The organism is Streptomyces sp. NPDC058632 (genome assembly GCF_042717095.1).
Taxonomy (GTDB): Bacteria; Actinomycetota; Actinomycetes; order Streptomycetales; family Streptomycetaceae; genus Streptomyces.
Genome location: NZ_JBHXQZ010000011.1, coordinates 57,672 through 105,045 on the forward strand (window position 1 = coordinate 57,672; position 47,374 = coordinate 105,045).

Sequence of the window (47,374 nt, forward strand, 5' to 3'; positions counted from 1 at the left end):
CAGTGGCCCCGCGGTTCTGACCGACTCCAGGGTGAGGGTGGTCAGGTCGGCGGGGGCGCCGGGTTCGATGGTGCCCGCCCCGTCCCAGCCGAGAGCGGCGTGTCCGCCGGCGGTGGCGGCCCTCAGCAGGGCGTTCGCCGTCCAGTGACCGCGGGTGCGGGTGCGCAGGCGCTCGTTCAGCTCCAGGGCGCGCGCCTCCTCCAGCAGGTCGATGACGGCGTGGCTGTCCGAGCCGAGGGAGAGCGGGGAGCCCCGGCGTTGAAGGGCGGCCGCGGGACCGATGCCGTCGGCGAGGTCGCGTTCGGTGGTGGGGCACATGCAGGTGCCGGTGCCGCTGGCGCCGATGAGCGCGATGTCCTGGCCGGTGAGGTGCGTGCTGTGGATGCCGGTGGTGCGCGGTCCGAGCACGCCGTGGTCGGCGAGCAGGCGGGTCGGGGTACGGCCGTGCGCCTCCTGGCAGGCCTCGTTCTCGGCGGTCTGCTCCGAGAGATGCACATGCAGCGGGGCCCGCCGCTCCTCCGCCCAGCGGGCCACGGTCGCCAGCTCCCGGGCGGGCACGGCCCGTACGGAGTGGATGGCGGCACCGATGCGCGCGTGATCCTGTTCCTCGAGAAGTGAGGAGCGTTCGGCCCAGGCCTCGGCGGTGCCGTCGGAGAAGCGGCGCTGGTGGGCGGTGGGCGGCTCGCCGAAGCCTGCGGACAGGTAGGCGGTGTCGAGGAGGGTGATGCGGATGCCGGCCTCGGCGGCGGCCGCGATGAGGGCCTCTCCCATCGCGTTGGGGTCGGCGTAGGGGGTGCCGCCGGGGGCGTGGTGCAGGTAGTGGAACTCGCCGACGGCGGTGATGCCGGCGAGCGCCATCTCCGCGTACACGGCGCGGGCGAGCCGGTGGTAGCTCTCGGGGGTCAGCCGGTCGGCGACCGAGTACATCACCTCGCGCCAGGTCCAGAAGGTGCCGGCGCCGACCTGGACGGTGCCGCGCAGAGCACGGTGAAAGGCGTGCGAGTGGGCGTTGGCCAGCCCTGGGAGGGTCAGCCCGCGCAGGATCTCGGCCCCGGGGGGCGGGGCGGGGACGTCCGGGGTGACGGCGGCGATGCGGCCGTCACCACTGCCCTCGCCGTCGCCACGGACGCCGACGGTCACGGTCACGCCCGGCTCGACCCGGTCGCCGAGCCAGGCGTGCTCCAGCCAGTACGTCCGCCCGGTGGGCGTGGGGGACGGCGGGGTGGGCACGGACACGGTGGTGGCCGTGCCGGCCGTGGCGCTCGCCGTGGTGCCGCTGTCCTGTGTCACCCGTACACCAGTCCCTCCAGTACGTCGGCGAGTGCGCCGGCCCCGGCCAGGCAGTCGTCCTCGGCCGCGTACTCGGCCGGGGAGTGCGAGACGCCCGTGGGGTTGCGCACGAACAACATGGCGGTCGGAATGCTCGCGGAGAGGATCCCGGCGTCGTGTCCGGCGCCCGTGCCGAGGACGGGAATCCGGGCCGATGCCTGCCCGTCGTCCCTCTCCCGGCCCAGGATGCGGGCGAGTTCGTCGCGCAGGGCGTGGTCGAAGTCGACGACGGGTGTGCGGGACTCGCGGACCACGTCCAGGTCCACGCCGTGGGCGGCGGCGTGGTCGCGGGCCGCCTTCTCCACCCCGGCGACCACGGTGTCCAGGCTCGTCTGGTCGGCGGCGCGGGAGTCGAGCCAGCCGCGCACCAGGGAGGGGATGGCGTTGACGCCGTTCGGCTCGACGGCGATCTTGCCGAAGGTGGCGACGGCACCGGCGAGTTCGGCCTCGCGGCGGGCGGCGAGGACGGTCTCGGCGTAGGGCAGCATGGGGTCGCGGCGGTCGGCGAGGCGGGTGGTGCCGGCGTGGTTGGCCTCGCCGCGGAAGTCGAACCGCCAGCGCCCGTGCGGCCAGATGGCACTGGCGATGCCGACCCGGTCGCCTGACAGGTCGAGGAAACGGCCCTGTTCGACGTGCAGTTCGACGAAGGCGCCGATGCGGGCGAGCCGTTCGGGGTCGGCTCCGATGGCGTCGGGGTCGTGCCCGGCGGCCTCCATCGCCCGGGGCAGGGTGATCCCGTCGCCGTCGGTGAGGGTGTGCGCCCGGTCGCGGGTGAGCTGTCCGGCGGTGAGCCGCGAGCCGACGCAGGCGAGCCCGAAGCGGGCGCCCTCCTCGTCACCGAAGTTGACGATGCCCAGGGGGCGGGGGAACGGGTCTTGGCCCCGGGTGCGTCGCCGGGTGCCGTCCTTCTCCCCTCTCCGGCGCAGTTCGTCGAGGGCGGCGAAGGCGGAGACCACGCCGAGGGGGCCGTCGAAGGCTCCGCCGTCCGGCACGGAGTCCAGGTGGGACCCGGTGACGACGGCGTTCCCGTCGGCGGGGTCCCCCAGCCAGGCCCACTGGTTCCCGTTCCGGTCCACGTCGAGCCGCAGTCCCCGCCGTTCGGCCTGCGCGGCGAACCAGGCCCGGCATTCGGCGTCGGCACCGGTCCAGGCGTAGCGCCGGTAGCCGCCGGAGCCGGGGTGGCGGCCGAGAGGGAGCAGCTCACGCCACATCTCCTGGAAGGTGGGGGGCGCGGAGGGCTCGGTCACGTGCCCTCGCCCTCGCGGCCCCTGTGCCCCTCGGGCCCCTCGGACCCCTCGCGCATCGGTACCCGTACGCCCCGCTCCGACGCGACCGAGTCCGCGAGGTCGTAGCCGGCGTCCACGTGGCGGATGACGCCCATGCCGGGGTCGTTGGTCAGGACCCGCCGGATCTTCTCGCCGGCGAGCTTCGTGCCGTCGGCGACCGTCACCTGGCCCGCGTGCAGGGAGCGCCCCATGCCGACGCCGCCGCCGTGGTGGACGGACACCCAGGAGGCCCCGGACGCCACGTTCACCATGGCGTTGAGCAGCGGCCAGTCGGCGATCGCGTCGGAGCCGTCGCGCATGCCCTCGGTCTCGCGGTACGGGGAGGCGACGGAGCCGCAGTCGAGGTGGTCTCGGCCGATGACGACGGGGGCCGCCAGTTCCCCGGAGGCGACCATGTCGTTGAACCGCTCGCCTGCCTTGTCCCGCTCGCCGTATCCGAGCCAGCAGATGCGCGCGGGCAGGCCCTGGAAGCGGACCCGTTCCCCGGCCAGGCGCATCCAGCGGGCGAGGGACGCGTTCTGCGGTGACTCGGCCTCGGGGAAGAGGTCGAGAACGGCCCGGTCGGTCTTCGCGATGTCGGCGGGGTCGCCGGACAGGGCGGCCCAGCGGAAGGGACCCCTGCCCTCGCAGAACAGCGGGCGGATGTACGCGGGCACGAAGCCGGGGAAGGCGAAAGCGCGTTCGTATCCGGCGAGTTGGGCCTCGCCGCGGAGGGAGTTGCCGTAGTCGAAGACCTCGGCCCCGGCGTCCATGAAGCCGACCATCGCCTCGACGTGCCGGGCCATGGACTGGCGGGCGCGGGCGGTGAAACCGGCCGGGTCCTTGGCGGCGGCGTCGGCCATGTCCTCGAAGGCGATGGTGGCGGGCAGGTAGGCCAGCGGGTCGTGGGCGGAGGTCTGGTCGGTGACGATGTCGACGGGGGCGCCCATGGCGAGCAGCCGCGGAACCACGTCGGCGGCGTTGCCGAGGACGCCGACGGACAGCGGCCGGCGGGCGTCACGGGCCTCGGTGGCCAGGCGGAGGGCGTGGTCGAGGGAGTCGGCCCTCACGTCCAGGTAGCGGTGCTCGATGCGGCGGTCGATGGCGCGCGGATCGCAGTCGACGCAGATCGCGACGCCGTCGTTCATGGTGACGGCGAGCGGCTGGGCGCCGCCCATGCCGCCGAGTCCCGCGGTCAGGGTGATGGTCCCGGCGAGGGTGCCGCCGAACTTCTTCGCGGCGACGGCGGCGAACGTCTCGTAGGTGCCCTGGAGGATGCCCTGGGTACCGATGTAGATCCAGGAGCCGGCGGTCATCTGCCCGTACATGGTCAGACCGAGGGCCTCCAGGCGGCGGAACTCCTCCCAGTTGGCCCAGTCGCCGACGAGGTTGGAGTTGGCGATGAGGACGCGCGGGGCCCATTCGTGGGTCTGCATGACGCCGACGGGGCGGCCGGACTGGACGAGCATCGTCTCGTCCTGCTTGAGGGTCCTCAGGGTGCGGACCATGGCGTCGAAGGAGCGCCAGTCCCGGGCCGCCTTGCCGGTGCCGCCGTAGACGACGAGCTGGTCGGGGTGCTCGGCGACCTCGGGGTCGAGGTTGTTCTGCAGCATGCGCAGGGCGGCCTCCTGGGGCCAGCCCCGGGCGCTCAGCCCGGTGCCGCGCGGCGCTCGGACGACACGGGGTCCTGACATGGTCCGCCTCCTGGTGACGCACTCCGCACTTACTGAAGATATTCACACGGTCGCAGCCTGAATATGACTAGTCAATACCGCCGGTGTGTCGGCGCCGGCCGCCGGACGGTGTTTGGCTGGACGCATGGGCACGGACATGGAGAACGCCGGGACGGCGAGTCGAGCGGCGGCCCCGGACGAGGGCGGGCCGGACGGCGGGGCCGCGCCGGGAGCCGGGCGGACGGCCCGGCGGGACGAGGCGGTGCGGGCCGCCGTCGAGCAGGGGCTGATCGGACCCGGTTCACCCCTGACGGCCCTGCTCGACGTCACCGGCATCCGGGAGTCGGCGGCCGAGCTGCGGGAGGCCTTCGCGGCGGTGACACCGTCCGGCACCCCCGTACTGCACGCCTTCGCGGTGAAGGCGACCCCGCTGGTACCGGTGCTGCGGCTGCTGCACACGGAGGGCATCGGGGCCGAGGTCGCCAGCCCCGGCGAGCTGGCGCTGGCACGGGCGGCGGGGGTGCCGCCGGCACGGACGGTGCTGGACTCACCCGCCAAGACACCGGCCGAGCTGCGGGAGGCGCTGGCACGGGGCATCGCCGTCAACGCGGACAATCCACAGGAACTGGCGCGCGTCGACGCCCTGATGGCCGGCTCCCCGGCACGGCCGGCCGGTCTCCGCTCCCCCCTCGGCATCCGGGTGAACCCGCAGGTCGGCGGCGGCACCATCGAGGCGCTGTCCACCGCCACGGCGACCTCGAAGTTCGGTGTGGCACTGCGCGACGAGGGGGCGCGGGAGTGGGTCGTGCGGGCGTATCTCGACCGGCCGTGGCTGACCCGGCTGCACACGCACACCGGCTCCCAGGGCATCGCCCTGCCCCTGATGGCGAGGGGTGTGGCGGAGACGTACGCACTGGCCGAGGAGATCAACCGGCGCGCGGGGCGGCAACAGGTCGACACCGTCGACATCGGTGGCGGGCTGCCGGTGAACTTCGCCTCCGACGCGACCCGTCCGACGTACGCGCGGTACGCGCGGCTGCTGAAGGAGACCGTGCCGGGGCTGTTCGACGGGCGGTACGGGCTGGTCACCGAGTTCGGGCGGTCGCTGCTGGCGAAGCACGGCACGGTCGTCGCCCGGGTGGAGTACGCCAAGAGGGCCGGCGGGCGTCCGGTCGCGGTGACGCACGCGGGCGTGCAGGTGGCGACACGGACGGTGTACGCGCCGACGGCGTGGCCGCTCAGGATCGCCGCGTACGACGCCCGGGGGTGGCCGAAGAAGGGCCCGGCGGTGGTGCAGGACGTGGCGGGACCGGCCTGTTTCGCGGGCGACCTGCTCGCCCGGGGGCAGCCGCTGCCGCTGCTGGAGCAGGGCGACTACGCGGCGGCACTGGACACGGGCGCGTACTGCTTCGCCCACCACTACGGGTACAACTCGCTCCCCCGCCCGGCCGTCCACGGCTTCACCGCCCACGGCCCCGGCCGGGTGACGTTCGCGCTCGTGCGCCCGGCTCAGACCGTCGAGGAGATCGTGGCCGAATCGGGCGGCGCCCACCCCGACGCCCTGATCACCTGATCCCCTGATCCGGGCCGGACCCGGCCCGGCCGGGTCCGGTGATCAGGTCAGGGCCGGGTCAGGTCAGGGCAGAGGCCCGGCGGCGGGCGCCGCCCGGGGTCGCGTCGCCTGCCGCGATGCCTGTGGTGCGGTAGCCCTTGACCGCCTTGCCGGCCGGGCTGCTCGCGCCGCCCTTCAGCCAGTCGACGCGGACCCACAGAAGGATCTCCTCGGCCTGCTCCAGGCGGCCGATCCAGGACGCCTTCAGCCACAGGCCCGCACCGCACCCGGCGAGCAGCAGACCGCCCGCCGCGGGCACCGCGAACCCGCTGCCCAGGGCGGCGAGGAAGGCGAGCAGCAGCCACCAGCGGTGCCGGCGCCGCCAGTTGCGCACGCTGACCGCGCGGTCCTGGAGCACGTCCTGCTTGCCCGCCCGCCCCGCCGGCCGGGCCAGCTCGCGGTACCGCCCGCGCCGTACGTACGCCACCACGGCCATGGCCACGAGGAACAGCGCGGCTCCGGCCAGCACACCGATCCGGCGGCCGGTCAGTCCCGGCACCAGCACGCCGATGCCCGCCGCGAACACGCCCAGCCACCCCAGTGGTGCCGCCCCGGCCCGTACGACCACGGCCACCCGAGCCAGCCCTTGTCCTCCGCGCATCACGTCCAGCCTCCCGTCCCACTGCAGTGGAGCGTCCGTAGGGTCCGGAGCGCAGATTAGTGACTCGAGGTGAGAGAAATCTGAGATACCGCCCGAGGAGCGGCGTCTCGCGCCGTCACTCCACGAACAGGCCGCGCGTCGCCGCCTTCGTGTCGAACTCCTCCAGGCGGGCCTGGGCGTCGGGCAGGCCGTCGCACATCGCCTCCAGCAGCACCCGGCCCAGCAGCATCGGCGCGCACGCCGTGTCGAAGGCGAGCCCGGTGCCGACGGCGGCGGGCAGCAGCAGGTCGGAGACCTTGGCCACCGGCGCGAAGGCGGAGTCGGTGACGGTGACGACGGTCAGCCCCGTCTCCTTGGCGTGGGTGAGGGCGTCGACGACCTCCCGGGGGTGCCGGGGCAGCGCGAAGCAGAGCAGGGCTCCGGCGCCGGCCGCCGCGGCGGCGTCGATGCGGTCGTGGAGCATGGTGCCGCCCTCGTTGAGCAGCCGTACGTCGGGGTGGACCTTGGCGGCGAAGTAGGCGAAGCCGTGGGCCTGGGCCGCCGCCGCGCGCAGCCCGAGCACGAGCAGCGGCCGGCTGCCCGCGAGGATCCGCCCCGCCCGCCGCACGGGCTCCGGATCGGCGAGCACCTCGGCCAGGTGCCGCAGGTTCTCGATCTCGGCCTCGACGGCCTGCTGGTACTCGTTGTACGACCCGGCGTCCGGCGCCGGCGGTCCGGAGGGCACGACCTCGCGCAGATGCCGCCGCAGGGCGGGATAGCCGTCGAAGCCGAGGGCGACCGCGAACCGGGTCACGGAGGGCTGGCTGACGCCGGCCAGTTCGGCCAGTTCCACGCTGGACAGGAACGGCACGTCGGCGGCGCGCCGCACCATGCTGTGCGCGATGCGCCGCTGCGTCGGCGTCAGCCGGTGCCCCTCGAACAGCGCCTGCAGGCGCGCGGCAGGCCCCTCGGTGACGCTCATGACGTGGCTCCCCCCTCGACCTGATCACCGGCTCCGGTCACCCGGCTGCCCACACGATCCATTCACCCACCGTGCTTCCTGCATGCCGTTATACAGGCGAACGCGGGGCGCGCACGACCGGGAGCGGGCAGGCCCCCCGCCGACAAGGGGGCTGTCCCCAGTGCCATGGGCGGCCGGGCTGCCTACCGTGGTCCTATGACCGGAATGGATGCACGGGACACCGATCTGAAGAAGGAACTCAACGCCACCCTGCAGGCCCGCAGGGAACTGGGCGACGAGTACGAGTCCGCGCTGGTCGACTCGTTCCTGGAGAAGGTCGACCAGCGTATCGACGGCGCGGTGGAGCGCCGGGTGCGCCGGCAGCTCGCCGAGCAGCAGATGACGGTGGCCCGGGACTCCCGGGCGCCGAGGGCCACGGACACCTGGGGCGAGCGGTTCGGCTTCGGGATCGTCTCCCTGGTCCTGGCGGTGCCACTGTCCGCGATCGGCGGCGGCGTGGCCCATCTGCCCGGCCTGCTGGTCGCCTGGCTGGGCATCGTCGGCGTGAACGTCGTCCAGGCGGCCCGCACCAACCCGGGCCTGTTCGGCCTGCGCGGGCACCGGCGACAGGACGACGCCTGGGAGGACTGAGCACGGGGGCGAGCACACGGGCCGGGCGCGGAGGACCGGGCGCGGGCGGCTGAACAGGGTCGACGCGGGGACCACCGCACCCCCGTTACCGGGGGGCGGGACGACGGTGGTCCCCGCGTAGCGACGCGGGCCGGCCGGGCCGGGCTGCGCGTCTGGCGTCCATGGAGGTCCGGGAGCCGCTCCGGAGGTCCTGTGACGCCGTTCCCTGTCGGCCGGGAAGGGGAGCCGCTCCCTGCCCCGCCGACAACGACCAATCTGCCGGACCGGTGTTAAGCGAGTGCTGCGCGCACGTGACGCCCGCGTACCACTTCCGCGAAGTCCACGAAGATCACGTACGGTCCGGCTCCCGGAGCGCACGGCCGGCTCGCTCCCGGACGGCGGACGGCGACCGCCCGTGAACGTCCCGCCCGTCGACCGTCCGTCTCCGCGCCCGTGAACGTCCCGCCCGTCGACCGTCCGTCTCCGCGCCCGTCACATCCCGACGGTCACATCCCTACGGTCACATCCCGACGGTCACTTGCCGTCCTTGGCGAGGAAGGAGAGCAGGTCCTGGCGGCTGACCACACCGGTCGGCCTGCCCTCGACCAGGACGATCGCCGCGTCGGCCTTGCCCAGCACGGCCATCAGGTCCGCGACCGGCTCACCGGAGCCGACCTGCGGCAGCGGGGCGGACATGTGCTTCTCCAGCGGGTCGTCGAGCGAGGCCCTCTTGCTGAACAGCGCGTCCAGCAGTTCCCGTTCCACCACCGAGCCGACGACCTCGGCGGCCATCACGTCCGGGTGCCCGGCGCCCGGCTTGACGACCGGCATCTGCGAGACGCCGTACTCGCGCAGCACCTCGATGGCCTGCCCGACGGTCTCGTCGGGGTGCATGTGCACGAGGGACGGCATGTGACCGCCCTCCTTGTGGTCGAGGACGGCGCTGACACGCGCGCTCGGGCCGGCGTCCTCGAGGAAGCCGTAGTCGGCCATCCACTCGTCGTTGAAGATCTTGCTGAGGTAGCCGCGTCCGCTGTCCGGGAGCAGCACCACCACGACGTCGTCCTCGCCGAGCCGCTCGGCGACCCGCAGCGCCGCGACGACGGCCATGCCGCACGATCCGCCGACGAGCAGGCCCTCCTCCTTGGCGAGGCGCCGGGTCATCTGGAAGGAGTCCTTGTCGGACACGGGGACGATCTCGTCCGCGACGGTCCGGTCGTAGGCGGTCGGCCAGAAGTCCTCGCCGACGCCCTCCACCAGGTAGGGCCGTCCGGAACCGCCGGAGTAGACGGAGCCCTCGGGGTCGGCGCCGACGACCTGGACGCGGCCGTCGCTGACGTCCTTGAGGTAGCGCCCGGTCCCGGAGATGGTGCCGCCGGTCCCGACGCCGGTCACGAAGTGGGTGATCTTCCCCTCGGTCTGCTCCCACAGCTCCGGGCCGGTGGAGTGGTAGTGGGAGAGCGGGTTGTGGGGGTTGGAGTACTGGTCCGGCTTCCAGGCCCCCGGTGTCTCACGGACCAGCCGGTCGGAGACGTTGTAGTACGAGTCGGGGTGCTCGGGGTCCACGGCGGTCGGGCAGACGACCACTTCGGCCCCGTACGCCCGCAGTACGTTGATCTTGTCCAGGGAGACCTTGTCGGGGCACACGAAGATGCACTTGTACCCCTTCTGCTGGGCCACGATGGCCAGGCCGACGCCGGTGTTGCCGCTGGTCGGCTCGACGATGGTGCCGCCCGGCTGCAGCTCTCCGCTCTTCTCCGCCGCCTCGATCATGCGCAGGGCGATGCGGTCCTTCACCGATCCGCCGGGGTTGAAGTACTCCACCTTGGCCAGGACGGTCGCCCCGATGCCGTGGGTGACGTTGTTGAGCCTCACGAGCGGGGTGTTGCCGACGAGGCTGATCATCGAGTCGTGGAATTGCACCGTTGTCTCCGGATGCTGCAAAAGGTGTGGTTGAAGTGGTGATGCCAGCCTAGAGCCTGCTCCGGACCCTGTCCGTGAACCCGGACCCGAACCCATGCCCGCACCCCGGGCCTCCGGCCCGGTCCCACCCTCCCCGATCGTTCACTCACCGCGAGGATTGGGTAACGGTCCGTACGGGGCAAGCACCGGGTGTACGGCTGCGGGGCCGTACAGCGGTACGGCTCAAAGGAGGTGGCGGCGAGGCATGACGAGGATGTCGAGGGCGAGGGTGGCCCGGCGGATCGCGGCCGGTGCCGCGTACGGCGGCGGGGGCATCGGCCTGGCCGGTGCGGCCGGCGTCGGACTGCTGCTGGCCGAGGCCCGGCTGGCGCGACGCCGTGTGGGCAACGGCGGGAGCCCGGACGCACCGAACGCGGACGGACTGTACGGCGCCGCCTACACGGTGCCCGGGCAGCCGGCGCTGCGGCTGACGATGCTGGGCGACTCCACGGCCGCCGGCCAGGGCGTGCACCGGGCCGGCCAGACCCCGGGCGCGCTGCTGGCGTCGGGGCTCGCGGCGGTCGCGGAGCGGCCGGTGGGGCTGAGCACGGTGGCGGTGCCCGGGGCCTGCTCCGACGATCTGGACCGGCAGGTGACGCGGGCCCTCGCGGATCCGTCCCGGGTGCCCGACATCTGCGTGATCATGGTCGGCGCGAACGACGTCACGCACCGCATGCCGCCCGCGCTCTCCGTCCGTCACCTGTCGGCGGCGGTGCGCCGGCTGCGTACGGCGGGCGCGGAGGTCGTCGTGGGCACCTGTCCCGACCTGGGCACGATCGAGCCGGTCCAGCAGCCTCTGCGCTGGCTGGCCCGGCGGACCTCCCGGCAACTGGCGGCGGCCCAGACGATCGGCGCGGTCGAGCAGGGCGGGCGCACGGTGTCGCTGGGCGACCTGCTCGGCCCCGAGTTCGCCGCGAACCCCCGCGAGCTCTTCGGCCCCGACAGCTACCACCCCTCCGCCGAGGGGTACGCCACAGTGGCCATGGCCCTCCTGCCGACGGTCTGCGCCGTCCTCGGCCTGTGGCCGGCCCAGGACGAGCGGCCCGACGCCGCCCGCCGCGAGGGCTTCCTCCCCGTCGCCCGGGCCGCGGCCGAGGCCGCGTCGGAGGCGGGCACCGAGGTCACCGCGGCCATGCCCACGGGCCCGAGGGGCCCCTGGGCCCTTCTCAAGCGCCGCAAGCGCCGCCGGGTGCGGGAACCGGAGGCCGGGACGTACTCCGCTCCGGCGGAGGAACCCGCGGAACCAACGGAGTCCGGGGAGACGCAGGCCAAAGCAAGCGCTTAGTAAATTGCGGCCAGCGTCACACCGCGCGCCCCGTGACCCCGCCACTACGTCCGGGTAACTTCCCAAGCAGCCCTGCCCCACCACCCGGTACGCCCTCCGTCGCCCGACCACCACCCCTCGACGAGGCGCTGCGCGCCGCCCCTTCCCTCAGGAGCCGTAATGCCCGAAGCCGTGATCGTCTCTGCCGCCCGTTCCCCCATCGGCCGCGCCTTCAAGGGCTCCCTCAAGGACGTGCGCCCGGACGACCTGACCGCCTCGATCATCCAGGCCGCCCTCGCCAAGGTCCCCGGGCTGGACCCCAAGGACATCGACGACCTGATGCTCGGCTGCGGCCTTCCCGGCGGCGAGCAGGGCAACAACCTCGGCCGCATCGTCGCCGTGCAGATGGGGATGGACCACCTGCCCGGCTGCACCGTCACGCGCTACTGCTCGTCGTCCCTGCAGACCTCCCGCATGGCACTGCACGCCATCAAGGCCGGCGAGGGCGACGTCTTCATCTCGGCCGGTGTCGAGACGGTCTCCCGGTTCGCGAAGGGCAACTCCGACAGCCTGCCCGACACCCGCAACCCCTTCTTCGCCGAGGCCGAGGCCCGTACCGCCGCTGTCGCGGAGCAGGAGGGCACCACCTGGCACGACCCGCGCGAGGACGGCCTCGTCCCGGACGCCTACATCGCGATGGGCCAGACCGCCGAGAACCTGGCGCGCCTGAAGGGCGTCACCCGCCAGGACATGGACGAGTTCGGCGTCCGCTCGCAGAACCTGGCCGAGGAAGCCATCAAGAACGGCTTCTGGGAGCGCGAGATCACCCCGGTGACACTGCCCGACGGCACGGTCGTCGCCAAGGACGACGGCCCGCGCGCCGGCGTCACCCTGGAGGGCGTCCAGGGCCTCAAGCCCGCCTTCCGCCCCGACGGCATGGTCACCGCCGCCAACTGCTGCCCGCTCAACGACGGCGCCGCAGCCCTCGTCGTCATGAGCGACACCAAGGCCCGCGAGCTGGGCCTGACCCCGCTCGCCCGGATCGTCTCCACCGGCGTCTCCGGCCTCTCCCCGGAGATCATGGGCCTCGGCCCGGTCGAGGCGTCCCGGCAGGCGCTGCGCCGCGCCGGCCTCGGCATCGGCGACATCGACCTGGTCGAGATCAACGAGGCGTTCGCCGCACAGGTCATCCCCTCCTACCGCGAGCTCGGCATCCCGCTGGAGAAGCTGAACGTCAACGGCGGCGCGATCGCCGTCGGCCACCCGTTCGGCATGACGGGAGCCCGCATCACCGCCACGCTCATCAACTCCCTCCAGTTCCACGACAAGCAGTTCGGCCTGGAGACCATGTGCGTCGGCGGCGGCCAGGGCATGGCCATGGTCATCGAGCGCCTCAGCTGACCGTCACCGCCGGCCGTCGCAGCCGAGCCGGGGAAACGGCGGCCGGGTAGCCGCACGGTGTCCGGACCGGCACGGTCGGTGAGGAAACGGCCCGGAACCCTTGAAGCACCGGGGTTCCGGGCCGTTCCGTGATCCAATCTCCCCCAGGATGTGACCTTTCTCCCTCGCCGCGGAGATTCGCGCAGGTCAGAGCCCTGCCCCTGCCCGGCCCGGAAACCACACTCCGTCCGTTTCGTGACGTTACGCACTGACAGATGGTTAGTCCGCCCTTCAAGCTGATGTAGGAAGTCGGAGGTCGACTTTGAACCGGGAGTACGTCAGTGAGCGCCATGCCGATCGCCCTGTTGGTCACCACGGCCGCAACCGGCGCCGTGGGTGTCGCCGTCCTGCGCAGCATTCTGGTGCTGCGTCGACAGGTCGCGGCCCTGCACGCCGAACTGGTCAAGGACCGCGCCGCCGCCACGCGCGCGCTCCTGCCCGCCGCCCGCTCCGCCCACGCCGACGAGATACGCGCGGCCGTGGCCGAGGCGCTCGCGGAGGAGCGGGAGCGGGAGCTCGCCGAGGCGCGGGCGTTCTGGGCCGCCCAGGAGGCGCGTGACATCTCCGACGCGCCGTCCCTGCTGGGCCTGGCCGACAGTGAGCTGTTCATGCCCCGGCAGGCCGACTTCGTGGGGCTGGAGCCGGTGACCGAGCCGGGCGCCGACGCCGACGAGTACGCCCCGAAGGACGTCGTCCAGGGCGGTACGCCCACCGAGTCCCCGGAACTCGCGGCGGCCCGCCGACGGCACCCCTCGCACCCGGACTTCGTCCCGAACCCGTCGCCGGTCGTGAACGACCACGAGCGCACCGTCTCCACGCTGGAGGAGCTGGCCTCCTCCGAGGTGGAACTGACCGACGTCCGCCCCGGCCCGCTGGGCACACTGGACGTCTACGTCTTCGCCGACGGCACCACGCTGTGCATGACGCCGGGGCACCGGGAGACGGCGGAGCGGCTGGCCGCGGCCCTGCGCGAGGGCCGGAGTCCGTTCCTGCTGGGTGGTTCCGGCATCTCGGGCGCGTACACGCTGACCTTCGCCTGCGGCGAGGAGAACGTCTACATCCTGGCGGACCGCGTCATCGCGTCCCTCTGAGCCGTCCGCTCCGACCTGTCCGCCCGATTCCTCCGCCCGGCTTTCCGTCCGGGCCCCTCCCCGCGCCGGCGTGCACCCGGGCCGCTTTCGGCCCTACACCCCGGCGCGTTTCTGCGCCTCCTCCACGAGCCGTAGCGCCTCCGCGACCTCGTTCTCGTTCTCCAGTACGAGCGCCAGGTCGTGGCCGGCGACGGTGACCTGGTCGGCGGCGGCGAACATGCCCGCGTCGGGCATCTCGCGGGGCTCGGTGCCCGGCTCCTCCACGCGCTGGGTCCACCCCGCCAGTTCCCTGGCCAGGGCGAGCGCCTCGGCGGCGGCCCCCCGTTGCAGCCGGCTCTGCGGCGCGGCCCGCAGGCGGTCGGCGAAATGATCCACGGCACGGGTGAGAGGCGTCGTATCAACCACGCGCCGAGCGTACGCGGCACGACAGGACTGTTGCCAACGGGCGAACGCTCAGGCACGGTGACCTGAAGGACCGGCTCACACCCCTGCGCTGGAGGCGCCGATGTCCCAAGTCCTCTCCGAGGAGACCCATCGCAACATGCTCGCCCGCATCCCGCACTGCACCGGTCGTGAGGTCTCCGACTGGCTGCGCACCGTCGAGGAGGAAGGCCCGTCGCTCTTCCGCTTCGAGGAGAAGGTCAGCTGGCTCCGCCACGAGTACGACCTGGCGTACGGCCATGCCAAGGCGATCGTCCACGAGTACGACCTGAGAAGGGCCGCGCGCAATCTGCGCTGAGCCCGCGCCCCGCCCACCGTCCACCACCCACCCCGTCCGCACCACGGCGAAGGGCCCCGGGTGAACCCGGGGCCCTTGCGTGCATCCCTGTGGATCAGACGCGTCGAGCGCTGATCACCGGACGCTAGTCACTGCTGTTGAGGATCGCGATGAGCCTCAGGAACTCCAGGTAGAGCCAGACCAGCGTCAGCGTGAGGCCGAAGGCCGCGAGCCAGGCCTCCTCGCGCGGGGCACCGTAGGCGAGGCCGTCCTCGACCTGCTTGAAGTCCAGGGCGAGGAAGCAGGCACCGAGGATGATGCCGACGACACCGAAGATGATGCCGAGCGGGCCGCTGCGGAAGCCGAGGCCGTCACCGCCGCCGAACACCGCGAACAGCAGGTTCACGGCCATCAGCAGGATGAAGCCGAGCGCGGCCGCCATCACGAAGCCGTAGAAGCGGCGGTTGACGCGGATCCAGCCCGCCTTGTACGCCACCAGCACACCGACGAAGACCGCCATGGTGCCGAGCACGGCCTGCATGGCCGCACCGTCTGCGATGCGGTTGTCGACGACGCTGGAGATGACGCCGAGGAAGACACCCTCGAACGCGGCGTACGTCAGGATCAGCGCGGGCGCCGCCTTGCGCTTGAAGGCCTGCACGAGGCCCAGCACCATGGCGATCAGCGCGGCGCCGATGCCGATGCCGTAGGACCGGCCGAGGTTGGCGTCGTCCACGGGCAGCAGGGCCCAGGCGAGCGCGGCGAAGACGACGAGCACGCCGAGCGTGGTGCCCGTGCGCATGACGACGTCGTCGATGGTCATCCGGTCGGCAGTGGCGGGCGCCTGCGGCGGCGCGCCGTGCTGCACGTCCTGCTGACCGTACGGGTTCTGTGCGTAGGGGTTCTGCGCGTACGGGTTGCCGGTGGGCTGCGCGTACGGGTTGCCCTGCGTGGCGACAGCGGGACCCCCGGCCTGCGGCGCGGTGTTGAAGCCCGCGTAGCCGTTGTCGCGGCTGAACCCCCGTCGCGAGAAGACCGGGTTTCTGCTCCTCATTTCACTCCTCCATGGCCACACAGCATGGCCTTGGGCTCAAGAGTAATAGGTAGGCAAAGGAATGACCCTAATGCTTGGGGAGGATCTTTCCCTCGTCGTGCTGCACAACACGCTACGCGACCACGTGATTCCCCTCACCGCAGGGAACCGAACCATGACCGACCCGGGACCTGCCCGGAACCGGTCGGAGACCACCCCCGGCCGCCCCACCCCGCCCCACCCTCCGTCCGCACCGGCCATGCCCGCACCCCCGGAAACCATTCTTCACCCAGCGCGTACGCGCACGCGCTCTCCGTGCGGAACCTTCGCCCCGGCAACGCCGATACACACCGGTCCCCTCAACGGGCGCAACCGTTCGTGAGGACCTGAACCGCCAGCGGTGCGCCGGGCCCGGCGTCCCGAGCCCGGGCGGGGGAAACGGGCGGGGGAAACCGGAGGGCCCGGAACGATCGCGTACACGCGACCTCGTACGAGTTGCGCATCACCGGGGCACCGGGCACGGGCGTTTCGCCGGTCACCGGCCAAGCCCTCCGCCTGCGCCCTGCGGAACCGGCCCCCGTCGACGAGCTGCGCCACCGCGCCCACCGAGGCCCTCGCCGATGCCGTGCTGGAGACCGGATCCCCCCGACCGGCTTCGAGCGGCCCTCGGCGAGGCCTCCTGACGGTCAGCGCCGGACCGTACGGTTGCCCATGCGCCCCGGCCCTTCCCGGCTCGTGACGTTCCGCGCCCCGATGTCCAGCCCGCCCACACGCGCACCGGCACCTCATGGGCAAGCCCCTCGGCGGCGCACCGTCGGGTGCGAACGCCTCCTCGCCCCGAGGGCGAGGAGGACTGCCGGATCAGGAGCTTCGGCAACAGTGGTGCCCGGAGCCGGACTTGAACCGGCACGCCCCCAGCAGGGGCAGCGAGGTTTAAGCTCGCCGTGTCTGCATTCCACCATCCGGGCAGGCCATGGGCTCCGCGTCGAGCCTCTCGAGCCTATCGGGACCCCTCCCCCGAACTGCGGGGTACTGGACCGATGTTGTCTTATTTTATGGGCGCCTGAGGGTGTATCAGGCCACGGAAACTGCCATCAGCACATGCCACGAGCCTTGCGCGCGAAGGCCGGCCGCGCATACGGAATGACGGGATTTCACCGTCCCGACAAGGGTGCTCCACCCGTTCCCACGACATCCACCGCTCAGCGGACCTCCGTTCGGCACGAAGGCGCCCCCTCGGCCCCGGGGACGCCTCCCCTCGCTCAGGGTCCGCCGTCAGCCCCAGGTATGACGGTGACCACCGGGGTCCACCCTGAGTCGCCCCCCGGAACCGGAGCAGCGGGTGACTACACGGCGGCGGGCGGGCGCGACGATGGAGATCGTCCCGTTCCCGTGAAACGCCGTACCGTCAGGAGTGCCCATCCCGTGACCACCGCACCCATCGCCGACCGGACCACCGCCGTGGCCGCACGCGCCACGGAGCTGTCCAAGATCTACGGCCAGGGCGAGACCCGGGTGGTAGCCCTCGACCAGGTCTCCGTGGACTTCCGGCAGGCCGAGTTCACCGCGATCATGGGCCCCTCCGGCTCGGGCAAGTCCACGCTGATGCACTGCGTGGCCGGGCTCGACACGTTCTCGGCCGGTTCCGTGCGCATCGGCGACACCGAGCTGGGATCCCTCAAGGACAAGCAGCTGACCAAGCTGCGCCGGGACAAGATCGGCTTCATCTTCCAGGCGTTCAACCTGCTGCCGACCCTGACGGCCCTGGAGAACATCACCCTCCCGATGGACATCGCGGGGCGCAAGCCCGACAAGCAGTGGCTCGACACCGTGATCCGGATGATCGGACTGTCCGACCGGCTGAGCCACCGGCCCTCGCAACTGTCCGGCGGTCAGCAGCAGCGCGTCGCCGTGGCACGGGCGCTCGCCTCCCGGCCCGAGATCATCTTCGGCGACGAGCCCACCGGCAACCTCGACTCCCGTTCCGGCGCCGAGGTGCTCGGCTTCCTGCGCAACTCCGTGCGCGAGCTGGGGCAGACGGTGGTCATGGTGACCCACGACCCGGTCGCCGCGGCCTACGCGGACCGGGTGGTGTTCCTCGCGGACGGCAGGGTCGTGGACGAGGTGCACGGGCCGACGGCCGACTCGGTGCTCGACCGCATGAAGCAGTTCGACGCCAAGGGCCGCACCAGCTGAATTGCCGTCACTCCTTCCGGTGACGCGCCCTCTCCCCTGCTGACGCCCCGCACCACCCCCCACCCGTACGACTGGACTCGAGAAGACACCCATGTTCCGTACCGCCTTGCGCAATGTGTTCGCGCACAAGGCCCGGCTCCTGATGACCGTGCTCGCCGTGATGCTCGGCGTGGCCTTCGTGTCGGGGACCCTGGTCTTCACCAACACCATCTCCGACGCCCTCCAGAAGAGCTCCGCCAGGGGCTTCGACCACGTCGACGTCGCCGTCACCCCCGGCTGGAAGGACGCCGAGGGCGACAAGCTCGGTGAGCAGCCCTACGAGCTGACCCCGGCCATGGTCGAGGACAGCGCCCGGGTGCCCGGCGCCGCGCGGGCCATCGGGGTCGTCACCGGGGTCACGGCCATGGCCGACCGGGACGGCAGGCTGATCGGCGACGGCTTCCAGTCGCAGGGCGGCAACTACTGGGGCACCGACGACCCCCGCTACCCGCTGACCGAAGGGCACGCCCCGAAGGGCGCGGACGAGGTCCTCATCGACGCCGAGACCGCGAAGCGCACCGGCTACCAGGTCGGTGACACCGTACGGATGTCGGTCGACGGCCCCGTCCTCGAACCGGTCGTCACCGGCGTCTTCACCACCGACGACGGCAATGTCGCGGCCGGCGGCAGCCTCGCGCTGTTCGACACCGCGACCGCGCAGAAGCTGTTCGGCAAGGAGGGCACGTTCGACGAGATCGCCGTCAAGGCGAAGGACGGCGTCTCCGACGCCGCGCTGCGGGCGGAGCTGGACAGGGCGCTGCCCGCCGACGCCGTGGAGACCACCACCGGCACGCGGCTCGCCGAGGACCAGGCGAGCGCGATCGCCTCCTCCATGGAGGAGATGAAGCAGGGCCTGCTGGTGTTCGCCGGCATCGCGCTGTTCGTCGGCACGTTCATCATCGCCAACACCTTCACGATGCTGGTCGCCCAGCGCACCCGGGAGCTGGCGCTGATGCGCGCGGTCGGCGCCTCCCGCCGGCAGGTCACCCGGTCGGTGCTGATCGAGGCGTTCGTGGTGGGCGCGGTCGCCGCCGTGGTCGGGCTGCTCGCCGGTATCGGCATCGGGGCCGGGCTGCGGGCCCTGATGGGGACGTTCGACGCGTCCGTGCCCGCCGGACCGCTGGTGGTCACGCCGGGCACCGTCGGCGCCGCGTTCGCGGTCGGTGTTCTGATCACCATGCTCGCCGCCTGGCTGCCGGGCCGCCGGGCCGCGAAGATCCCGCCGGTGGCGGCGATGAGCTCCGTGCACGCCAAGTCGACGACCAAGTCGCTCGTCCTGCGCAACACGCTGGGCGCGCTCTTCTCGGGCGCCGGCATCGCGGTGGTCCTCGCGGCCACGACGATGAGCGGCACGGACGGCCAGGCCCCCATGGGCATCGGCGCGGTGCTGCTGATCATCGGCGTGTTCGTCCTGACCCCGCTGCTGTCCCGCCCGCTGATCGCCGTCGCGGCGCCGGTGCTGCGCGTCTTCGGGATGTCCGGGAAGCTGGCCCGGCAGAACGCGGTGCGCAACCCGCGCCGTACGGCCGCGACCGCGTCCGCGCTGATGATCGGACTCACCCTGATCACCGGCATGACGGTGGTGGCGGGCAGCCTGCAGAACGCCATCGACAAGATGGCCGCCTCCTCGATCGAGGCCGACTACGTGGTCTCGATGGCGAACCGCAAATGGCTGTCGCCGGACGTCGAGCGGGCCCTGAAGCAGTCCGACGACGTCACCGCCACCAGCCCGCTGCGCAACGCGGCCGCTCGCATCGACGGCGAGACCGACTTCCTCACCGGCGTCGACGGCGCCTCGATCGGCGAGCTGACCGACTTCCCGGTCCTCGACGGCGCCTTCGAGGTGGCGGGCACGCGGGTCGTCGTCGACCAGGAGACGGCCGAGGGGTACGGCTGGAAGGCCGGTTCGCGCTTCGCCCTCACCTACGAGGACGGCGAGAAGCAGGAGCTGACGGTCGCCGGTGTCTACGAGGGCAACGAGATGTTCCGCGGCATCATGCTCGACACCGCGACCCTCGCCCCGCACCAGTCGGACGACCCGGCCGACATACAGGTCATGGTGAAGACCTCCGGCGGCGCCTCCGACGCGGCGAAGGACAGGCTGGTAAAGACCCTCGGCACCAACCCCGGGATCAAGGTGCAGGACAAGAAGGACATCTCCAACGAACTGGCGTCCATGTTCACGCTGGTTCTGAACATGGTCTACGGACTGCTGGCGATGGCCGTGCTCGTCGCGGTCCTCGGAGTCGTCAACACCCTGGCCATGTCGGTGTTCGAGCGCTCCCAGGAGATCGGCATGCTCCGCGCGATCGGCCTGGACCGCAAGGGCATCAAGCGGATGGTCCGCCTGGAGTCCCTGGTGATCTCCCTGTTCGGCGGGGTGCTCGGCATCGGCCTCGGCGTGTTCTTCGGCTGGGCCGCCGGTCGGCTGGTGGGCTCCACGATGGCGACGTACGAGCTGATCCTGCCCTGGGACCGGCTGGCGGTCTTCCTGCTGCTGGCCGGCGTCGTGGGCGTCCTCGCGGCACTGTGGCCGGCCCGGCGGGCGGCACGGCTGAACATGCTCGAGGCGATCAAGGCCGAGTAGCCGTCGGCGGCCAGGTGGTGGAGCAGTACGGGAGGCGGGGCGCGGGCCCTGTTCCGGTGGCCGGGGCCGGCTCGGCTTCGGTCGTCGGAACAGGGCCCTTCGTCGTGCCGGGGGCGGACGGGGGCGGGGAGACGGGGCCCCGCCCCGTCAGTTCCAGGTGCGGGCCCGCAGGGGGAGGCCGGAGGTACCGGATCGGGGGGTCTTCACGGCCAGGACCTGGTTGACGCCGAGGCGGTTGCGTTCGAAGGCGAGCGCGGAGGCGGCCATGTACAGCTGCCAGACGCGGGCGCGGCCGGGTCCCGCGAGGGAGACCGCCCGGTCCCAGTCGGCCTCCAGGTTCGCCACCCAGCGGCGCAGGGTGAGGGCGTAGTGCTCGCGGATCGACTCGACGTCGCGCGTCTCGAAGCCGGCCCGCTCCAGCAGGGACACGGTGGTGCCCACGAGCGCGAGTTCGCCGTCGGGGAAGACGTACGCGTCGATGAACGGGGTCAGTGCGTACGCCGTCTCGTCCCGGTGCGGGCGGCGCGCGATCTGGTGGTTCAGCAGCCGTCCGCCGGGCCTCAGGAGACGGTGCAGAGCGGTGGCGTACTCCAGATAGCGCGGGGAGCCGACGTGTTCGGCCATGCCGATCGAGGAGATGGCGTCGTAGGGGCCGTCCGTGACGTCACGGTAGTCCTGGACGCGGATCTCGACGCGGTCGGTGAGCCCCTCCTCGGCGACGCGCTTGCGGGCGTACCCGGCCTGCTCCTGGGAGAGGGTGACACCGACGACGCCCACGCCGTGCTCGCGGGCGGCGTGGATCGCCATGGAGCCCCAGCCGCAGCCGACGTCCAGCAGACGCTGACCGGGCGTCAGGGCGAGTTTGCGGCAGACGAGTTCGAGCTTGTCGTGCTGGGCCTGTTCGAGGGTGGCCCGCGGGAACGGGGCGGGCCAGTAGGCGCAGGAGTACACCATGGACGGGCCGAGGACGGTCTCGTAGAAGTCGTTGCCGACGTCGTAGTGGTGGCTGATGGCGCGCCGGTCGCTGCGTTTGGTGTGGAGGCCGCGGCGGGGCCTGCGGATCTCCTCCGGGGGCGGGCCGGGCGGCAGCGGCGGGCCGGCCAGTGCGACGAGGCCGCGGACGGCGGAGCGGACGCCCGGGTCGCGCAGGGACCGGGCGAGGGTGGGGGCGTCCTCGCCGCGCTGCCAGACGAGGCCGGAGATGGCGTCGAGGGCGGTGTACAGATCGCCCTCGACACCGAGGTCACCGGTTACCCAGGCGCGGGCGAGCCCGAGTTCGCCCGGCTTCCACAGCAGGTGGCGCACAGCACGGCGGTTGCGTACGACGAGGACCGGGGCATCGGGCGGACCGGCCTGCGATCCGTCCCAGGTGCGGATGCGCAGCGGGAGCGGTGCGCCCACCAGCTGTTCGACGAGGCCCTTCAGCCGCGGAGCGGCGTCTCTCATGGTGTACACCTCCGATAGGGCCGTCCCCCGCTCGATCGAGGTCGAGAGCATGGGGAGGGAAAATCCCGGAATGTCGTCACCAAGGAAACACCTGCGGGGCACGCGGCAGCCCCCGGCGCGCGCCATGAGTGGGCAAAACGCCGAAAAGGGCCGCCCGCACCACGGATGGCGGGCGGCCCTTTCGAGGAGCCGAAGACGGCCTGGCCGATGGCCTGTCGCTCCCGACGGGCGAACCAGGGGCATCGGGCGGGCCGTCGGGGCAGGTGGACCGTCGGGGCGGACGAACCGCGGGCCGCCCGACCGGGCGCGGGCCCGGCGGAGCCTGCGGGTCGGGCGGCCTGCGGTCAGGAGGCCTGCGGTCAGGAGGCCTTGGCCTTCTCGCTCTCGGCCTTCTCGGCCGGGACCGGCTTGGCGGCCGCGGGCAGCGGCGCCGGCTTCGCGGCCTCGTAGAACTCGTCGCGCGGGGACTGGATCGCACCCAGCGAGACGACCTCGCGCTTGAGGAACACGGCGAGCGTCCAGTCGGCGAAGACACGGATCTTGCGGTTCCAGGTCGGCATCGCGAGGCCGTGGTAGCCGCGGTGCATGTACCAGGCGAGACGGCCCTTGAGCTTGATCTTCATCTTGCCCATGACGATCATCGCGACGCCCTTGTGCAGGCCGAGGCCCGCCACCGCGCCCTTGTTGGCGTGGCTGTAGTCCTTCTGCGGGAAGCCCCGCATGCCGGAGACCACGTTGTCGCCGAGGACCTTGGCCTGGCGCAGCGCGTGCTGGGCGTTCGGCGGGCACCAGGCGTTCTCGTTGCCGGCCTTGCGGCCCACGAGGTCCGGCACCTGGGCGTTGTCGCCGGCGGCCCAGATGTAATCGGTGCCGGTGACCTGGAGGGTCGGCCGGGTGTCGACGTGGCCGCGCGGGCCCAGGGGCAGGCCGAAGCGGGCCAGTGCCGGGTTCGGCTTGACGCCGGCCGTCCACACGATCGTGTGGGAGTCGACCTCGAGGCCGTTCTTCAGCACGACGTGGCCGTCGATGCAGGAGTCCATGGAGGTGGAGAGGTAGACCTCGACACCGCGGCTCTCGAGGTGCTCCTTGCCGTACGCGCCGAGCTTGGGACCCACCTCGGGGAGGATCTTGTCGGCGGCGTCGACGAGGATGAAGCGCATGTCCTCGCGGGACACGTTCCTGTAGTACTTGGCCGCGTCCCGGGCCATGTCCTCGACCTCGCCGACGGTCTCCGCGCCCGCGAAGCCGCCGCCGACGAAGACGAAGGTGAGCGCCTTGCGGCGGATCTCCTCGTCCGTGGTGGAGTCGGCCTTGTCGAGCTGCTCGAGGACGTGGTTGCGCAGACCGATGGCCTCCTCGATGCCCTTCATGCCGATGCCCTGCTCGGCGAGGCCGGGGATCGGGAAGGTGCGGGAGACCGCGCCCATCGCGATGACCAGGTAGTCGAAGGGCAGCTCGTAGGCCTCGCCGACGAGCGGCGCGACCGTGGCGACCTTGCGGTCCTGGTCGATGGTGGTGACCCGGCCGGTGAGAACCTCCGCCTTGGGGAGCACGCGTCGCAGGGGGACGACGACGTGCCGCGGGGAGATGTTGCCGGCGGCGGCTTCGGGGAGGAAGGGCTGGTAGGTCATGTACGACCGCGGGTCGACGACGGTGACGGTCGCCTCGCCGTAACGCATCTTCTTCTGGATGCGCCGAGCTGCGTACAGGCCTACGTACCCACCGCCTACTACGAGGATCCTGGGACGCTCCGTGGTGCTCATGCCATCGAGTATCCACCCGCCCCGGGGGGCGGGCTCGTGCGCCCCTTCACAAGCTCGGACAGCGGTCGTGTTACACTTCCCGACTTTTGTGATCAAGCCCATGCCGGGAGTCGGGAACCAGGACCGCGGGTGACCCGTTGTCAATGCCGCGTGAGCTGCCTCTCTTCACCCCCGAAGGCGTCGTGAGGCTCTGCGGGGAGGGTCCGCCGCGACCTCCTGAGCACCTCTCGCCCACGCCTCCTGAACACGTTCAAAGCAGCCCAGGGGGCTCGAAAGGGTCAACCGGACCCAGTTCTTCGGCCCACGGGGCCCTTTCCCTTGTGAAGAACTTCACGAACTTTCCCGCCGACGCCCCGCGGAAGGGCCCGACAGGCCCTTCCGATCACCGCTCAAAGCGTGTTCACGCTGCTCGGCAGAGCACTACTCGCCGGCGGCGACGGACCAGGCGATCCCGTCGAGGATCGCGCACGAACGCGATCTCCCGACCGATGTCACGTGTACACAGGGGTGCGTACACTGACCCCATGACTGAGAACACCGTGACCGTACGGGAAGCACGCGCACACCTCGCCGACCACATCAACCGGGCCGAGGAGGGCGTCCCGACCGTCATTACGCGCAACGGTGCCCCGGTGGCAGCCGTGGTTCCGATCTCGGACTTCGAAGCGTTGGAGGAAGCAGCCGACGTGATGTTGGCGCGTGAGGCCGAAGCGGTGCTGGCCGAGGGCGGCACCACCGTGACGATGGCGGAACTGCTGGCGAACTTGTTCAGCGAGCAGGACGGCGGGGCGGCGTGAAGTACGCCTTCCGGTTCACCACGGCGGCACAGCGGCAGTTCCGGGCCATCACCCGGCCCGACGCCATGCGCATCCTGACCGCGCTGACCGCACTCGGTGAGGACCCGTACCGCCAGGACGCCGACGTCAAGAAACTCACCGGCCCGTCGGGGCTCTACCGGCTCCGGGTAGGAAGCTACCGGATCGCCTACCAGATCAACGATGGTGAACTCGTCATCCTCGTCGTCAAGGTGGGCGACCGGCGGGACGTCTACCGCAACCTGTGACGCCCCGCCCGACACCGGCACCGCCGGGCACCGCCCCTCAACGCGCCTCGCTCGCCGTGAAGTGAGCGATCCCGTCCAGGATGTCGTGTTCGCTGACGACGACCTCCTTCGCGCCGGTGCGTTCCATGACGGCGAGGAGGACGAGGGCGCCCGCTCCGATGACGTCGACCCGGCCGGGATGCATGGAGGGGATCTCCGCGCGTTCGGCGTGGGTGGAGTGGAGCAGGCGGCCGGTGATCTCGCGGACGCGTTCCAGGGTGACCCGGGAGTGGTGGATGACCGTCGAGTCGTACGCGGGGAGGTCCTGGGCGATCGCCGACACCGTCGTGACCGAACCGGCCAGGCCGACCAGGGTGCGGGCCTCACGCAGCGGGACCGTCCGCTCGGCCCGGTCGAGGGCGGCCTCGATGTCGGCCCGCATCGCCGCGATCCGTTCCTCGGACGGCGGGTCCTGCACCGCCCCGTCCCGCAGCAGGTGCCGCTCGGTCATCCGTACGCAGCCCACGTCGACGGACCGGGCGGCCCGTACGTGGTCGTCGCCCACGACGAACTCGGTGGAGCCGCCGCCGATGTCCACGACCAGGAACGGGCGGTGCAGGTCCGCACGGCCCGCCAGTTCCCTGGTGGCTCCGGTGAAGGAGAACTCGGCCTCCTGGTCGCCGGTGATGACCTCGGGCTCCACGCCGAGGATGTCCAGCACCCCGCGCACGAACTCGTCGCGGTTCTCGGCGTCGCGGGAGGCGGAGGTGGCGACGAAGCGGACGCGCTGCGCGCCGTGCTCCTTGATGGCCTGCGCGTACGCGCGGCAGGCGGCGAACGTCCGCTCCAGCGCCTCGGGGGCGAGCCGGCCCGTGCGGTCGACGCCCTGGCCGAGCCGCACGATCGTCATGCGCCGGTCCAGGTCGACGAGTTCACCCGTGAGCGGGTCGGCGTCGGCCACCAGGAGCCGGATCGAGTTGGTACCGCAGTCGATGGCGGCGACACGGGTCATCGGTCGTTCTCCTCGATCGGCTTGACTGCGAAGTAGCCGCCGTCCGAGCTCTCCACCTGCCATCCCTCGCCGGCGGGCGGCTCGGCGGCCGTCACGCACGGGCCCTTGCGCCACCACTGCGGCAGCATCGCGAGCGCCTCGTCGCCCAGCGGGTTGACGCCGGGGCCGGCGGCCAGCGAGTGGGCGACCAGGACGTGCAGGCACTTCACCCGGTCCGGCATCCCGCCGGCGCTCGGGAAGTTCCTCAGTTCCTCGATCTCGTCGCGGCGCCGGATGTAGTCCTCGTGCGCCGCGCGGTACGCGGCCGCCAGCTCCTGGTCCGTCGCCAGCCGCTCCGTCATCTCCTTCATCACGCCGTTCGCCTCCAGCGTCCCGATCGCCGAGGCGGCCCGGGGGCAGGTGAGGTAGTACAGCGTCGGGAAGGGGGTGCCGTCGGGCAGTTTCGGCGCGGTCTCGACGACGTCCGGCTGCCCGCAGGGACAGCGGTGCGCGATGGCGCGCAGGCCGCGCGGGGGCCGTCCGAGCTGCTGCTTGAACGCCTCGACGTCCGCGTCGGTCGGGTCGGTGCGCGGGGTCGTGGGCGGGGGCGTGTCCATACCTGTCTCTCTGCGGTGCTCGTGCGAGGTGATGCGGCCGCAGCCGGGGCCTTGCGGGGTCCCGGAGGGCCTGTGGGTGGCCGGGGGCCTGTGGTGGCCGGGGGCCTGTGGGCGGCCGGAGGGCCTGTCGGTGGTAAGGCTACGGCGCCTGGCTCATCGCCCGGCCGCATCGGACTTGTCGACGCCGTCCCAGACGTTCGCGTACCAGGGGCGGTCGGCCGCTCCGCGGTCGGCGCGCGGCTGCTCGGCCGTGCCCGGGTCGATCACGATGTAGCCGGTCTCGCCGGGCATGACGTAGTGCAGCCGGGCGCGGACCTGCTGCTCGGCGTAGGCGTCGTCCTGCCAGCGCGCCTTCAGGTCGCGCAGCTGTTCGACCCGCTGCCCGGCTGCGTCCTTCTCCCGCTGGAGGTCGGCGATGTCGGCGCGCTGGGCCACGTACTCCCGCATGGGGTAGGCGAGGGCCACGATCAGCGAACAGACGACCAGGGCGAGCAGTGCGGCCCGGCCGGTCAGCCGGGAGCGGCGGGCCTGGCGTTTGGTCTGCGAGCGGTAGACCCGGGCGGCGGTCTGCTCGCCGATCAGCCGGATCCTGGTCGCGGTGGAGAACCGGTCCCGGTCCTTCACGGCCATTTCCCCGCCTCCCGTTCCCCTGTCATACGCGCGTACGTCCCCGGACACGGTACGGGACCGCGTCCGGGGACGTACGGACGACCGGCCAGAACACGACGACCGCGGTCGTCACCCGGCACGGGTCATCGGGTCGGCAGACCAGTGGATCAGCGGATCAGCCCTTGAACCGCGGGAAGGCGCTGCGGCCGGCGTACACCGCGGCGTCGTCGAGGATCTCCTCGATGCGCAGCAGCTGGTTGTACTTGGCGACGCGCTCGGAGCGGGCCGGGGCACCGGTCTTGATCTGGCCGCAGTTGGTGGCGACGGCCAGGTCGGCGATGGTGACGTCCTCGGTCTCGCCGGAGCGGTGCGACATCATGCACTTGAAGCCGTTGCGCTGGGCCAGCTCGACGGCGTCCAGGGTCTCGGTCAGCGAACCGATCTGGTTCACCTTGACCAGCAGGGCGTTGGCCGCGCCCTCCTCGATGCCGCGGGCCAGGCGCTCCGGGTTGGTGACGAACAGGTCGTCGCCGACGATCTGGACCTTGTCGCCGAGCTTGTCGGTGAGGGCCTTCCAGCCGTCCCAGTCGTCCTCGAACAGCGGGTCCTCGATGGAGACCAGCGGGTACGCGGCGACCAGCTCGGCGTAGTACTCCGTCATCTCGGCGGCGGAGCGCTCCTTGCCCTCGAAGACGTATGTGCCGTCCTTGTAGAACTCGGAGGCGGCGACGTCGAGCGCGAGGGCGATCTGCTCGCCGGGGGTGTAACCGGCTTCCTTGATGGCCTCGAGGATGAGGTCGAGGGCCTCGCGGTTGGAGCCGAGGTTCGGGGCGAAGCCGCCCTCGTCGCCGAGGCCGGTGGACAGGCCGCGGCCCTTCAGCACCTTCTTCAGCGTGTGGTAGACCTCGGTGCCCCAGCGCAGGGCCTCGGAGAAGGACTCCGCGCCGATCGGGGCGATCATGAACTCCTGGATGTCCACGTTGGAGTCCGCGTGCGAACCGCCGTTGAGGATGTTCATCATCGGCACCGGCAGCAGGTGCGCGTTGGGGCCGCCGAGGTAGCGGAAGAGGGGCAGGTCGCTGGCCTCGGAGGCGGCGTGGGCTACGGCCAGGGAGACGCCGAGGATGGCGTTGGCGCCGAGGGAGCCCTTGTTGTCGGTGGCGTCCAGGTCGAACATCGCCTGGTCGATCAGGCGCTGCTCGGTGGCGTCGTAGCCCACGAGCTCCGGGCCGATCTGCTCGATGACGGCCAGGACGGCCTTCTCGACGCCCTTGCCCTGGTAACGGTCGGGGTCTCCGTCACGGAGTTCGATGGCCTCGAAGGCGCCGGTGGAGGCGCCGGACGGGACGGCGGCACGACCCGTGCTGCCGTCGTCGAGGCCGACCTCGACCTCGACCGTGGGGTTGCCTCGGGAGTCCAGGATTTCCCGGGCTACGACGACGTCGATGGACGGCACGAGCATCTCCTTCATGGATGTGACGTGATTCAGCGGGGCCACGGGGCCCTGCGGACCCGAGCCTATCCGGCTCGGGGCGATCGGCCATCCGGTCGGCCGCTTCACGGACAGAACCGAGAGTAAATTGTTTCCGAACGGAACAAAGAGGTTTCCGGGAAATCCGGGAAACGGGGAACCGGGTCCGGCGCCGCGGCACGGACCGCCTCCGGCACCGCGTACGGACCGGATCCGGGCGCCGGCCACGAAAAAGCCCCGCCCCGGCGCGTACGGGGACACGCGCCGGGGCGGGGCAGACCCCGCGGGGACGGGGCCCGGGCCTGCGGCCGCCGTCCTACTTCAGGTGCAGCTGCTGGCCGGGGTAGATGAGGTCGGCGTCCTCGACGATGTCGTCGTTCAGCTTGAACAGCTTGTCCCAGCCGCCCTTGACGTCGTGCTCCGAGGCGATCGAGCTGAGGGTGTCCCCCTTGAGGACCTTGTACTCGCCGTCGCCCTTCTCGACCTTCTCGCCGGTCGGGGTGGTGACGGTCTTCTTGGCGGCCGGACGCTCCTCGGAGCGGGAGGCCTTCTGCTCGGCGGAACGCTCGGGAGCGGCCTCGGTGCTCTGCTCCGGGGCCTGCTGCTCCGGGGCCTGCTGCTGGGAGCTCTGCGAGGAGCCGCTGTCCTGGCTGCCGGAGCTCTGGCCGCCCGAGCCCCCGGCGGAACCGCCACCGGTGTAGGCGGCGCCGGACAGGCCCTTGCCGCAGACCGGCCAGGCACCCTTGCCCTGGCCCGCGAGGACCTTCTCGGCGATCTCGATCTGCTGGGCCTTGCCGGCCTGGTCGGCGGTGGCGGCGTACTTCGTGCCGCCGTAGCCGGCCCAGGTGGAGGCGGAGAACTGCAGACCGCCGTAGTAGCCGTTGCCGGTGTTGATCGACCAGTTGCCGCCGGACTCGCACTGGGCGACGGCTTCCCACTCGGAGGCGGTGGCGGCGGAGGCGCTGCCGGCCGCCATCAGCGGGGCGGCGACGGCGGCACCGGTGACGCCGGCGACGGCGATGACACGGGTGGCCCTGGACGGACGACGGTGCTTGCCCTTGCTGGAAAACAGCATGGATGGATCCCCTCACCGACGCCTACGAGGTGAGCTGTCGGGTTCGGGCCGGTTGAGTTGCCCGGCCGCGTTCCCTTGCGGGACGCGGCTTCACCCCGAGCCGTATCCGGCGTACTTCACCGGATCCGGCGCCTACCTTGGGTCCCCCGCTCCTGCCTACGGCGCATGACGCGACGACTGTTCCCGTGCTGCCACTGGCAGGATTCGGCGTGGCGGCAGCCGGGGCCCGCGATGGCGAGCGATCACGACCGTAGACATGCTCGCAGCGGATTATCAAAGACGATCAGGGCTTCTGAGACCTATCTCTCATCACCTTTAAACCAGACATTCGTTGCGAACCGGGACTCTCAACTTCCGGCCTCGGCGCGCTTTTTCGCACGCCGAGTCGCCTGTCACCCGGTCGGCGCGCCGTCGCCACCCAGCCGGCGTAAGGCCGACTCCCGAACAACCGGCCATCACTGCGGGAATGTCAGCATTCACCCGATTGAAACCCGGATGCGCTTTCCTAGCCGAAAAGGGTGAGATTCGGGGCGGCGGCACCTTCGGCCTCGTCGCCCCCGCCGTACTGGGCGAGCCATCCGCCGCCGAGGGCAAGGGAGTCGGAGGCGACCGAGGAGCCGCTCGCGGAGCCCGGGGCGGAGTCGCTCGACGGGGAGGAGCTGTCGAGGCCGCGCGTGAAGCCGAGACCGCCGCGCGAGGCGTGCTTGCCGGAGGACCCGGCCTCACGGTCCTCACGCGCCTCTTCCTCGGCGCTGACGCCGCGGTGACGGCCGTTGCCGGAGTTCTCACCGTCGACCGATTCCGAAGCGTCGGACTTTTGCCCCGACTTGTCCGAATCATCGCCCTTGGCGGAGGGAGACGCGGAGGCGGAGGGGGAAGCGTCGGGGGCGGCCGATCCGTCCGCCCCTCCTTCCTCCTCCCGGTCGTCCGCAGCGCCCTCGGCGCCCTTCGCGTCCTTCGCGTCCGACGAGGAGCCGGCGGACTGGGACGGCGACGGAGTGGCGGACCTCTCGGAGCCGGACGTGCCCGACGAGTCGCCCTCCACGCCGGTGTCGATGTCGAGCACGGACGAGTCCTGCTCCAGGCCCCCGAGCAGCCCGCAGGCTCTCCACGCGCCGACACCCTGGTCGGCGAGGATCTTCTCGGCCACGGCTATCTGCTGGCCGCGGCTGGCCTGGTCGGCGCTGGTCGCGTAGTCGAGGCCGCCGTACGCCTCCCAGTCCTCCTGGGTCAACTGCAGGCCGCCGTAGTAACCGTTGCCGGAGTTCTGGCTCCAAGAGCCGCCCGACTCGCACTCGGCCACCCGGTCCCAGGTCGAGCCGTCGGCGGCACTGGCGGCGCCGGCTCCGAGGAGGGGGATCGCGATGGCCGAGCCGGTCACTCCGGCCGCGACGAGAAGAGCCGGAGCCTGGCGGGGGCGACGGTGACGACCGTTCCCGGAGAGCATGCGGAGACCTTTCGCAGGACAACAGTTGCTCGCACGGCGCTTCGAACCATGGCGTTTGAAAAGCGGGACGCCGCGCTTGATGGGTGAACGTATAGGCAGTCGAACGTCTGTCACAAGTTCATGCCGCGCAGATCACACGAAGATCACAGAGTTGAGTGGGCGTCACCTTCGTGGACGTCCCGCCAGCGGTCGACGGACCGTGTTCGAGGAGGTTCTGACGGTCACTTGCGCCGCGGCCGGCGCGTACGCCGAGGACTTTTCCTGAGCCCTTTCGAACACCATCCGGGGCATTTCGGAATGCGCCCCGGGCGCGTCGCCCCGTTCGCAACATCACATCGAGGGCGGGGTGAATTTCACCGGCAGTGTGCGCAGTCCGCGCATGATGAGGCCGCCGCGCCAGCGCAGTTCGGCCGGATCCGCCGCGAGTTCGAGATCCGGCAGCCGGGTCAGCAGCGTGGCGAGCGCGGTCTGGCCCTCCAGCCGGGCCAGCGGCGCGCCCAGGCAGTAGTGGATGCCGTGGCCGTACCCCAGGTGCTGGTTGTCGCGCCGTGCGAGGTCGAGCGCGTCGGGGTCGGCGAACCGCTCCGGATCGCGGTCCGCGGCGGCCAGGACGACGAGGACCGGGTCACCGGCGGAGATGTGCTGCCCGCCGAGGGTGAGCGCCTCGGTGGCGAACCGCCAGGTGGCCAGCTCCACGGGCCCGTCGTAGCGCAGGAGTTCCTCCACTCCGGTCTCCAGCAGCCCGCGCTCCCCGGCGGCGAGGGACGTCTGCAGGCGCTCGCGCTGCCCCGGGTGGGTGAGGAGGGCGTAGGTACCGTTGCCGATGAGGTTGACGGTGGTCTCGAAGCCGGCGAACAGCAGGATGAACGCCATGGCGGCGGCCTCGTTCTCGGTGAGGTGCTCGCCGTGGTCGGAGGCACGGATCAGGCCGGAGATGAGGTCCTCGCCGGGGGCGGGTTCGGCGGGCAGGGCCTCGCGCTTGCGGTGGATCAGGTCGGCCAGGTAGCCGCGCATCTTCTTCACCGACCGGGCGACCCCGCCCCTGGGGCCGCCCGCGTGCCGGATCATCATGCCCGCCCAGTCGCGGAAGTCGTCCTGGTCCCCCTCCGGAACGCCGAGCAGGTCGCAGATGGCGTAGATGGGGAGCGGGAAGGCGAAGTCGTGGATGAGGTCTGCGGAGCCGCGTTCCGCGAACCGGTCGATGAGCCCGTCGGTGAGCTCCTGCACCCGGGGCGCGAACTCGGCGACCCGACGCGGTGTGAACGCCTTGCTGACCAGCCTGCGCAGCCGGGTGTGGTCCGGCGGGTCGATGTTGAGCAGATGCGTCATCAGATCGGCCTTGCGCTCGCCGGGGATACCGGTCCTGCCCTTGGCGTGGGCGGGCTCGTCGTGGTGCGCCGGGTTCTTCGAGAGGCGGGGGTCGGCGAGGGTCTGCCTGGCGTCGGCGTACCGGGTGACCAGCCAGGCCTCCACTCCGCTGGGCAACCGCGTCCGGTGCACGGGCGCGTGCTCCCTCAGCCAGGCGTACGCGGGGTAGGGGTCGCTCGCGAACTCCCAGGTGAAGAGTTCGGGGGCGCCGCTCTCGGGCCGGGGCCGGTGCTGAGGCTGGTGCTGGTCGGTCACCGCTCGACCGTATCCGGCGGCGCACGGGCGGGTACGCCCTGCTCCCCGCGTCGGCGTCCGGCAACGCCGGGGGACTGCGCCCTACTCCCCCACGCCCTCGGCGGCCCGTATCGCGTCCCGGTAGGCCCGGGCGGCCGCGCGCAGCGCCGCTTCCGGGTCGACGCCCTCCGCCTCGGCCCGCGCCGCGAGGCCGAGCAGTTCGTAGCCGATGCCCTCCGCCCGGGGCAGGGGGACGTCCAGGCCCGCCGTGCGGACGCGGGAGGCGAGTTTGGCGGCGAGGGCCAGTCCCGGCTGGCCGAGAGGGACGCCCTCGGTGACCGAGGTGCGCCGCTTCTCGACCGCCTTGGTGCGCAGCCAGTGCTCCTTGACCTCCTCGGGGGTGGTCGCCGTCTCGTCACCGAAGACGTGGGGGTGACGGTGGATGAGCTTGGCGACGATGCCGCCGGCCACGTCGTCGACGGAGAAGGGCTCCTCGGGGTGCTCCTCGGCTATCCGGGCGTGGAAGACGACCTGGAGGAGGACGTCGCCCAGTTCCTCGCGCAGTTCGTCCCGGTCGCCCTCCTCGATCGCCTCGACGAGTTCGTACGCCTCCTCGATGCCGTACTTCGCCAGGCCCTTGTGGGTCTGCCGGGAGGACCAGGGGCATTCGGCGCGGATGCGGTCCATGACCTGGACGAGGTCGAGCAGGCGGGCGCCCGGCAGGTCGTAGGAGGCGGGGAGCAGTTCCAGTTCCGGCATCGGGACGCGGCCGGTGCCGGCGAGGCGGGCCAGGCCGTCGGTCAGGGCGGGCTCGCCCTCGCCGGTCGCCACGACCGCCACCGTGCGCCCGCCGGCGCAGGCGGCCACCAGCTCCTCGGCGGCCGGGGACGCCTCCTCGACCGGTATGCCCGCCTCGCGCAGATACGGCAGCTGCGGATGGGCGCCGTCCGCGCACAGCACCGTGTCGGCCGCGTGCAGGGTCTGCCAGGCGGGCCAGGACAGCAGGCCGGGCGCGACGCGGTGGCTGGTGGTGAGCAGGACGATGCGGCCGGTCGGGGCCGCGGCGGGGGCCGCGGGGCTGGTTGCGTTCACGATCCGAAACTAACCCACGGCGCCGCCGGCCCCCGAAAGTTGTCCACAGGGGGACCGGCGCGGTGTGACAGTACGCCTGGCTCGTCAGGCGACCGGCTGGGCGGCGGCTGCCGCCGTGACGTCCCGTACCCACGGGGTCCTGGCGTCGACGCGGCTGCTCTTCTCGTCGTCCCAGGTGCCGTAGCGCGGGTTGAGGTCGACGTCGAGGTCCTTGCTCGCCTCGGACAGGGCCTGCCAGAACTCGGGCCTGCTGGTGTCGGTGCCGAGCCGCTGGGCGAGCTTCTGGGCCTGGAGCTGGAGGCGGAGGTTGTCGTCGAGCCGCTCCGGCGGGATGCCGTACTGCTGCAGCCAGGTCGTCTCCAGCGCCTCGGCCCCGCCGGCCTGCTCCTCCAGGCCGGAGCGCATCCCCTGGACCTCCTTGGGAGTGACCGTCACACCGGCGTCGCGCGCGGCGCGCTCCAGCACCCGGTCCAGGACCATGCCGTGCAGGGTGTCGCGGGTGAGGCTGCCGGTGCGGGCGACGGCCTGCTCGTACTGGGCCTCGTCCGGCACCGCCTCCCGCTGGGCCGCGCGGATCTCGCCGACCCGGCTCTCCAGCTGCGACACCGTGATCCGCTGGCCGCCCACGACGGCCGCCGCCCCGGGGTGGGCGTCGTTTCCGCAGGCGGTGAGCAGGGGGGCCGCCGCGGTGAGGGCGGCGGTGAGGAGGAGCGCGGTGCGGCGACGGCGGTGCAAGGAAACCTCCTGAGGAGAGCTTGTGCGGCGGTGCACAAAGTCCTGCGATGATCGATGGTAGGCAGCGGCCGGGCTCTGGCCAACCCATTCGACCAACGATTCACCAGGACTTCCGGCACCGCCGCACACCCACCGGTCCGCCCGGGTCGCGAAAAGGGACGTCCTGCCCCGCTATCCGCGCACCTGCCCCAGCCACTGCAGGGTCCGGCGGATCTCGCCGGCGAGCGGGTGGCCGGGGCCCTGGGAGCGCTCCACGTCGTGCAGCAGCCGGGCCAGGGTCTCGTGCGCGGCCGGGCGGTCGCCGAGGGCGAGCAGGAGGTGGCCGATGCGGCGGCGGACGTCATGGGCGAGCTGGGGGTCGCCCGCGGCCACGTACCGGTTCTCGTAGTACGGCAGCAGGGCCCGGTACTCGGAGAGCGCCGCTGTCGGCTGGCCGAGCTGCTCCAGGCACTGGGCGGCCTCGTAGCGGTAGCGCAGGGACTGCGGGTCGGCCTGGCCCGCCTCGGTGGCGCGTTCGTCGGCGAGGCGGCGCAGTTCGGGCAGCGCGCGCCGGTACTGGCCGTCGTCCAGGAGGGTGGCCGCGTACTGCTTGCGCAGGGTGCGGACGACCGGCGAGTGCTCGCCGTGCTGCTCGGCGGCGACGGGCAGGATCCCGCCGAGGATGTCCACGGCCTGCGTGATGCGGCCCTCGCCGAGCAGCCGCTTGACCTCGTCCACGGCGGCGGCGACGTCGGCCTTCTCCGCGACGGGCGCGGGCGGTGTGGCGGGGGCGGGCTGGGGCGCGGGGGTGCGTGCGCGGTCCGGCCAGGGGGCGTGCGGGCGCAGGAAGGGGCGTGTGGGGTCGAGGGGGGCTCCGGTGGGGGTGCCCCGCGACGGCAGCAGCAGCGTCAGGTGCTCGTAGACCTCCTGGGCGGAGGCGGGGCGGTGCTGGGGGTCCTTGGCGAGCAGACGCAGGACCAGCGCCTCCAGGGCCTCGGGGACCTCCTGGCGGACCTGGCGCACCGGCTGCGGCGCCTCGTAGAGGTGCCGGTGCAGCACGCCGAGCGCCGTCGAGCCCGCGAAGGGCACGTCACCGCTGAGCAGTTCGTGCAGCAGCACGCCGAGCGCGTACAGGTCCGTGTACGGGCCGACCACGCCGCCCATCGCCTGCTCCGGGGCCATGTAGGCGGGCGAGCCGATGGGCGAACCGGTGTGGGTCAGGCGCGTGGTGTCGCTGTCCATGACGGAGGCGACGCCCAGGTCGAGCACCGTGACCGTGCCGTCCTGCTTCACCATCACATTGCGCGGTTTGAGGTCGCGGTGGACGATCGGCACGGCGTGCACCGCGCTCAGCGCGGCACACAACTGCGCGGCCACCGCCACCGCCCACTGCCACGGGTACGGGGCGTGCTCGGCGAGGTGGTCACCGAGGTCGGCGCCGTCGACGTACTGCATGACGAGGAACAGTTCGTCGCCCTCGCTGCCCGCGTCGTGCACGGTGACCAGGCCGGGATGGTCGACCTGGGCGGTCACCCGGCACTCACGCACGAAGCGGCGGCGCAGTTCGTCGGCCTCCTGGCCGGCCACCTTGTCCGGGCGCAGCAGTTTCACCGCGACCCGCCGGTCCAGCCGCTTGTCGTAGGCCGTCCAGACCTGTCCCATGCCGCCCTGTCCGATGAGCGCGGACAGTTCGTAGCGGCCGGCGACGACACGTCCCGCCGTCACACTCACCTGCCCCCCTGATGGGTGCCGTCGCCCCGACCGCCGTCGCTTCTGCGCAGGTAGTCGCTGAGCTCGTCGAGTTCGGCGCGCACCTGGTCGATCCGGGCCGGGCCGGGCTGCTGCGGCTGGGCCGGAGGCACGGGGGCGGAGGCCCCGTCGTGGTGCGGCACGGGCGGCGGGGGCATCTGCGGGGGCATTCCGGGCTGGGGCTGCGGCACCGGCGTGTGCGCGTACGGCGACGTGGGCCGCGGGTAGCCGTACGGGGCGGGGGTGTCGCCGTGCGCGTGCATCGTCGTGACGTGGGGCGACGGGATGCCGTGCGCCCCGTACTGGCGCAGCCGGTGGTGGTGGCGGATGTCCACGGTCAGGTAGTACGCGGCCGCGCCGGCACCCAGGAGCAGGAGACCGAAGAGGGCGACATCGGTCCGGGGGTCCGACTCCGGCAGCGAACCGATCACCACGAGCAGGAAGAGGGACAGCGGCAGGCTCACCCAGGCCATCAGCCAGTCGGGGAGGCGTCCCCGCAGGACCGCGACCCGGAACAGCGGTACGGAGGCCAGCAGTCCGCACGACAGGATGCCGGCGGCGGCGATCAGCACGCGCAGGGAGATGACCGTTGCCGTACTGCGCTGGGGCGGCGCCGCGCCGTGGCCGTACATGACTGCTCCTGGACCGGTGTAGCCGATGGGACGAGTGGTGCGAGTAGTACGAGGGGTGCGAGCGCGCAAGCAACACGCGTCGTACGGGTCGTGCGGGTGGTACGGGCGGGCGAAACCGCGCGAGCGGCAGGCACCGGGAAGTCCGAGCGTATAGGCCGACAGGGACAACCGGTCCCGGTGTGTACCGAACCGTTGCCGTCAGGGCGGTCAGCCGCCGCACTGCCGCAGCATCATCTCCTTGTCGGCGGCGGTCACCGGCATCTCGTACTTGACGGCGACCTGGGCGAAGCGGACCGCGTACGCGCACCGGACCTGTTTGCCGGGCGGCAGCCAGGCCGCGGGCCCGGAGTCGCTCTTGGAGGAGTTGGCGCCGCCGTCGACCGGGATGAGGTTGAGACTGTCGTTCGCCAGCTGTTCCCGTTTGTCCACGGACCAGCGGGAGGCACCCATCTGCCAGCTGTACGAGAGCGGCACCACGTGGTCTATCTGGACCTCGGACGCCTCCTCCTTGCGCCACTCGATGCTCTTGCCGGTGTACGGGTCGACCAGGGTCATGGCCACCACCACGCAGTCCGAACCGGACCGGAACCGCAGCTCCTGCCCGTCGCGCCGGAGGAGATCGTTCCGCGTGTCACAACCGTTGCGGGCGAACGGCACTCCGTCGGCCGTGTCCTTCCAGGCGTAGCCGAACTCGTCGCGGTCGTAACCGGTCCTCGGCCCGCGCCCCTTGGTCCGCACCGTCTCGATGAGTTCGCGCCCGTCGGCCCGGTCCGCCTCCCCGGTCAGCGGGGCGAGGCCCGGTTCGGTGCCGTCCGGGTTGTCCAGGGGGCTGACGGCGCGTCCGTCCGACGCCTGCGCCGCGCCGCTGCCACCCCCCTCGGCGGGAGAACCGCTCCCCTCCTCCAGCGCCTCGCAGCCGGCGAGGAGCAGCACGGCGGCCAGCGCCGCCACCCCTGTACGTCCCGCTCCGCCCCGCGTCCCGCCCCGTGCCGCGCACGCCGAGAACGTCGTCGAGTACCGCCCCACGGCGCACCACCCCTTTGCCCCTCTGCACCCGCCCCCGATCGGCCGGATCGCGCATGGTCCCACCGTAGCCAGAGAGAGGTACAGACCACATCGGTACAAATCGAGCATGAAGGGCGCATTCCGCGTAGGGTCGGTGCTGAGTCACCCGGGAAGGAGCTCCGGATGGGCATCCTCGACAAGTTCAAGAGCAACCGCTCGGCGCAGGACAAGGCGAAGAAGACCTCCGACGCCGCGGAGAAGAAGATCAACGAGAGGACCGGCGGCAAGCACGAGGAGCAGATCGACACCGGACAGCGGCAGGCCGAGAAACGGTTCGGCATGCACCGGAACCGGGGCCACCGCGACCAGGCGTAGACCCGGGTCTCCTCGCTCAGCCGTCCGAGCTCACGTCACCGGAACCCGACGTGGCCCAGGGCCGGGAACCGCCCACGGACTCCCCTTCCCGTGGGCGGTTTCGCGTGTCCGCCGTTTCGCGTGTCCGGGGATCCGGAACGGGGCGAGGCCGGTCACGACCCCAGGATCGACGTCAGGAACTCCCCGACCCACGCCAGCAGCTCCCGGCCGACCAACGGCTTCCCGCCCACCTTCGCGGTCTTCGGGCGGGGCACCAGCACCTGACGCGCGGTCGGCTTGATGACCGTGCCCGGGTAGAGCCGCTTGAGCCGGAGTTCCTGGGACTCGCGCAACTCCACCGAGGCGAACCGGATGTTGTTGCCCTGCAGGACGATCTCGCCGACACCGCACGCGCGGGCGAGCATGCGCAGCCCCGCCACCAGCAGCAGGTTCTCCACCGGCTCCGGCAACGTGCCGTAGCGGTCGACGAGTTCCTCGCGCACCGCCGTGACGTCCTCCTCCTTGTCGGCGGCGGCGATCGCCCGGTACGCCTGCAGACGCAGCCGCTCGCCGGGCGCGTAGTCGTGCGGGACGTGCGCGTCGACGGGCAGCTCGATCTTGACCTCGAGCGGCGGCTCCTCCTGGATCCCGCCGGTCTCCAGCTGGCGCCGGTAGTCCGCGACGGCCTCGCCGACCATCCGGACGTACAGGTCGAAGCCGACGCCCGCGATGTGGCCCGACTGCTCGCCGCCGAGCAGGTTTCCGGCGCCGCGGATCTCCAGGTCCTTCATCGCCACGTACATGCCCGCGCCCATCTCGGTGTGCTGGGCGATCGTCGCGAGGCGCTCGTGCGCGGTCTCCGTCAGCGGCTTCTCCGGCGGGTACAGGAAGTACGCGTAACCGCGCTCCCGGCCGCGGCCGACCCGGCCGCGCAGCTGGTGCAGCTGGCTCAGGCCGAAGTTGTCGCCGCGCTCCACGATCAGGGTGTTGGCGTTGGAGATGTCGATGCCGGACTCGACGATCGTCGTCGACACCAGCACGTCGAACTTCTTCTCCCAGAAGTCGACGACGACCTGCTCCAGCGCCGACTCCGACATCTGCCCGTGGGCGGTCGCGATGCGCGCCTCGGGCACGATCTCGCGCAGCCGTGCCGTCGCGCGGTCGATCGACTCGACCCGGTTGTGGATGTAGAAGACCTGCCCCTCGCGCAGCAGTTCACGGCGGACGGCCGCGCCGATCTGCCGCTGGTCGTACGGGCCGACGAAGGTGAGCACCGGGTGGCGCTCCTCCGGCGGCGTGGTGATCGTCGACATCTCTCGGATGCCGGTGACCGCCATCTCCAGGGTGCGCGGGATCGGGGTGGCGGACATGGTCAGCACGTCGACGTTGGCGCGCAGCTTCTTCAGCTGCTCCTTGTGCTCGACACCGAACCGCTGCTCCTCGTCGACGATGACCAGGCCCAGGTCCTTGAACTTCGTCTCCGAGGAGAACAGCCGGTGGGTGCCGATGACGACGTCCACCGAGCCGTCCTTCAGGCCCTCCAGGACCGCCCTGGCCTCCGTGTCGGTCTGGAACCGGGACAGCGCCCGCACGTTCACCGGGAACTGCGCGTACCGGTCGCCGAACGTGCCGAAGTGCTGCTGCACCAGCAGCGTCGTGGGGACGAGGACGGCGACCTGCTTGCCGTCCTGGACGGCCTTGAACGCGGCCCGCACCGCGATCTCCGTCTTGCCGTAGCCGACGTCGCCGCAGATCAGCCGGTCCATGGGGACCGTCTTCTCCATGTCCTCCTTCACCTCGGCGATGGTGGTGAGCTGGTCGGGCGTCTCCACGTACGGGAAGGCGTCCTCCAGCTCGCGCTGCCAGGGCGTGTCGCCGCCGAAGGCGTGCCCGGGGGCCGCCATGCGCGCGCTGTACAGCTTGATCAGGTCGGCGGCGATCTCCTTGACGGCCTTCTTGGCGCGGGCCTTCGTCTTGGTCCAGTCGGCGCCGCCGAGCCGGTGCAGGGTGGGTGCCTCACCCCCGACGTACTTGGTGATCTGCTCCAGCTGGTCGGTGGGGATGTAGAGGCGGTCGCCGGGCTGGCCGCGCTTGGCGGGGGCGTACTCCACCACCAGGTACTCGCGGGTCGCGCCCTGCACGGTGCGCTGCACCATCTCGATGTAGCGGCCGACGCCGTGCTGCTCGTGGACGATGTGGTCGCCCGGCTCCAGGGTGAGCGGGTCGATGGTCTTGCGGCGCCGGGCCGGCATCCGCGCGCCTTCGCGGCCGGACGCCTTCTGGCCGGTCAGGTCGGTCTCGGTGAGCACGGCCAGTCCGAGCACGGGGTCGACGAAGCCGTTGTCGATGGAGCCGCAGGCGACGTGGACGACGGCCGGGGCGATCTCGCCGAGCTCGCCCGTCCCCGCCTTCCCGTCGGCCGCCCCGGCCAGGCGGGCCGGGATGCCCTCGCCGCCCAGCACCTCCACCGTACGGGCGGCCGGGCCGTGGCCCTCGGTGACGAACACCGTGCGCCAGCCGTCGGCGAGCCAGCCCTTGGTGTCGGCGAGCGCCCGCGCGGTGTCGCCCCGGTAGGCCTCCGGGGCGCGCATGCCGAGCTTGAGGGTGTCCGAGCCACCCGCCCCGTCGCCGTCCCCGTCGGACGCGAACGACTCGTCGGCGGCGAACGGCGACACCGACCACCACATCATCCCCAGCTCGCGGGCCCGCTCACGGACGTCCGCGATGGACCGCAGGGAGGCCGCGCCGACGTCGATGGGCGCCTCGCCTCCCTGGGCGGTCGCCGCCCAGGACGCCTGCAGGAACTCCTGCGAGGTCGCCACCAGGTCCGACGCGCGGGTGCGCACCCGTTCCGGGTCGCACACGACGCCCATGCTGCCCTCGGGCAGGACGTCGAGCAGCAGCTCCATGTCGTCGACCAGGACCGGCGCGAGGGACTCCATGCCCTCCACCGCGATCCCCTCGGCGATCTTCCCGAGCAGCTCGCCCAGCTCCGGGTGCCGCTCGGCCAGCACCCGCGCGCGCCCCCGTACGTCCTCGGTGAGCAGCAGCTCACGGCAGGGCGGTGCCCACAGGCCGTGCTCGGCGACCTCCAGGGAACGCTGGTCGGCGACCTTGAAATAACGGATCTCCTCGACGTCGTCGCCCCAGAACTCCACCCGGAGGGGGTGTTCCTCGGTGGGCGGGAACACGTCGAGGATGCCGCCGCGTACGGCGAACTCGCCGCGCTTCTCGACCAGTTCCACGCGTGCGTACGCGGCGGCGGCGAGCGCCTCGACCGTCTCGCCCAGGTCGGCGCTCCGCCCGGTCAGCAGCGCGACCGGCTCCAGCTCGCCCAGGCCCTTGACCTGCGGCTGGAGCACGGACCGTACGGGCGCGACGACGACCGACACCGGGCCCGTCTCCGGGTCGTCCGCGCGGGGGTGCGCCAGCCGGCGCAGCACGGCCAGGCGGCGTCCCACGGTGTCGCTGCGCGGGCTGAGCCGCTCGTGCGGCAGCGTCTCCCAGGACGGGTACTCCACGACCTCCTCCGGCGGGAGCATGGAGCGCAGGGCCGCCGCCAGGTCCTCCGCCTCCCGGCCGGTCGCCGTCACGGCCAGCACCGTACGGCCGGTCTCCCGGGCGAGGGCGGCGACCGCGAACGGACGGGCGGCGGAGGGGCCGACCAGGTCGACATGCATGCGGTTGCCGTCGGCGGCCGCCGAGATCGCTTCCGCGAGGGCGGTGTCCTTGACGACGGCGTCCAACAGACCGTGCAGGCTCATTCGGGGCGGTTTCCCTCCGGAGGTGTGCAACACGACGGGCCCGACACGCGCCGCGGGCCGGGGGTCTCCAGCGTACGACGCCCGGCCCCGGCCCCGCCGCCCGTCCGGCGGCGGACGGGGGGCGGACGGGCGGCGGACAGGCGGCGGACGGCCCTCGGCGAGCCGCCCGTGTCGTCACAACCGGTAGATCGTTGATCCGACCGTGGCTACGGAAAGTTACGGCGATGTGCTCTTCTCATCGGCACGCGACAACGAACAGACACGTCTGGACGGACTCACCCGGGCCCTCGACCCGGTCTCCTTCCAGACCCTGCACGACCTCGGTGTCGGGCCCGGCTGGCGCTGCCTCGACGTCGGAGCGGGGACCGGCACCGTCAGCTCCTGGCTGAGCCGGACCGTCCACGGGCCGGTCACCGCGCTCGACCGCGACATCACGTTCCTGGCGCGGAAGCGGTCGCACCTCGATGTCGTCCACGCCGACGTCAACGACACCGACTTCCCTCCGGGCGAGTTCGACCTCGTCCACGCCAGGCTGCTGGTGATGCACCTGCGACAGCGGGAGGAACTGCTGCCCCGCATGCTGTCCTGGGTGCGGCCGGGCGGGCTGCTGGTCCTCAGCGACGGCGTCGCCCTGCACCCCGAGCAGTACCACCACCCCGCCTACCGCGAGGTGATGACGGGCCACTTCCGCATGATGGCGAACGTGATCGGCAGCGACCTCCACTTCGCCTCCCGGTACCCGCAGATCCTCACGGACCTGGGACTGACCAAGGTCGGTCTGCTCGCACACCATCCGATCATCGGGATGAATCCGGGGTTCGGCACCTTCGTCGCGCACACGCTCGAGCAGTCCGAGAGCCACCTGCTGGCCGACGGGGTGTCCAAGGCCACGCTGGACGAGGCCGTCGCCCACGTGCGCCGGCCCTCGACCCGTGAGATGTTCATCGCGATGCTGACGGCGTGGGGCCGCAGACCGCACGAGGCCGCCCGATAGGCCCGCCCCGCTCCCGCGCACTCCTGCACTCCTGCACTCCTGCGCTCCGAGACGAGTCCTCCCGCATTCAGCGAAAGCAGGCCGCGTATCAGATGACCACAGCTCCTCCTTACGCTCCGCTCCCCGGTCCCGCGCCCGGTCTCGACCGGCGCATCGCCGAGTTCGCCTCGGCCCGCACGCGCATGCTCCTGGCGAGCGACGGCCTGACGACCGTCCTGCTCGAAGCGGTGGTGAAGGCGTCCCTGCACGTCCGGATCACCCACACCGCCCGGCTGTCCGCGCACGCCCTCGACGACTCCGCCTCCCGGGCGGCACTGGGTCTCGAGGCGGGCCGGCCGTGCCTGCTGCGCCGGACCCGGCTGGTCACGCCCGCCGGTGTACCCGTCTCCGCCAACGTCGTGATCGCCGCGGCCGGCCGCGACGCGGACGTGGACGCGGCGATGCTGTCCCCGCGGCCCCTGGGGTACGCGCTGGCCGGCCGGGGCAGCCGGCTGGAGCGGCGCCTGCTCCACGTCGGCCGTGCCTCCTGGCCCGAGGCACCGGACAAGACCTGCGCGTCGAAGACGTACGTGATGTGCGACGCGGGCGGGCCGCTGGTCTTCGTACGGGAGACGTTCAGTCCCGCCTACTTTCCCGCCGGCGCGGACGGGGCGGACGGGGCGCGTGAGGCGTGCGCCGGTACGTAGGGCCGGGGCCGGACGCCGTCGCCGTCCCGTGGGCTCCGGCCGCCCTCGGCCCCCGCACGCGCGAAGCCGCCCGGCGCCGGTGGCCCTCCTGGGCTCCCCGGCGCCGGGCGTTCCCCCGCAACCCCCGTGTGCGGTGGCCGGCCGCGGCTACTCCGTGGCGATCGCGTTCAGGACGTTCATCCGGCCCGCCCGGAACGCCGGGACCAGAGCCGCGAACAGCCCCACGAACGCCGAGCCGACGAACACACCGATGATCGTCGGCCACGGGATCTCGAGGACCTTCAGACCCTCCAGCGCGAGGAGCTGCTGGGCGGTGGCGCCCCAGCCCATGCCGAGCCCCAGGCCCAGCAGGGCACCGAAGAGGGCGATGACGACCGACTCCAGGCGGATCATGCGGCGCAGCTGGCGGCGCGAGAGGCCGATGGCCCGCATCAGGCCGATCTCCCTCGTCCGCTCGACCACCGACAGGGCCAGGGTGTTCACCACACCCAGGATCGCGACGACGATCGCCAGGGCCAGCAGGCCGTAGATCATGTTCAGCAGCTGGCCGATCTGGTCCTTGAGCGCTTCCTTGTAGTCGGTCTGGTCGCGCACTGTGTACTGCGGGTAGTCGTGCAGCGAGTCCTTCAGCGCCGTGTACGCGGCCTCCTGCTGTCCCTCCTTCGCCGTGGCGAAGAGCAGCATGTCCAGCGGCAGCCTGTCGGCCGGGACGTACGTCGCGAGGGTGTCGATCGACGTGTAGATCGCACCCGCGTCGACCACCGCCTCGCTGCTGGTGATCGCCCGGACGGTCAGCGTGCCGGTCTCCCCGTCCTTGAACGCGACGTCGATCGTCGAGCCGAGGTTGATGCCGTGGTCCTCGGCGAACTTCTCGTGGACGGACATCGAGTCGGGCCGGTAGGCGTCGGAGAGCTTCCCCTCCACCGTCTCGACCCGCAGGTCGGTGGCGTACGTCGGGTCGGCCGCCGTGATCGCCGTGTCCTTGAGCAGCTTTCCGTCGGGTGTGGTGAAGTCCGCCTCGGTCCACTTGTACTCGGTGACGCGCTCCAGCTCCGGGGTGTCCTGCACCGCCTTCACCGCCTGCGGGGTGAGGAGCTGGCCGCTGTCGGACTGGATGATGAAGTCCGTGCCGACTGTCTTGTCGAGCTCGTCGGTGGCGGAGGCCACCATGGACGAGCCGACCACCGACAGGCACGCCACCAGGGCCAGCCCGATCATCAGCGCGGCACCGGTGGCGCCGGTGCGGCGCGGGTTGCGCAGGGCGTTGCGCTCGGCCATCCGTCCCACGGGACCGAAGCCCCGCAGCACGACGACGCCCAGCACCCGCACCACACCGCCGGCGAGCAGCGGGCCGACGAGCACGAACCCGATCAGCGAGAGCACCACACCCAGGCCCAGCCACATCGAGCCCTCGGTGGCCTTGTCCGCCGCCGAGGCGAGGTACAGCGCGGCCGCGCCGACCGCGGTCAGGAGCGTGCCGATGCCACCCCGGATCCAGCCGGCCCTGGCGTCCGCGGGAGCACCCGCGTCCCGCAGCGCGGCCATCGGGGAGATCTTCCCGGCCCGCCGCGCGGGCAGGTAGGCGGCCAGGACGGTGACGACGACACCGAGGAGCAGTCCGACCACCGGGGTCGTCCAGGCGACCGTGAGGTCGTCGGTGGACAGCTCCATGCCGACCGAGCCCATGAGCTTCATCAGCCCGACCGCGAGCCCGACGCCCGCCGCCACCCCGAGCACCGACCCGACGACACCGAGAAGCAGCGCCTCGATCAGCACCGAGCGGTTGACCTGCTTGCGGGAGGAACCGATGGCCCGCATCAGGCCGATCTCCCGGGTGCGCTGGGCGACCAGCATGGAGAACGTGTTGATGATCAGGAAGATGCCGACGAGGAACGCGATCCCGGCGAAGCCGAGCATCGCGTACTTCATGACGCTCATGAAGCCCTCGACGTCCTGCTGGCCGGCCTCCGCGCTCTCCTTCGCGGTCAGCACCTTGTAGTCGCCGCCCAGAGCGGCCACGACGTTCTGCTTCAGCCGGTCGTCGCTGACACCGTCGGCGGCCGTGGCGTTGACGTTGGTGAAGACGCCGCTCTCACCGATCAGGACCTGCTGGGCGGTCTTCGTGTCCAGGAAGAAGATCGCGGCACCGGGGTTGGTGACGGTGAAGTCGGCGATGCCTGAGATCTTCGCGGTGTGCGTGCCGACCACGCTGATCACGTCGACCTCGTCACCGAGCTTCAGCCCGTGCTTGTCGGCGGTGTCGGCGTCGACCACGACCTGGTCGGAGCCCTTCGGCGGCGCACCTGAGGTGATCTTCATGGTGCGGGCGTCGTTGGCGGTCCAGTTGCCGACGATGGTCGGGCCGCCGCTGGTGGGCGAGAGGCTCTCCTTGTCGTTGTCGACGACGGTCAGCGAGGTGGAGTGCAACGCCCCCTCGGCCGACTTCACCCCGTCCACGTCCCGTACCTCGGCGAGCACGGACTCGGCGATGACCGGCGGCTTGCCGGTGTCGGAGGTGGTCTGGCCGCCGTCGGAGGCGTCCTTGGCGCTGACCGTGACGTCCGACGCCGTGGCCGCGAACAGCTTGTCGAACGTCGTCGACATCGTGTCCGTGAACACCAGCGTTCCGGACACGAACGCCACCGACAGCAGCACCGCCACCGCCGACAGCGCCATCCGCCCCTTGTGTGCGAGGAAGTTGCGCATCGAGGTCTTCAGGACAGTCATGACGTACGCCCCCGGGCGTCGAAGTCCTTCATACGGTCCAGGACCTGCTCGGCCGTCGGCTTGTGCATCTCGTCGACGATGCGGCCGTCGGCGAGGTACAGCACCCGGTCCGCGTAGGAGGCGGCGACCGGGTCGTGCGTGACCATCACGATGGTCTGGCCCAGGTCGTCGACCGAGCGGCGCAGGAAGCCGAGGACCTCGGCACCCGCGCGCGAGTCGAGGTTCCCGGTCGGCTCGTCACCGAAGATGATCTCCGGCCGGGCCGCCAGCGCCCGCGCCACCGCGACCCGCTGCTGCTGCCCGCCGGACAGCTGGGTGGGCCGGTGCTTCAGCCGGTCGGACAGGCCGACGGTCTCCACCACCCGGTCCAGCCACGGCCGGTCGGGCTTGCGGCCGGCGATGTCCATGGGAAGCGTGATGTTCTCGATCGCGTTCAGCGTCGGCAGCAGGTTGAACGCCTGGAAGATGAACCCGATCCGGTCCCGGCGCAGCCGCGTCAGCTTCTTGTCCTTCAGCCCGGTGATCTCCGTCTCGTCCAGGTAGATCTGCCCGCTGGTCACGGTGTCGAGCCCGGCCAGGCAGTGCATCAGCGTGGACTTGCCGGACCCCGACGGGCCCATGATCGCGGTGAACCGGCCGCGGGCGATGTCCACGTCCACGTGGTCCAGGGCCACGACGCGGGTCTCACCGGACCCGTACGCCTTCACGACCTGCCGTGCCCGCGCGGCAACGGCCGTACGCCCACCAGTTCCTCCGTGCTTGGGAATGGTTACAGCCGATGTCACGGTAAGTCTCCTATGTCGGTCGGCAAGTGGGAAAGCGGTGCCCGCGCGACCGCCGTCATGCCCGACGGCCGCTTCGTGCGTGTTCGTTCGACGTGGTTCAGTCTGACGGCGGGGAAGGCCGGGCGCCCTGGTGCCCGGCGCAGTCTTCCTCTGGGGAAAACCCCACCCCCGGTGGTGTGCTCGCCACCCCCCAGCGGCGTAAAGCCAGGTTAAGGAACGACCCCGCCCCGTCTCGTCCTCCGCCGGTACGACCCCTCCCCGAGCCGTAGTACGGAGGTACCCCTAGGGGCTCTCCACCGGCAGGCGGAGTACTTCTCGGGGTACCTCCTCCTGAGGTCCCGGTCAGCCTCCACCCTTCCCCCACGTCAGGGTCAAGTGCGGGGAGAGGAAACGGGATCGGGGAACGGGATCGGAGATCGGGGACGGGGG

General features: G+C 71.9%; 38 protein-coding genes, 1 tRNA gene and 1 riboswitch (1 of these 40 running past the window's edge). Of the genes, 13 read left to right on the forward strand and 26 right to left on the reverse strand.

The window, feature by feature from the left end:
- The 3 genes in view from ACFWVE_RS06900 to hutU are tightly spaced (at most 56 nt apart) and all read right to left on the reverse strand, a layout consistent with a single transcriptional unit that may run on beyond the window.
- Positions 1–1,230 carry the 5' portion of a formimidoylglutamate deiminase gene (locus ACFWVE_RS06900; protein WP_384009050.1) on the reverse strand. It extends 159 nt beyond the left edge of the window, so only the first 1,230 of its 1,389 coding nucleotides appear in the window; the start codon lies at positions 1,228–1,230; the stop codon falls past the left edge of the window.
- Positions 1,231–1,286: 56 nt separating this feature from the next.
- Positions 1,287–2,540 carry an allantoate amidohydrolase gene (locus tag ACFWVE_RS06905; protein ID WP_384009052.1) on the reverse strand — a complete coding sequence of 418 codons (1,254 nt, stop codon included), beginning with the start codon at positions 2,538–2,540 and terminating at the stop codon, positions 1,287–1,289.
- Positions 2,541–2,572: 32 nt separating this feature from the next.
- The gene (hutU, locus tag ACFWVE_RS06910) at positions 2,573–4,288 is read right to left on the reverse strand and encodes a urocanate hydratase (protein ID WP_384008983.1); all 1,716 of its coding nucleotides are present in this window, start codon (positions 4,286–4,288) and stop codon (positions 2,573–2,575) included.
- Between the two features lie 124 nt (positions 4,289–4,412).
- On the opposite strand from hutU, the gene ACFWVE_RS06915 reads away from it, so the two are divergent.
- A complete protein-coding gene (locus tag ACFWVE_RS06915) occupies positions 4,413–5,840 on the forward strand; it encodes a diaminopimelate decarboxylase (RefSeq protein ID WP_384008985.1) in 1,428 nt (475 codons plus the stop codon).
- 58 nt (positions 5,841–5,898) lie between these two features.
- Here ACFWVE_RS06915 and ACFWVE_RS06920 read toward each other — a convergent pair whose 3' ends face one another.
- On the reverse strand, positions 5,899–6,480 hold the full coding sequence (locus ACFWVE_RS06920) for a hypothetical protein (protein WP_384008987.1): 582 nt from the start codon (positions 6,478–6,480) through the stop codon (positions 5,899–5,901).
- 115 nt (positions 6,481–6,595) lie between these two features.
- On the reverse strand, positions 6,596–7,441 hold the full coding sequence (locus ACFWVE_RS06925) for a MurR/RpiR family transcriptional regulator (protein ID WP_384008989.1): 846 nt from the start codon (positions 7,439–7,441) through the stop codon (positions 6,596–6,598).
- Between the two features lie 195 nt (positions 7,442–7,636).
- Between ACFWVE_RS06925 and ACFWVE_RS06930 the strand changes: the two genes are divergently transcribed.
- Positions 7,637–8,071 carry a hypothetical protein gene (locus ACFWVE_RS06930; protein WP_384008991.1) on the forward strand — a complete coding sequence of 145 codons (435 nt, stop codon included), beginning with the start codon at positions 7,637–7,639 and terminating at the stop codon, positions 8,069–8,071.
- 513 nt (positions 8,072–8,584) lie between these two features.
- Here the strand turns inward: ACFWVE_RS06930 and ACFWVE_RS06935 are convergent.
- Positions 8,585–9,973, reverse strand: coding sequence for a cystathionine beta-synthase (locus ACFWVE_RS06935; RefSeq protein WP_384008993.1), 1,389 nt, complete (start codon positions 9,971–9,973; stop codon positions 8,585–8,587).
- A 244-nt stretch (positions 9,974–10,217) separates the two neighbouring features.
- Here ACFWVE_RS06935 and ACFWVE_RS06940 point away from each other — a divergent pair, with 244 nt between their 5' ends.
- The 3 genes from ACFWVE_RS06940 to ACFWVE_RS06950 all read left to right on the forward strand — a co-directional run bounded on the left by ACFWVE_RS06940 (position 10,218) and on the right by ACFWVE_RS06950 (position 13,807).
- Positions 10,218–11,297, forward strand: coding sequence for an SGNH/GDSL hydrolase family protein (locus ACFWVE_RS06940; protein ID WP_384008995.1), 1,080 nt, complete (start codon positions 10,218–10,220; stop codon positions 11,295–11,297).
- A 159-nt stretch (positions 11,298–11,456) separates the two neighbouring features.
- Positions 11,457–12,677 carry an acetyl-CoA C-acetyltransferase gene (locus ACFWVE_RS06945; RefSeq protein WP_384008997.1) on the forward strand — a complete coding sequence of 407 codons (1,221 nt, stop codon included), beginning with the start codon at positions 11,457–11,459 and terminating at the stop codon, positions 12,675–12,677.
- Between the two features lie 320 nt (positions 12,678–12,997).
- Complete coding sequence (locus ACFWVE_RS06950; protein WP_384008999.1) at positions 12,998–13,807, forward strand: hypothetical protein; 810 nt, start codon at positions 12,998–13,000, stop codon at positions 13,805–13,807.
- 93 nt (positions 13,808–13,900) lie between these two features.
- On the opposite strand, the gene ACFWVE_RS06955 is transcribed toward ACFWVE_RS06950, so the two are convergent.
- Positions 13,901–14,212 (reverse strand): hypothetical protein, encoded by a 312-nt coding sequence (locus ACFWVE_RS06955; protein WP_384009001.1) that lies wholly within the window; start codon positions 14,210–14,212, stop codon positions 13,901–13,903.
- 100 nt (positions 14,213–14,312) lie between these two features.
- Between ACFWVE_RS06955 and ACFWVE_RS06960 the strand changes: the two genes are divergently transcribed.
- Positions 14,313–14,546 carry a DUF4287 domain-containing protein gene (locus tag ACFWVE_RS06960; protein ID WP_055573748.1) on the forward strand — a complete coding sequence of 78 codons (234 nt, stop codon included), beginning with the start codon at positions 14,313–14,315 and terminating at the stop codon, positions 14,544–14,546.
- Between the two features lie 124 nt (positions 14,547–14,670).
- Here the strand turns inward: ACFWVE_RS06960 and ACFWVE_RS06965 are convergent, their stop codons facing one another.
- Both ACFWVE_RS06965 and ACFWVE_RS06970 read right to left on the reverse strand, forming a co-directional pair.
- Positions 14,671–15,579 carry a Bax inhibitor-1/YccA family protein gene (locus ACFWVE_RS06965; protein ID WP_384009003.1) on the reverse strand — a complete coding sequence of 303 codons (909 nt, stop codon included), beginning with the start codon at positions 15,577–15,579 and terminating at the stop codon, positions 14,671–14,673.
- 859 nt (positions 15,580–16,438) lie between these two features.
- A tRNA-Leu gene (locus tag ACFWVE_RS06970) sits at positions 16,439–16,526 on the reverse strand.
- Between the two features lie 457 nt (positions 16,527–16,983).
- Between ACFWVE_RS06970 and ACFWVE_RS06975 the strand changes: the two genes are divergently transcribed.
- Positions 16,984–17,754, forward strand: a complete 771-nt coding sequence (locus ACFWVE_RS06975; protein ID WP_042171736.1) for an ABC transporter ATP-binding protein — start codon at positions 16,984–16,986, stop codon at positions 17,752–17,754.
- 91 nt (positions 17,755–17,845) lie between these two features.
- Positions 17,846–20,380 carry an ABC transporter permease gene (locus ACFWVE_RS06980; protein WP_384009005.1) on the forward strand — a complete coding sequence of 845 codons (2,535 nt, stop codon included), beginning with the start codon at positions 17,846–17,848 and terminating at the stop codon, positions 20,378–20,380.
- A gap of 147 nt (positions 20,381–20,527) precedes the next feature.
- On the opposite strand, the gene ACFWVE_RS06985 is transcribed toward ACFWVE_RS06980, so the two are convergent.
- Both ACFWVE_RS06985 and ACFWVE_RS06990 read right to left on the reverse strand, forming a co-directional pair.
- Positions 20,528–21,826 carry a class I SAM-dependent methyltransferase gene (locus ACFWVE_RS06985; RefSeq protein WP_384009007.1) on the reverse strand — a complete coding sequence of 433 codons (1,299 nt, stop codon included), beginning with the start codon at positions 21,824–21,826 and terminating at the stop codon, positions 20,528–20,530.
- A 359-nt stretch (positions 21,827–22,185) separates the two neighbouring features.
- A complete protein-coding gene (locus tag ACFWVE_RS06990; protein ID WP_384009009.1) occupies positions 22,186–23,589 on the reverse strand; it encodes an NAD(P)/FAD-dependent oxidoreductase in 1,404 nt (467 codons plus the stop codon).
- 524 nt (positions 23,590–24,113) lie between these two features.
- Here ACFWVE_RS06990 and ACFWVE_RS06995 point away from each other — a divergent pair.
- Both ACFWVE_RS06995 and ACFWVE_RS07000 read left to right on the forward strand, forming a co-directional pair.
- Complete coding sequence (locus ACFWVE_RS06995; RefSeq protein WP_384009011.1) at positions 24,114–24,386, forward strand: type II toxin-antitoxin system Phd/YefM family antitoxin; 273 nt, start codon at positions 24,114–24,116, stop codon at positions 24,384–24,386.
- Positions 24,383–24,652: a type II toxin-antitoxin system RelE/ParE family toxin gene (locus tag ACFWVE_RS07000; RefSeq protein WP_384009013.1), complete on the forward strand. Its 270-nt coding sequence runs from the start codon at positions 24,383–24,385 to the stop codon at positions 24,650–24,652. Before ACFWVE_RS06995 ends, ACFWVE_RS07000 begins: the two co-directional genes overlap by 4 nt.
- A 37-nt stretch (positions 24,653–24,689) precedes the next feature.
- Here ACFWVE_RS07000 and ACFWVE_RS07005 read toward each other — a convergent pair whose 3' ends face one another.
- The 12 genes from ACFWVE_RS07005 to ACFWVE_RS07060 form a co-directional block, all read right to left on the reverse strand.
- Positions 24,690–25,643 carry an exopolyphosphatase gene (locus ACFWVE_RS07005; RefSeq protein ID WP_384009015.1) on the reverse strand — a complete coding sequence of 318 codons (954 nt, stop codon included), beginning with the start codon at positions 25,641–25,643 and terminating at the stop codon, positions 24,690–24,692.
- Positions 25,640–26,239, reverse strand: a complete 600-nt coding sequence (locus ACFWVE_RS07010) for a DUF501 domain-containing protein (RefSeq protein WP_384009017.1) — start codon at positions 26,237–26,239, stop codon at positions 25,640–25,642. The genes ACFWVE_RS07005 and ACFWVE_RS07010 overlap by 4 nt, the downstream gene beginning before the upstream one ends.
- 153 nt (positions 26,240–26,392) lie before the next feature.
- The gene (locus ACFWVE_RS07015; RefSeq protein WP_384009019.1) at positions 26,393–26,869 is read right to left on the reverse strand and encodes a septum formation initiator family protein; all 477 of its coding nucleotides are present in this window, start codon (positions 26,867–26,869) and stop codon (positions 26,393–26,395) included.
- 154 nt (positions 26,870–27,023) lie between these two features.
- Positions 27,024–28,304, reverse strand: a complete 1,281-nt coding sequence (gene eno / locus ACFWVE_RS07020; RefSeq protein ID WP_384009021.1) for a phosphopyruvate hydratase — start codon at positions 28,302–28,304, stop codon at positions 27,024–27,026.
- 331 nt (positions 28,305–28,635) lie between these two features.
- A complete protein-coding gene (locus tag ACFWVE_RS07025; protein ID WP_384009023.1) occupies positions 28,636–29,394 on the reverse strand; it encodes a transglycosylase family protein in 759 nt (252 codons plus the stop codon).
- A 4-nt stretch (positions 29,395–29,398) separates the two neighbouring features.
- Positions 29,399–29,568, reverse strand: a riboswitch (cyclic di-AMP (ydaO/yuaA leader).
- Between the two features lie 331 nt (positions 29,569–29,899).
- Entirely contained in the window at positions 29,900–30,841 is a 942-nt protein-coding gene (locus ACFWVE_RS07030) for a transglycosylase family protein (protein ID WP_384009025.1), read from the reverse strand.
- Positions 30,842–31,171: 330 nt separating this feature from the next.
- The gene (locus tag ACFWVE_RS07035; protein WP_384009027.1) at positions 31,172–32,464 is read right to left on the reverse strand and encodes a cytochrome P450; all 1,293 of its coding nucleotides are present in this window, start codon (positions 32,462–32,464) and stop codon (positions 31,172–31,174) included.
- A gap of 81 nt (positions 32,465–32,545) precedes the next feature.
- A complete protein-coding gene (locus tag ACFWVE_RS07040; protein ID WP_384009029.1) occupies positions 32,546–33,535 on the reverse strand; it encodes a nucleoside triphosphate pyrophosphohydrolase in 990 nt (329 codons plus the stop codon).
- 84 nt (positions 33,536–33,619) lie between these two features.
- Entirely contained in the window at positions 33,620–34,270 is a 651-nt protein-coding gene (locus ACFWVE_RS07045; RefSeq protein ID WP_384009031.1) for a SurA N-terminal domain-containing protein, read from the reverse strand.
- Between the two features lie 171 nt (positions 34,271–34,441).
- Positions 34,442–35,938, reverse strand: a complete 1,497-nt coding sequence (locus ACFWVE_RS07050) for a protein kinase (protein WP_384009054.1) — start codon at positions 35,936–35,938, stop codon at positions 34,442–34,444.
- 38 nt (positions 35,939–35,976) lie between these two features.
- Positions 35,977–36,630: a hypothetical protein gene (locus ACFWVE_RS07055; protein WP_384009033.1), complete on the reverse strand. Its 654-nt coding sequence runs from the start codon at positions 36,628–36,630 to the stop codon at positions 35,977–35,979.
- 207 nt (positions 36,631–36,837) lie between these two features.
- Positions 36,838–37,581 (reverse strand): HNH endonuclease family protein, encoded by a 744-nt coding sequence (locus ACFWVE_RS07060; protein ID WP_384009035.1) that lies wholly within the window; start codon positions 37,579–37,581, stop codon positions 36,838–36,840.
- Positions 37,582–37,818: 237 nt separating this feature from the next.
- On the opposite strand from ACFWVE_RS07060, the gene ACFWVE_RS07065 reads away from it, so the two are divergent.
- A complete protein-coding gene (locus ACFWVE_RS07065) occupies positions 37,819–38,010 on the forward strand; it encodes an antitoxin (RefSeq protein ID WP_384009037.1) in 192 nt (63 codons plus the stop codon).
- 152 nt (positions 38,011–38,162) lie between these two features.
- On the opposite strand, the gene mfd is transcribed toward ACFWVE_RS07065, so the two are convergent.
- The gene (mfd, locus tag ACFWVE_RS07070) at positions 38,163–41,753 is read right to left on the reverse strand and encodes a transcription-repair coupling factor (RefSeq protein ID WP_384009038.1); all 3,591 of its coding nucleotides are present in this window, start codon (positions 41,751–41,753) and stop codon (positions 38,163–38,165) included.
- A 202-nt stretch (positions 41,754–41,955) separates the two neighbouring features.
- Here mfd and ACFWVE_RS07075 point away from each other — a divergent pair, with 202 nt between their 5' ends.
- Entirely contained in the window at positions 41,956–42,747 is a 792-nt protein-coding gene (locus tag ACFWVE_RS07075) for a class I SAM-dependent methyltransferase (RefSeq protein WP_384009040.1), read from the forward strand.
- 92 nt (positions 42,748–42,839) lie between these two features.
- Positions 42,840–43,433, forward strand: a complete 594-nt coding sequence (locus ACFWVE_RS07080) for a hypothetical protein (protein ID WP_384009042.1) — start codon at positions 42,840–42,842, stop codon at positions 43,431–43,433.
- A gap of 147 nt (positions 43,434–43,580) precedes the next feature.
- Here ACFWVE_RS07080 and ACFWVE_RS07085 read toward each other — a convergent pair whose 3' ends face one another.
- Both ACFWVE_RS07085 and ACFWVE_RS07090 read right to left on the reverse strand, forming a co-directional pair.
- On the reverse strand, positions 43,581–46,160 hold the full coding sequence (locus tag ACFWVE_RS07085; RefSeq protein WP_384009044.1) for an ABC transporter permease: 2,580 nt from the start codon (positions 46,158–46,160) through the stop codon (positions 43,581–43,583).
- Complete coding sequence (locus ACFWVE_RS07090; RefSeq protein ID WP_384009046.1) at positions 46,157–46,945, reverse strand: ABC transporter ATP-binding protein; 789 nt, start codon at positions 46,943–46,945, stop codon at positions 46,157–46,159. The genes ACFWVE_RS07085 and ACFWVE_RS07090 overlap by 4 nt, the downstream gene beginning before the upstream one ends.
- Positions 46,946–47,374: the final 429 nt, after the last annotated feature.

What these genes read in the sequence shown, in the direction of transcription:
- ACFWVE_RS06930 (WP_384008991.1), top strand. Translation starts at nt 7,637, where the DNA reads ATGACCGGAATGGATGCACGGGACACCGATCTGAAGAAGGAACTCAAC.
- hutU (WP_384008983.1), bottom strand. Translation starts at nt 4,288, where the DNA reads ATGTCAGGACCCCGTGTCGTCCGAGCGCCGCGCGGCACCGGGCTGAGC.
- ACFWVE_RS06995 (WP_384009011.1), top strand. Translation starts at nt 24,114, where the DNA reads ATGACTGAGAACACCGTGACCGTACGGGAAGCACGCGCACACCTCGCC.
- ACFWVE_RS06980 (WP_384009005.1), top strand. Translation starts at nt 17,846, where the DNA reads ATGTTCCGTACCGCCTTGCGCAATGTGTTCGCGCACAAGGCCCGGCTC.
- mfd (WP_384009038.1), bottom strand. Translation starts at nt 41,753, where the DNA reads ATGAGCCTGCACGGTCTGTTGGACGCCGTCGTCAAGGACACCGCCCTC.
- ACFWVE_RS06945 (WP_384008997.1), top strand. Translation starts at nt 11,457, where the DNA reads ATGCCCGAAGCCGTGATCGTCTCTGCCGCCCGTTCCCCCATCGGCCGC.
- ACFWVE_RS07030 (WP_384009025.1), bottom strand. Translation starts at nt 30,841, where the DNA reads ATGCTCTCCGGGAACGGTCGTCACCGTCGCCCCCGCCAGGCTCCGGCT.
- ACFWVE_RS06905 (WP_384009052.1), bottom strand. Translation starts at nt 2,540, where the DNA reads ATGTGGCGTGAGCTGCTCCCTCTCGGCCGCCACCCCGGCTCCGGCGGC.
- ACFWVE_RS06940 (WP_384008995.1), top strand. Translation starts at nt 10,218, where the DNA reads ATGACGAGGATGTCGAGGGCGAGGGTGGCCCGGCGGATCGCGGCCGGT.
- ACFWVE_RS06985 (WP_384009007.1), bottom strand. Translation starts at nt 21,826, where the DNA reads ATGAGAGACGCCGCTCCGCGGCTGAAGGGCCTCGTCGAACAGCTGGTG.
- ACFWVE_RS06960 (WP_055573748.1), top strand. Translation starts at nt 14,313, where the DNA reads ATGTCCCAAGTCCTCTCCGAGGAGACCCATCGCAACATGCTCGCCCGC.
- ACFWVE_RS07005 (WP_384009015.1), bottom strand. Translation starts at nt 25,643, where the DNA reads ATGACCCGTGTCGCCGCCATCGACTGCGGTACCAACTCGATCCGGCTC.
- ACFWVE_RS06925 (WP_384008989.1), bottom strand. Translation starts at nt 7,441, where the DNA reads ATGAGCGTCACCGAGGGGCCTGCCGCGCGCCTGCAGGCGCTGTTCGAG.
- ACFWVE_RS07010 (WP_384009017.1), bottom strand. Translation starts at nt 26,239, where the DNA reads ATGGACACGCCCCCGCCCACGACCCCGCGCACCGACCCGACCGACGCG.
- ACFWVE_RS07015 (WP_384009019.1), bottom strand. Translation starts at nt 26,869, where the DNA reads ATGGCCGTGAAGGACCGGGACCGGTTCTCCACCGCGACCAGGATCCGG.
- ACFWVE_RS07055 (WP_384009033.1), bottom strand. Translation starts at nt 36,630, where the DNA reads ATGTACGGCCACGGCGCGGCGCCGCCCCAGCGCAGTACGGCAACGGTC.
- ACFWVE_RS06990 (WP_384009009.1), bottom strand. Translation starts at nt 23,589, where the DNA reads ATGAGCACCACGGAGCGTCCCAGGATCCTCGTAGTAGGCGGTGGGTAC.
- ACFWVE_RS06965 (WP_384009003.1), bottom strand. Translation starts at nt 15,579, where the DNA reads ATGAGGAGCAGAAACCCGGTCTTCTCGCGACGGGGGTTCAGCCGCGAC.
- ACFWVE_RS06920 (WP_384008987.1), bottom strand. Translation starts at nt 6,480, where the DNA reads ATGCGCGGAGGACAAGGGCTGGCTCGGGTGGCCGTGGTCGTACGGGCC.
- ACFWVE_RS06915 (WP_384008985.1), top strand. Translation starts at nt 4,413, where the DNA reads ATGGGCACGGACATGGAGAACGCCGGGACGGCGAGTCGAGCGGCGGCC.
- ACFWVE_RS07080 (WP_384009042.1), top strand. Translation starts at nt 42,840, where the DNA reads ATGACCACAGCTCCTCCTTACGCTCCGCTCCCCGGTCCCGCGCCCGGT.
- ACFWVE_RS07025 (WP_384009023.1), bottom strand. Translation starts at nt 29,394, where the DNA reads ATGCTGTTTTCCAGCAAGGGCAAGCACCGTCGTCCGTCCAGGGCCACC.
- ACFWVE_RS07085 (WP_384009044.1), bottom strand. Translation starts at nt 46,160, where the DNA reads ATGACTGTCCTGAAGACCTCGATGCGCAACTTCCTCGCACACAAGGGG.
- ACFWVE_RS07065 (WP_384009037.1), top strand. Translation starts at nt 37,819, where the DNA reads ATGGGCATCCTCGACAAGTTCAAGAGCAACCGCTCGGCGCAGGACAAG.